The sequence below is a fragment of the Nocardia arizonensis genome (assembly GCF_001310275.1).
GTDB lineage: Bacteria > Actinomycetota > Actinomycetes > Mycobacteriales > Mycobacteriaceae > Nocardia > Nocardia arizonensis.
On the sequence record NZ_LGYZ01000009.1, the window covers coordinates 1 to 56,169 of the forward strand.

Here is a 56,169-nt window from a genome sequence, read left to right on the forward strand (position 1 = left end):
GGACCCAGATTCTGGGTCCCCTACCGGCGTTTGGGGCGTATTTCCGCCCGTGGAGGCCCCCGGCATGCTGCCGGGGGCCTCCCGCCATTTCGGGGGGTTTTCTTCCGCTCGGATCATTCCTTCTCGTGGAGATTGTCGATCGATACCGGTCGTCGGCGGTTCAGCGCCGCGGCGTCGGGTATGGCGGCAGATGTTGTGCTTCCGCGCGTCCGATGACGGCCGATGCGGGCGGACGTCCGCCCGTCCGGGCGCGCCGGTACGGGAAGGAGTCGCTTCGGAGTGATGTCGCCGTCCTACGATCGGCACCCGTCCACGGTGTCGGATTGGAGCGACGCGCGTCGCAGGGCCCGGCTGCGGGAGACCCGCCTGGGGCACGGATGGCAGACGCTGCGTCGGACCAGACTGATATCGCTGCGGATGGCCGCGGTGCTCATCGCCGTTCTGTTCGTCTTCGTCCAGTACTGGACCATCGATGTCGCCCCCGAACGGGATCGCCTGGCCCACACCGAACCGTCGGTGCTGCCGGTCGCCCAGCCCGCCGACGAGCGCAACTGGGATACGGTCGTCGTGGATATGGTCGGGCTCGGCGGGCTCAATGCCTCCGACACCGCGGCATCGCTGCCCTCGCTGCGCCGGATGGGCGTGGTGTGGGCCATCAGATACGACAATCGCGGTATCGACACCAAGGTGATCGCCGATCTCATCACCCGCGCCGCCCTGATGTCGGGGATGAAGAACGTGATACTGGTCGGGCACAGTATGGGCGGAGTCGTCGCCCTCGAGGTCGGCAAGCACATCCACACCCACAGCGACCGCCGACTGGTGGCGGTGCTGTTGGACTGCACACCGATGGATCTGAACGCCGTGCGGCCGCAGAGCCGCGGGCGCGGTGAGGACATGGTGCGGTGGATGCGATGGTTGCCGGGAGCCCGGGAGAGCCGCGCGCTGCGCACCGCGGTGGAAACCTACGCCCGCCGGGAACAATTCCTCGACCGCTCGCGCTACGGTCTGCCGGGGGTCCGCAGTGACCGATTGCAGGAGGTGGTCGATGACGTGTGGCGGGAGAAGATCCTGTCCGCCGATGTGGCCAGCAATGGACTGATCGAATCGCAATTCCTGGCTATCGTCGCGGGTGGTGCGGTCGACGATCTGCGGGCGCTGTCGGAACCGGTGGACGGAAAGCCGCGGCCCGCCGTGGTTTTCCTGCGTCCGCGCGATCCGTCTGCCGACACCGTGGTCGATGTCGCCTATTCGCATCGGTTGCTCGTCGAGCGCGTGGGCGGTGTGGACGGGAGTTTGCTCGTGGTGTTCCCGCGCGGTACCGGGCACGCCAATCCGCGGCAGCGGCCGAGCGAATACAACCGCGTCATAGCGGATCAGGTGCTGCCGTTCGTGCAGCGATATCAAGCGCAAGCCAGGGCAGCGGGCGCGTCGGCTGCGCCGCGCTGACAAAGCCGCGGGTCGAAGACTCCGCCCAGGGTTCGAATCACGCGAACTCGAACCGTATGCCCGCTCGACGCGGCTTGATTCAATCCCATACATGTATCGACCAACTATGTTTCTCACCGGCCGTCGTGGCCGCACCACAGCCGCGTTGCTCGCCGCGGCGATCGTTGCGAGCCTGGGATTGACCGGTTGCGGAAGCGATGACACCGCGGTCGGTACCACCTCCGCCGACGCGCCGCTGCCGACCGAGGTGCCCGCGGGCACCTCATTGACCGTGGCCGATCAGTCGGAACGGTTACAGCAGGCGCTGCGGTTGTCCGGCGAGTTGGACAAGCTGCCGTTCAAGGTGCAATTCGCCAATTTCGTCGGCGGTCCCGCGATTCTCGAGGCGTTCCGCGCCGAGGCCGCCGACGTGGCGCCGGTGGGCGATGTACCGCCGATCCACGCCCTCGCCGCGAAACAGGACGTGCCGATCGTGGCCGCGTACCAGACCGCCACCGACGCGATGAAACTCGCGGTGGCGCCGGGGCGTTCGGTCACCCGGCCGGCAGAGCTCCGGGGTAAGAAGATCGCCTACGCCGAGGGCACCGCCCAGCAGGCCGCGGTGCTGCGCGCGCTGGACAAGGCGAAGCTGCGGCCCGGCGATGTGGAACTGGTCCGTTTGCAGCTCGCCGAATTCCCCGACGCGGTCCGCACGGGTCAGGTCGACGTCGCGCCGCTGCTCGAACCCAATGTCACCCGGTTCCTGCGCACTCCGGGCGCCTCGTTGGTCCCGGACTCCGAGACCGCGGGCATCTACCCGGGCCTCGCCTACCTCTACGCGCGCCGGGCGGTATTGCGGGACCCGGCGAAGGCGGCCGCCACCCGCGCGCTGGTGGCGGCGTATGTACGGGCCTACCAGTGGGTCAATACCCATCCGCGGGAGTTCGCGCAGAAGTACTACGTGGACAACCAGAAGGTCGGTCCCGAGGACGCCGGGCGGATCGTGGAATCCTTCGGCGTCTACACCTTCCCGCATCTGGATCAGGCGCTGGTCGACCGCCAGCAGGCCACCATCGATCTCATCGACGCGGTCGGCGAACTGCCAAGGAAGATCAAGGCGTCGGACGGCTTCGACCTCCGGTTCGACGCCGTCATCACCCAGACGGTGACCGAAGTCGGCGCCGCCTTCGAACGGGGGAAGAGCTGATGGCCATTCGCACCGCCGACGCCGGATTCGTCGGCAGGTTGCCCCGGGCCGGGCGCGTCGAGCCCGCGGTGCTCGCGCGGCGCAAACCCGCACGCCGCCGACTCGGCCCCGGTCGGCCAATCCCGTTCGGCATCGCCGTCGGACCGGTCCTGCTGATCGCCGCCTGGGTGGTCGGATCGGCCACCGGCAGCATCGACGCCGAGACACTGCCCGCGCCGTGGACGGTCGCACGGACCGCCCGCGATCTGATCGATGACGGGCGTTTGCAGTCGAATCTGCTGACCTCGTTGCAGCGCGCCGGACTCGGGCTCGGCATCGGTGTCGCCGCCGGACTCGTGTTGGCGCTGGTCGCCGGACTGAGCCGGGTCGGTGAGGCCCTGGTGGACGGCCCGATCCAGATCAAGCGGGCCATTCCGACACTGGCGCTGATCCCGCTGTTCATCGTGTGGTTCGGCATCGGCGAGGAGATGAAGCTCATCGTCATCACCACCAGTGTCGCCATCCCGGTCTATATCAATACACACGCGCAGCTGCGCAGTGTGGACGCCCGCTACGTGGAACTCGCTCAGACCGTGGGACTTTCGCGCTTGGCCTTCGTCCGGCAGGTGGCGCTGCCCGGTTCGCTGCCGGGCTTCTTCACCGGTCTGCGGCTCGCGGTCACCATCGCCTGGCTGGCACTGGTCGTGGTGGAACAGGTCAATGCCACCAGCGGAATCGGCTATCTCATGACCCAGGCGCGCACCTACGGCCAGATCGACGTCATCGTGGTCGGGCTCGTGATCTACGGTCTGCTCGGACTGTTCGGCGACATCGCCGTGCGCACCGCCGAGAGGAGGGCGTTGTCATGGCGACAGACATTGGCGGACTGACCGATTCGCGGGTCGTGCGACTTCGCGGACTGAGTCGCGGCTTCGGCGACCGGGTGGTGTTGCGCGGCGTCGACGTCGATATCGCGCGCGGTGAATTCGTCGCACTGCTCGGGCGCAGCGGTTCGGGCAAGAGCACGCTGCTGCGGGCACTGGCCGAACTCGACTACGACGTACCGGGTTCGGGCGAGTTGGAGGTGCCCGGTGAACGCGCCGTGGTGTTCCAGGATTCGCGGCTGCTGCCGTGGCTGCGGGTGCTCGACAATGTGACCCTCGGTCTGGGCGGGGCCGACGCCGACGCGCGCGGCCGCACCGCGCTCGCCGAAGTCGGTCTGGCCGGACGCGAGCGGGCTTGGCCCAAGGAACTCTCCGGCGGCGAACAGCAGCGGGTCGCGCTGGCCCGGTCGCTGGTGCGGGAGCCGGAACTGCTGCTGGCCGACGAACCCTTCGGCGCGCTGGACGCGCTGACACGTATCAAGATGCACGCGCTGTTGCAGGAGCTGTGCGCCGAGCACAAGCCCGCCGTCCTGCTGGTCACCCACGATGTCGACGAGGCCGTGGTGCTCGCCGACCGGGTGCTCGTGCTCGACGAGGGGCGTATCACCCTCGACCAGCGCGTAGACCTGCCCCGTCCGCGTCGCCATGGCGATCGGGAATTCATCCGGTTGCGCGAGACGCTGCTGGCCGGACTCGGCGTGGACGCCACCTATACTCCGTCGACTTCTCACGAGGATGCCTCATGAACGAGCCCCGTCAGCTCAGCCTCAATGCCTTCATCTACCCGTCGGGACATCACGAGGCGGCGTGGCGGCATCCGCAGAGTCAGCCGCACCGCATCTACGATGTGCGCTACTACCAGGAGATCGGCCGCACCGCCGAGGCGGCGAAGTTGGACGCGGTCTTCTTCGCCGACGGCCCGGCGCTGCGCACCGAGGTGAGGCACAACGCCGCCTCGGGACTGGAGCCGATCACCCTGCTGACCGCGATCGCCACCGCCACAACACATCTCGGCCTGATCGCGACCGCGTCGACCACCTATTACGAGCCCTACAACCTGGCGCGGCTGTTCTCCACGCTCGACCACATCTCCGGCGGGCGCGCGGGCTGGAACATCGTCACCACCGGCACCGATCTGGCCGCGGCCAATTTCGGGCTGGACCGCCACCCGGATCACGCCGAACGTTATGCCCGCGCAAGGGAATTCGTCGACGCCGTGGTGGCGCTGTGGGACAGCTGGGAAGACGACGCCATCGTGCTGGATCGTGCCGCCGGCGTCTACGCCGACACCGACAAGATCCACCCGATCGACTTCGCCGGTGAATTCCTCAAGGTGCGCGGGCCGTTCAACGCGCCGCGCACACCGCAGGGACATCCGGTGCTGGTGCAGGCCGGCGCCTCCAACGACGGCCGCGCCTTCGCCGGACAGTACGCCGAGGCGATCTTCACCGCTCACCAGCGGCTCGAGGACGCACAGGTCTTCTACGCCGACATCAAGACCAAGGCGCGCGAATTCGGCCGCGATCCCGACCAGGTCAAGATCCTGCCCGGGATCAGTCCGTTCATCGCCGACACCGAGCAGGCGGCCAAGCGGCTCGAACGCGAGTTCAACGAGCTCACCGTGCCGGAGTACGGACTGAAGCAGCTCGAGGGCATCGCGAACACGAGCCTGCGCCATCTGCCGCTGGATGAACCCATTCCGCTCGAATTGTTCAGCGACGCGGGCGATGTCGTCGACAACGCGCGCAGCCGCCGCCAGGTTGTCGCGGGTATCGTGCGGCGGGAGCGGCCCACCGTGCGCGGGCTGCTGCACCGGCTCGCGGGTGCGCGCGGGCACCGCGTCTTCGCGGGCACGTCGGAACAGGTGGCCGACACTATCGAGGAATGGTTCCGCAACGGGGCCGCCGACGGGTTCAATGTCATGCCGCCCTACTACCCGGGCGGCCTGGAGGTCTTCGCCGAGACCGTGGTGCCGATCTTGCAGCGGCGCGGGATCTTCCGCACCGAGTACACCGGCACGACCCTGCGGGATCACTTCGGACTGACTCGTCCGGCGAGTCGGTTCGCGCCGCGGCCGGCCTCGGTGCGGTGAGCACCGCGGGCTGCTGTTCGAGCCGGTCCGCTCCGCCGCGATCGCCCGGCGCGCCGGTAGCCGTGGTGGTCGCCTCGTGACCGGGTACACCGAATCCGGTGTCGCGGTGACGGGTTCGTATTCGCCGCGCCACCTCACGTGGACGATCTTCGTTCCGATGGCGGTCTACAGCATCGGAAGTGGCGCGGCCGCACCGATGTACGCGCTGCGGGCGCTCGATCTCGGCGCCTCGGCGGGCGCCGCCGGGCTGGTCGTCGCGCTCACCGGATTCGGGATGGTGCTCGCGGATCTGCCCGCGGGCGCCGTCGTGGCGCGCATCGGGGAACGCGGCGCGATCGGGGCGGGTTCGGTGATCGGCGTCGTCGGGGTGGTCGCGGCCATCTGCGCCCACGCGATGTGGTTGTTCGCCATCGGGATGGTGTTGATCGGCGTGTCGGGAGCGGTGTGGGGGTTGGCGCGCCAGTCGTATCTGGTCGCGGTCGTCCCGCCCGCGCACCGGGGCCGTGCGCTGTCGTTGATGGCCGGATCGTCGCGATTCGGCACCTTCTGCGGTCCGTTTCTCGGCGCGGCGCCGGTGCACTTCTTCGGGCCCGACGGCGCGCTGTGGCTGCAATTGGGCGCGACCGTCATCTCGGCCGCCGCCATGATGTCGATCGGCGAACCGGAGGGCGGGCGGGCGGTCGCGGGCGGACGGTCGCTGCGTGTCGTCGTCATCGAGAATCGCCGGGCGCTCGGCACTTTGGGCTCGGGAGCGTTGTTGACCGGCGCGGCGCGATCCGCGCGACTGACACTGCTGCCGCTGTGGGCGGCCCATATCGGGGTCGGCGCGGTGGCCACCAGCCTCATATTCGGTGTGGCGGGCGCCGTCGACGTGCTGATGTCGTATCCGGCGGGCGTGTGGATCGACCGCGTCGGGCGGCGCGGCACCGGGGTGCCCGCCATGTTGCTGTTCGCGCTCGGATACGGCATCGTGCCGTTGACCTCGTCGGCGGTCGCGCTCGGGGCGGCGGCGGTGGTGCTCGGCATCGCCAATGGCCTCAGCAACGGGTTGATCATGACCGTGGGCGCCGACGCCGCACCGCTGGGTCGCCGGGCGGAATTCCTCGGTGCGTGGCGACTCACGCACGATGTGGGCTATTTCGTGGGGCCCATCGCGGTCGGGTTGGCGGGTGCGGCGGCGTTGGGCGCCGCGGCGGTCACCATGGCGCTCGCCTCGGTGGCGGGCGCGGAGACCATGCGGCGCTGGTTCCCGGGAGCGCCCGCTGGAGCGGCGCGCTGAGCGCCGCCTCGATGACGGGGGACCCGGCGGGTCACCGCTGGACCCCGGATCAGCGAACGCGGCTGCCGAGCAGGTGGCGGACGCCGCCGACGAACAGTTGCAGGCCGAAGTCGAATCGGGCGGTGGCGTCGACGGGGTCCGACAGCGGCGAGGCGTCCTCGGCGAGGGCGCCCACCGAATCCATCTGCATGCGCGACTGTTCGTCGACGGTCTGGCCGAGCACGTAGTAGAGCAGGGTGAACGCCGCCGATTCGGCTTCACCGCGCGGCATACCGGCCCGCAGCGCCGCGCTGACCATGCGTTCGCGGCCCTTGCTGGTGGTGAGCCGGGAGGCGTAGGTGGCCGAGACCAGTTCGGCGCCGTCGCGGTAGGCGAGCAGGCAGTCGCGCAGTCGGTGCGCCAATTCGGTGATCTGGTCGGACCATTCGACCGCGAACACGGGTTCGTCCATGGGCGCGAGTATCCGGTCCGCGACCGCGCCGAGCAGTGCCTGCTTGTTCGGGAAGTGCCAGTACAGCGCGCCGGGCTGGACCTGGAGCGACCCGGCCAGCCGCCGCATGGTCAGATCGGCGAGACCGTACCGGTCGAGGATGGCGATCGCGCCATCGACGACATCCGCCCGGTGCAATTGCACGTGACAATCCTCCGATGTTTTGACTCGCTGTCCACCGCTACCCTAGCCTGAACACCGTTCAAGTTGCACGGCCACCTCGGCCGGACGAAGGGATTCGCGCAATGACGCAGGCACCCGCGGTTACCGAGACGCAGGCAACCGTGACCACCGACATTCTGGCTGTCGCTCGCGAGCAGGTGCTCGTACGCGGCGAGGGGCTGAGTCAGGAACAGACCCTCGAGGTGCTGCGCCTCGGCGACGACCGCCTCGAGGAACTGCTCGCGCTCGCGCACGAGGTACGGATGAAGTGGTGCGGCCCCGAGGTCGAGGTCGAGGGCATCATCTCGCTCAAGACCGGCGGTTGCCCCGAGGACTGTCACTTCTGCTCGCAGTCGGGCCTGTTCCAGTCGCCGGTGCGCGCCGCCTGGCTCGACATCCCGAGTCTGGTCGAGGCCGCCAAGCAGACCGCCAAGACCGGCGCAACCGAATTCTGCATCGTCGCGGCCGTGCGCGGTCCTGACGAACGGCTGATGGCACAGGTCGCCGCCGGTGTCGAGGCCATTCGCAACGAGGTCGACATCCAGGTCGCCTGTTCGCTGGGCATGTTGAACCAGGATCAGGTGGACCGGCTCGCGGCCATGGGTGTGCACCGCTACAACCACAATCTCGAGACCGCGCGCTCCTACTTCCCGAACGTGGTCACCACCCACTCCTGGGAGGAGCGCTGGGACACCCTGCGCATGGTGCGCGAGGCGGGTATGGAGGTGTGCTGCGGCGGCATCCTCGGCATGGGCGAGACGCTGGAGCAGCGCGCGGAATTCGCCGCGAACCTGGCGGCGCTCGAGCCGGACGAGGTGCCGCTGAACTTCCTCAACCCCCGCCCGGGGACCCCCTTCGGCGATCTCGAGGTGCTGCCCGCCGCCGACGCGCTGCGCGCCGTCGCCGCGTTCCGACTCGCCTTGCCGCGCACCATATTGCGTTTCGCGGGCGGTCGCGAGATCACCCTCGGCGACCTCGGCGCCAAACAGGGCATCCTCGGCGGCATCAACGCCGTCATCGTCGGCAACTACCTGACCACGCTTGGCCGCCCGGCCGAAGCCGACCTCGACCTGCTCGGTGAACTGAAGATGCCGATCAAGGCACTCAACGAAACGCTGTGAGCCGCGACCATGAGTAATGTCATGGACATGGACGCGCGCTACAACCCGTTCACCGGTGAACCGGTCGTGCCGGGACGCGAGGAGGCGGTGCCCGCCGCGGCGGCACTCGGCCTGGAGCCGCCGAGATACTGCGAGCAGTGCGGACGCCGCATGGTGGTGCAGGTGAGCCCCGACGGGTGGTGGGCCCGCTGCTCGCGCCACGGAGTCATCGACTCGGCGACGCTGGAACCCCGCTAGTGCGGGGGGCCGAGCAGAACGGTCTGCGGCGCGAGGTGGGCGCCGGTCTGACGACCGTGGCCGCGGTGGCGGTCGCGGGTATCGTCGGCGGGGTGATCTGGGGTCTGCTGGCCCCCGCCGAACAGCTGCTGGTCACCCAGCCGGGGCGCGGGGCCGCCCTGACCGGGGAGAGCGTGCACCAATTCGATTCCGTGGCGATCTTCGTCTGTATCGGCGCGGCGCTTGGAGTGCTGTCCGCGGCGAGCGCGTGGCGGCTGCGCGGCGTGCGCGGTCCGATTCTCCAACTCGGCGTGCTGCTCGGGGCCGCGCTGAGCGCCTGTGTCATGCGACTGGTCGGCGAAGCGGTGGCCGAATGGCACCATCCGCGACCCGATGACCCGCCGGTGGGGCAGATCATCTCCATCGCTCCGGTCGTTGGCACCGCGCTGGCGCTGATCGTCCAACCGCTGATCGCCTCGCTGGTCATGCTGTTCCTGGCGGCGTTGAGCCCGCGCGAGGATCTCGGCACCGGATTCGGCGGCGCGTTCGGCGGGAGCCGTCCGGTGCCGAGGTACGGGCCGAACGCGCCCGAGCCCGTGAGCGGTCTCATTCCCTACGGCACGCCGATCCCGTACGAGGGTCACGCGGATCCGTTGTCGCGGAGTTGATCCGGTCACTGAGCGGTTCCGGTCGCCGGGTCGGAATCCGGCGCGCGGTCGTGTCGCGCCGTCGCCGGTGAGCCGGGGCAGCGCGGCGGTACGGCCGTTGCTCGGCAGAGTAGGTCGCCGATCGCGCCTTCGACGAGCAAGCGGGCCGTCGCCTGCGGTCCGGTCGGCGTCGGTGGCGTCGAGCCGGTAGCCGTCGAACCTCGCGGTCCCGCACCCGAGTTCGTCGGACCGGCGAGCACCGACCCGCGCCGCGATCGAATCCCGCCGAAAATCGCTGGTAGGGCAGACCTCCGCACGGATACCCTGTAGTGGTGAGTCGACGGGAGGTGTCGGTGATGAAGGGGATCGGGAAGTCCGTGCCGGGGGTCGAGCCCGCCGACGAGCGCCCGGATCTGGTGGCGTGGCGGCGGCGTAACGCGCTGCGGCAGTGCAATGCCGCCCAGCCCGTGCGCAACAAGCGCAAGTACCGGCGCGGCGCCAAGCATCGCAAGCGCGGACAGCACGACTGAGAACACTTCGAAACCGGTTGCGGCCCCGATCATCACGGTGATCGGGGCCGTGTCACGTCGGCGGCCGGAACGCCGCGAACTCGTCGGTGACGCGGATGACGGAATCGGTGAACCGGTACAGCGCCGCGGGGCGTCCACCCGCCCGGCCGGGCGGTGCCGTGTCACCGGTGGGGGTGATGACCCCGCGGCGTGAGAGCACGCGCTGGAGGTTGGTCGTGTCCACGTCGTAACCCAGTGCGGCGCAATAGATCGCGCGCAGCGTGGACATGGTGAAGGTATCGGGGGCCAGCGCGAAGGCGATATTCGTGTAGGACAGTTTCGCCGCGAGGCGGGTGCGGGCGTGGTCGACGACGACACCGTGGTCGAAGGACATGGTCGGCAGGGCCGAGACCGGATGCCAGGTGGTGTCGTCGGGCAGTTTCGGATCGGCGGTGAGCGGGACCAGGCCGAGGTAGGCCGAGGCGATGCGGCGCGGCGCGGGCACTCGGTCGGGTGCGCTGAAGACGGCGAGCTGCTCGAGGTGGGCCAGTTCGCGCACGTCGACCTTCTCGGCGAGTTGGCGCCGGGCGGAGGTGTCGAGATCCTCGTTGTCGCGCAGTCGGCCGCCCGGTAGGGACCAGGTGTCCTTCTGCGGGTCGAGTGCGCGTTCCCACAGCAACACCGCCAGTTCGGTTCGCCGGCCGGGCCGGGGGGCGGCGTAACCCGTTTCCACGGGCTCGGCGACGCTGCTACCTGCGGTGATGTCCTCGCAGAAGCGGCGAACCTGGAACACCGCGGTGAGCGTTTCGTGGATGGTGCTACTATGGGGCACGTTTTCGATTCTAAGTCGAAAACCTGGTTGGGTGCGAATCGGCGAGATCGCCGACCGCACGAAGAAGGGAGCCATCATGGCGACGACAGGTGCGAACACGGCGCCCGCGCTGATGGAACACGTGATCGACGGACCGTTCGGATTCACCGGAGTCGAGGCGACGCCGGAGTGGGCGCGGGAGATTCGGCGGCTCGCGCGCGAGCGCAACGCGACCATCCTGGCGCACAACTACCAGCTGCCCGAGATCCAGGACGTGGCGGACCACGTCGGTGACTCGCTGGCGCTCTCGCGCATCGCGGCCGAAGCCGCGCAGGACACCATCGTGTTCTGCGGCGTGCACTTCATGGCCGAGACCGCCAAGATCCTCAGCCCGGACAAGACCGTGCTGATTCCCGATCAGCGCGCGGGCTGTTCGCTGGCCGATTCGATCACCGCGGATGAGCTGCGCGCCTGGAAGGCCGAATACCCGAACGCCGTGGTCGTCTCGTACGTGAACACCACCGCCGAGGTCAAGGCATTGACCGATATCTGCTGCACCTCGTCCAACGCCGTTGACGTGGTGGCGTCCATCGATCCCGAGCGAGAGGTGCTGTTCCTGCCCGACCAGTTCCTCGGCGCGCACGTCAAGCGCGTGACCGGCCGGGAGAACATGCACATCTGGGCGGGCGAATGCCACGTGCACGCGGGCATCAACGGCGACGAACTCACCGAACAGGCCCGCACCAATCCCGACGCCGAGCTGTTCGTGCACCCCGAATGCGGCTGCGCCACCTCGGCGCTGTACCTGGCGGGCGAGGGCGCGTTCCCCGCCGAGCGGGTGCACATCCTGTCCACCGGCGGCATGATCGACGCCGCGCGCGCGGCCACCTCGAATCGGGTGCTGGTGGCCACCGAGATCGGCATGCTGCACCAGTTGCGCAAGGCCGCGCCCGGTATCGATTTCCGGGCCGTCAACGATCGCGCGTCCTGCAAGTACATGAAGATGATCACCCCGGCCGCGCTGCTGCGATGCCTGACCGACGGCGCCGACGAGGTGCACGTCGACCGGGAGATGGCCGCGCGCGGCCGCAGTTCCGTCCAGCGCATGATCGAGATCGGAAACCCCGGTGGAGGCGAGTGAGGCCGCACGCGTCGAGTGGGAGACCACGGCCGATCTGGTCGTGATCGGCGGCGGCGTCGCCGGGCTCACCGCGGCGCGCACCGCGTCCCTGCGCGGATCACGGGTGTTGGTGCTCAGCAAGGGCGGTCCCACCGACACCGCGACGCAATACGCCCAGGGTGGTATCGCCGTGGTCGCCCCCGGCGGGGATTCCATCGAATCGCACGTGCAGGACACGGTGGCCGCGGGTGCGGGACTCTGCGAGGTCGACGCGGTGCGCTCGGTCGTCGAGGGCGGTCAGGCGGCGGTGGCCGCGCTGACCGACCTCGGCGCGGTCTTCGACCTCGGTCGCGACGGCCAGATCTCGCGCACCCGCGAGGGCGGCCACAGCATCCGGCGGATCATCCACGCGGGCGGCGACGCCACGGGCGCGGAGGTGCAGCGCGCACTCAACGCGGCGGGGTTGCCGGTGATGTTCGGCGCGGCGGCCTGCGAGGTGGTCACCGGACCCGGCGGCGTGCGGGGAGTGATCGCGGTGTCGGAACAGGGTTTCGGCGTAGTGCACACCCCGGCCGTGCTGCTGGCCACCGGCGGCCTCGGCCAGCTCTACGCGCTCAGCACCAATCCGCCCGGCGCGACCGCCGACGGTATCGCGCTGGCGCTGTGGGCGGGCGCGGCGGTCGCGGATCTGGAATTCGTGCAGTTCCACCCGACCGTGCTGTACACACCCGGCGGCACCGGTCGTCGTCCGCTGATCAGCGAGGCGGTGCGCGGCGAGGGCGCGACCCTGGTCGATAACCGCGGCCGGTCGGTGACCGCGGGGGCGCACCCGCGCGGTGACCTCGCCCCGCGCGATGTGGTCTCGCGGGCCATCGCCGCGCGCATGCGCGAACTCGGCGTCGACCACGTCTACCTCGACGCGCGCGGTATCGAGGAGTTCGACCGGCGTTTCCCCACCATCACCGCGTCCTGCCGCGCGGCCGGACTCGATCCGCGCGCCGATCTGATCCCGGTGGCCCCGGCCGCGCACTATCAGTGCGGCGGCGTGGTCACCGATCCGTACGGGCGCACCGGCGTGCCCGGTCTCTACGCCGCGGGTGAGGTGGCGCGCACGGGTCTGCACGGCGGCAACCGGCTGGCCTCCAACTCGCTGCTCGAGGGTCTCGTGATCGGGGAGCGGGTCGGCGTTGCCGTCGCCGAACGGCGCGAGGTCGCCGCCGAGGTCACCGAGGTCACCGGGATACGCACCCGCACCATGCCCCGGGTGGCGCGCGCGGCGGTACAACAGGTGATGACCGCGCACGCCTCGGTGGTTCGCGACCGTGACGGACTCGAGGAGGCGAGCGCGCGGCTGGAACGCGCGGTGCTGCGCAGTATGTCGACCCGGTTCGCCCAGTCGATCCGTGATCCCGGCGCGACGACCGTGCCCGCCGCGCCGGAGATAGTCGCCGCCCAACGTATCGCCGACCTCGAGGACGGCGCGCTGACCCTCACCGCGCGGGTCGTGCTGCTGGCCGCGAGCGTGCGAACCGAGAGTCGCGGCTGCCACACCCGATCCGACCATCCCTATTCCGAACCCGCACTGCGGCACAGTATTCCGATCCGCCTCGACAGCGACGGACATCCCGACGTGCGGCCGATGGGAGGCACTCCGGAAGGTCCGCTGCTGGCCGACCGGCTGGCCGCCGATCCGTACGGGCCGCCACTGTCGGTGGCCGTGCCGTGACCGCCGTCGACATCGTGAGGAGCGCCGCATGACCCACGCCCCCGTGACCCTCGACCCCGCACTGAACCGCGAGGAGGTCCGCACGCTGATCCGCACCGCGCTGGACGAGGATCTGCGCTACGGCCCCGACGTCACCACGCTGGCGACCGTGCCCGCCGACGCCGCGGTCAAGGCGTCGGTGGTCTCCCGCCAGTCCGGCGTGCTCGCCGGACTCGATATCGGCCTGCTCGTGTTGGACGAGGTGATCGGCGCGGGGAACTACGAGGTCACCGCGCGGGTCGCGGACGGGACCCGGCTCGACCCGGGCACGGCGGCACTGGGGATCGTCGCGCCGACCCGCGCTCTGCTGACCGCCGAGCGGACCATGCTCAACCTTGTCTGCCATCTGTCCGGCATCGCCACCGCCACCGCGGCCTGGGTCGCCGAGGTGGCGGGCACCGGATGCCGCATCCGTGACAGCCGCAAGACCCTGCCCGGTCTGCGCGCCATCCAGAAGTACGCGGTGCGGGTGGGCGGCGGAGTGAACCACCGGATGGGTCTCGGCGACGCCGCGCTGATCAAGGACAACCACGTGGTCGCCGCCGGATCGGTGGTCGAGGCATTGCGCGCGGTCCGGGCGCTGGCACCGGACATCCCGTGCGAGGTCGAGGTGGACAGCCTCGAACAGCTCGACGCCGTCCTGGCCGAGGGCGTGGAACTCGTACTGCTGGACAACTTCCCGCTGTGGCAGACCCAGGCGGCGGTGCAGCGCCGCAATGCCGTCGCGCCGGGAACCGAACTGGAATCCTCCGGCGGACTGCGGCTGGAGGACGCCGCCGACTACGCGCGCACCGGTGTCGACTATCTGGCGGTCGGGGCGCTCACCCATTCGGTGCGCGTGCTCGACCTCGGACTCGACATGTAGCGTCAGGCGGTCAGTTCCCGTTCCAGCGGGGTGCGGAAGCGGGGGATCGCGCGCACGTCGCCGTACCATTCGGCGATGCGGGCGATCTCCTCGTCGATGGCGGCGCGTGCCTGCGCGCCGACGTCCTCGAGCAGCCGGTGCGCGATCCGGCCGTCCTTGCGCTGACCCCAGCCGCCGACGATGCGGCCGTCCCACCAGATACTCGGACCGATATTGCCGTTGCGGTCGAACAGCGCCGGTCCGTGCGGACCCAGAAACCACTCGCGCGACCGCCATCCCATCGGGGTCGGGTCGAGTGCGGGCAGCACCGCCGCCGCCGGCTCCGGTGCGGCGACGGGCTCGAGATCGTCGGCCAGGACGACGCCGGTCGTTCCGTCCAGATCGACCTCGACCACGTCGAGGCGGGCGAGGGTCGCGCGGACCTGCGCGAGTGTCCAGCCGGTCCACCATTTGAGGTCCGCGACCGGTGCGGGCCCGAAGGCGCGCAGCCAACGGCGCACCAGTTCGTCGCGGGCATGTTCGGGCGCCGGCGTCGGCACGCCGTCGGGCAGCCACGATTCGATGGGCGCCCAACTGTACTGGCTGCTGGTCCACCCGCCGTTGGGGCGGCCGCGCACGATGCGCCCTTGGCAGCCGAGGATCACCAGCACCCAGGTGGTGATGTTCGTCGGCCGCGAATAGCTCTTGTCCGGCGCCGTATTCACCTGGGTGCGCAGCGCGGGCACGTCCTTGCTGAGCTGCGCCCCGGTGGCCGCGCCGCGAGCCAGCAACGCCCGGTGCGTCTGCTCCTCGACATCGGCCAGCCACGGTGCGACCGGTCCGTCCACGACCGCGGCCGCGTCGATGAACTTGCCGTAGGTGCGCCGCTGCCGCACCGCCAGATCGTCGGCGCACGAGGCTTGCAGGGCGGGCACCAGATCGACCGGTGCGACGAACATCGTGCGTCGCATGGCCAGCATGCGCAGCAACGAACGATCCTCGTACAGCGCCCTTTCCACATCGGCGGGCCGGGCAACGTGTGACCGCGCGCCGATCGAGAGGAAGACCGTGGCCGGGTCGGTGGCGTGCAACACCACCAGCGAGCGCACGATGTCGGCGACATCGTCACCGCGCGTCGCGTGCGCGAGCCGATGCCGAACGGAGAGCCGAGCCCGCCGCTGCGCGGCATCGATCGAACGCATATGCGAATACTAGCCGCGCACCGCCCTCACAGTCCGAACTGCCCCGGATCCAGTCGCAGCGCCCCGCACGCCTCGCGGACCGCGGCAACCTCGGCCTGATCGAAGTCGCCGTCGGCATTGCCGATCATGATCCCGATCTGCACCACGGCCTCGGCCTCGGTCGCCTTGCCCGCGACCTTGGCGATCTGCTGGAGCACATGCGCGCGGCCGAAGGCGGGGTCGGCGGTGATCCTGGCGCAGTTGTCCTCGAACAGCGCGCGCAGTTCGTCGGCGGGGAAATTGCCGAGCGCCGGTTCGGTGCCGACCAGTCCGGCCACCCGCGTCCGCTCGCTCGGATCGATCGTGCCGTCGGCCGCCGCGACCAGCGCGCACATGCCCATCGCGGCGTCTCGGAACGCCCCGCCGCGCAGGTCGTTCTTCTTGGCCAGCAACTGCTTACGCCACTGCGGCGCCTTGTCCATCACATCCATCAGACGGCCGAAGGTGTTCGCGTTGGACACCAGCCTGTTCAAGAAGGCCATGACTGCTCCCCGGAGAGTGGGTTCGGCCCGCGGGCGGAATCCCGAAATCGACATAGGACACGCGCGCACCGCGACGTCCGGCCTGCGCGCCTCATTATCGGCCAAAAGCCGGGCGGTGTTAATCCCTCGGGCGCATCGAACGACACCGCCGCGTGCGATCATGCGGACATGAGGCGCGCGTGCGGATTGCCTGCTGTTTGCTTGATGCTGTTGGCCTTGTCGATCGCCGCGGGTGTCACCGGGGCGCAGGCCGGAGCCGACCCGGACTGTCCGGTGCGGGTCGCGGTGCGGCCGGTGTCGATCACGGTGGACGGCGAGCAGGCCACCGGCCGGGTGTACGAACCCGAACGCTGCGGCGCGGCGCGGGCGCGGGCACTGGTCGTCGCGGTGCACGGACACAACGGTTCATCGGCGGACTACGCCGACTACCTGACCGCCATCGCGGCGCGCACCGAAACCCCGTTGCTGGTCATGGATCTGCGCGGCGATACAGGGACGTGGCGTACCGGGGAGTGGAATCTGTGGGCGGGGCAGCGCGACATCGTCGCCGCCACCCGCTGGTACCGCGACGCGCGTCCCGATATCGCGCGCACCGTGCTGTGGGGCTGGAGCCAGGGCGCCATCACGGGCGGACTCGCCGCCGCGCACGGACCGCGCGGACTGTTCGACTACTGGGTCGACAACTACGGTCCCGCCGACGATTTCACCATGTGGGCGGGCGGCGCGGCGGTCGATCCGGCGTTGCCCGGTCAGATCGAACGCGACGCGGGCGGTTGTTCGCCGATCGTCTGCCCCGCGGCCTACGCCGAACGTTCGCCCGTCCTGCTGGCCGGGCGCATGGATGTGCGCCGGGCGTTCGTGGTGCACGGCACCGCCGACACCGTGGTGCCCTACGCGGCAGGCCTGGAGATGCGCGCCGGACTCGTGGCGGCGGGCGTGCCGACCTCGATGTACACCGTGGTCACCGGTCGCGGACTCGACGGCGGCGTCGCGCCGGGCGACCACGGTGTCGGACCCGCCTTCTTCGAGGGCGGCTGCGTGGTGGAACGGCTGGTGCTCGGCAGCGAACCCGTGGACGGGCCGGACCGCGACTACCTGGTCGATGTCGCTTCGGGCACGGTCACCGCGCCGCCCGCCCCGCCCGGCGCCAAATGCGCCGCTTGAGTCGGCGGCGTCGGCGCGTCCGGGCCGGTGGCAGGCCGCGAAGCCACCACCCTCGACATCGGCCTCCAGCGCGCCGCGGAGGCCGCGCTGGCGCCGATCGGACAGCCCCGCCGCCGTCGTCGCGCTCACGCCGTCGACCGGTGCGGTGGTCGCGGTGGCGCAGAACGCCGCCGCGGACGCGCAGGGTCCGATCGCGCTGACCGGCCTGTATCCGCCCGGTTCGACCTTCAAGACGGTCACCGCGTCGGCCGCCCGCCAGGCCGGTACGGTCACCCCCGACACGGTGCTGCCCTGTCCTGGGGTGGCCGACATCGAGGGCCGCCGCATCCCCAACGACGACAACTTCGATCTTGGGCAGTGCCACTGCACACGGCCTTCGCCCGCTCCTGTAACACCACGATGGCCGCGCTGGCGGTGCGACTGCCCGCGACGGCGCTGACCGACGCCGCCGCCCAACTCGGCCTCGGCCTCGACTACGTGACCCCCGGACTGACCACGGTGACCGGCAAGGTGCCCGCCGCCGACACTCCCGCACAGCGGGTCGAATCGAGTATCGGCCAAGGGCAGGTCACGGCCTCGCCCTTCGGTATGGCACTGGTCGCCGCCGCCCTCGCGCACGGATCGCCGCCCGCGCCCGTCCTGGTCGCGGGTCGTCCCGGCGTCGCCGACCGCACCCCGGGCGCGCTGGCGGAATCGGTGGACGCCCAGATCCGCGCCATGATGCGCGAGACCGTCACCGGCGGCACCGCCACCGCCCTGACCGACATTCCGGGACTGCTCGGCAAGACGGGCACCGCCGAATACGGCGACAACACCCACGCGCACGGTTGGTTCGTCGGCATCGACGGCGATCTCGCCTTCGCGGTCTTCGTCGCCGACGCGGGCAGCTCGGCGCCCGCCGTCCAGGTCGCGGGGCGAATGTTGCGCGCACCACGCTGACTCGGCCCGGTTGTGTGAAGACACAGCACGGTCACGGCGATCGATGCGACGCGCCGGTTCCGTATCGAAATATCTCCGAGCTGGCGCGTGGGTTGGCGCGTGCGCCAGCTACACTCGTCGGCGGACCGTCAGCACGGTCAATATGCGGCATGTCACGATTTCGAGAAGGTTCGGAGTAGGCGCCATCGATACCGGTCAGTTGATCGCGGAGCATTACCGCCTGGTCGAGCGGATTGGTAGCGGCGGCACAGGCGTCGTCTGGCGTGCCGTCGACGAACGCCTGCAACGCTCGGTGGCGGTCAAGCAGATCCACATCCAGCCGAGCCTGCCGGAGGCCGAACGCGATGTCGTGCGCCAGCGCGCCATCCGCGAGGCACGCAACGCGGCCCGATTCCAGCATCCGAACGCCATCGTGGTCTTCGACATCACCGAACACGACGGCGATCCGTGTCTGGTGATGGAGTACATGAAGTCCAAGAGCCTGGCCGCGGTGCTCTCCGCGCAGGGCACGCTGCCCCTGACGCAGGTCTCGCGCATCGGCGAACAGGTCGCCTCGGCGTTGATCGCGGCGCATAACGCGGGCATCGTGCACCGCGATGTCAAACCGGGCAATGTCCTGCTCGACGACGCGGGCACGGTCAAGATCACCGACTTCGGCATCTCGCGCGCCACCGGCGATGTGACCCTCACCGAAACCGGGCTGATCTGCGGCACCGCCGCTTACCTCGCTCCCGAGGTGGCCCGCGGCGCCGATCCCACGCCCGCCGCCGACGTGTTCGCGCTCGGCGCGACACTGTTCCACGCACTCGAAGGCGAACCGCCCTACGGTGCGAGCCCGAATCCGCTCGCGGTGCTCTACGCGGCGGCCAACGGTCAGGTGAGCGAACCGCGTAACGCGGGTCAGGCCACCGATTTCCTGTTGCAGCTGCTCAGTCCCGATCCCGAGGATCGCCCGACGATGCGGGCGGCGCGTGATCATCTCGCCGCCTTCGCCGATTCCGCCGCCGCGCCGGTGCCCGCCGGTTTCGTGCCCGCCAGTGAGGCATACGCGCGCAGACAGGTCGGTCCGCCCGAGGTCGCGACCCGCTCGCTGCGCGCCGCGCCCGCCGCGAGTCCGCAGCCCGCGCCGCAGCGCAACGGCCGCCCGATGCCGCCGCCCAACCGCAACGGGCACAACGACACCGCCGCGCATCCGCGCCCGAGGACCCAGCCGCGTGCGGGGGAGCCCGCGCGCTCCAAGGGCAAGCGCAACGCCATCCTGATCGGCGGAATCGTCGGCGCGTGCGTGGCCGTGGCGGCGCTGCTGATCGGCGCGCTGAACCAGTCGGGGCCCGAAAAGCCGGGGCCGCAGGCGAGTCCGAGTTCGGTCACGGCGACGACCACCGGCGGCGCGCCGACGAGCTCGACCCCCGCGGCGCAGCTCGGCAAGACGCCGAGCGTCGGCTCGGTCGAATGGGGTCCGGCCGGTGAGCTGATCGTCGACTTCTACAGCAACCCGAGCGGTTCGTGGTCGCTGCTGACCCCGGCCGCGCAGAAGGTGTACGGCAGCGAGCAGGCATTCCGCCAGTACTGGGGTTCGCGCACCATCGACACCTTCGCCGATATCAACGGCACCAATCGCGGCGCCTATACCGACGGCTCGGTCGACATGCGGCTGGCCCAGCTCACCGTGGACGGTCAGACCACCTCGATGGTGCTGCACGTCATCGGCAGCGGCGGCGGCAGATTGCAGATCGACAGCGACACCCGGCCCACCGCCTGACGCGAACGGACACCGCGCGACGGTGAGGTCGCGATGTCCGCTCGCGCGCCCTCGTCAGGCCATCGCGAACCGCAGCAGCGCCTGCTTGTCACCCTGCTTGATCTTGCCCTTGCGATTGAGCACCTCGAGTTGCCAGACCGCGCCGTTGCGGAAGGTGCGTGCCACCGCGTTGGCGTTCTCGTTGCCGAGCAGCGACGGCCAGATGTCGGCGACCTGCTGGGAGCTGCCGCCGGTGGCGTCGTAGACCTTGAACGAGATGTTGTTCGCCTTGTCGAATGAGCTGCCCTTCTTGAACGCGGCGGCGACGAAGATGATCGCGTCGATACCCCCGGGCACGTCGGCGAAGCTGACCGTGACGGTCTCGTCGTCGCCGGAGGCCGCGCCGGTCTGTTCGTCACCTGAGTGCAGCACCGAGCCGTTGCCGAGCGGATCCAGCGAATCCAGACCTGCGAAACGCACGGGTTCGGACCCCTGCATGAGGATGGCGATCAAGTCGAGATCGACTCCCTTCTTCCTGCGTGCCCACCCGAGCGCACCGCCGCTGGTCCCCGCCGAAGGATCCCAGCTGACCCCGACAACCAGCCTGGTGATGCCCGCGAGATCCGCGGCGCCGTCTTCTTTCCTGAGCGTGATCATGGCAACAGACTACCGGCGAGGCCGAATTGCCGTGTGCGACACTGTTTTCGCTGGTCAGGGCGCAATACGCGGCGCGGTGGGAACGGAATTCGCCGAGTCGGAGCGGATTTCGAGTCGGGCCGGTCGGTTCGTCGGCCGTCCGTCGGACCGGACCATGGCATTCGGCGGGACCGGCCCGCAAAACCGCTGGTGCCGACCGATAGGGTGGAAATCGTGAGCACCACATCCGTCGCCCTGCTCGACTACGGTTCCGGCAACTTGCATTCGGCCGAACGCGCGCTGGTCCGCGCGGGCGCCACCGTCGAAGTGACCGCCGATCCACAGATCGCCCTGGCCGCCGACGGACTCGTGGTGCCCGGCGTCGGCGCCTTCGCCGCCTGCATGGCGGGACTGCGCGCGGTGCGCGGCGAACGCATCATCGGTCAGCGGCTCGCGGGTGGGCGTCCGGTGCTCGGCATCTGTGTCGGCATGCAGATCCTTTTCGAACGCGGCGTCGAATTCGGGGTGGAGACCGAAGGCTGCGCCGAATGGCCCGGCACCGTGGAACGCCTGTCCGCGCCGGTGCTGCCGCACATGGGGTGGAACACCGTATCCGCGCCCGCCGACAGCACACTGTTCGCGGGTCTGGATCGAGACACCCGGTTCTACTTCGTGCACTCCTACGCCGCCCAGACCTGGGATCTGCCGCCCAGCCAGCATTTCGCCAACCCGCGGCTCACCTGGGCCGAACACGGGGTGCCGTTCCTGGCCGCGGTGGAGAACGGCGCGCTCTCGGCCACCCAGTTCCACCCCGAGAAGTCCGGCGACGCGGGCGCGCAACTGCTGCGCAACTGGGTCACCTCGCTGTGACCGGTGACGCGGCCCGCTCGGGTGAGCTGTCGCATCGGCGCAGGCCCGGGGCTCGAATGCGCGGCGTGAGCCATTAAGCTCCTGTGAGTGAGTCTTGTGCTGTTGCCTGCCGTCGATGTCGCCAATGGTGAGGCCGTGCGTCTCGTACAGGGAGAGGCCGGTAGCGAAACCAGCTACGGCTCGCCCCGCGAGGCGGCGCTGGCCTGGCAGGAGGCGGGTGCGGAGTGGGTGCATCTGGTCGATCTCGACGCCGCCTTCGGGCGCGGGTCCAATCGTGAGCTGCTGGCCGAGGTGGTCGGCGAACTCGACGTCAAGGTCGAACTGTCCGGCGGCATCCGTGACGACGACTCGCTGCGCGCCGCTCTGGCCACCGGCTGCGCCCGGGTGAATCTGGGTACCGCCGCGCTGGAGGACCCGGTGTGGTGCGCCAAGGCCATCGCCGAACACGGCGACCGCGTCGCGGTGGGACTCGACGTGCGGATAGTCGACGGCGAGCATCGGTTGCGTGGGCGCGGCTGGGTCAGCGACGGCGGCGATCTGTGGGAGGTGCTCGAACGGCTCGAGCGCGACGGCTGTTCGCGCTACGTGGTCACCGACGTCACCAAGGACGGCACCCTGACCGGCCCCAATCTGGAACTGCTCCGCGATGTGTGCGCCGCCACCGACGCGCCGGTCATCGCCTCCGGCGGTGTGTCCACGGTGCGGGATCTGGTGGCAATCGCCGGACTCGTCCCCGCCGGGGTAGAGGGCTCGATCGTGGGCAAGGCGCTCTACGCGGGCCGGTTCACCCTGCCCGAAGCACTGGCGGCGGTGCGCTGAATCGACGATGGCCGCCGACCCGATCGCCGAACTCCCGGCCTTGCTCGCCGCCGCGCACGCCGTGCTCGATGACGCCGCGCCGCGTTTCGTCCAAGGCGTCGGCGGGCCGAGCGCGGTGATCAAGGGGCGCAACGACTTCGCAGTATCGGCGCGGTCGGCACGGCCTGATCTACTACCGAATGAAGGGTGAGGCAATGACGTTGGCGGTACGGGTGATTCCGTGTCTGGACGTGGACGCGGGCCGGGTGGTCAAGGGCGTCAATTTCGAGAATCTGCGTGACGCGGGCGATCCGGTGGAACTGGCGGCCCTCTACGACGCTCAGGGCGCCGACGAACTGACCTTTCTGGACGTGACCGCGTCCACCGGCGATCGCGGCACCATGATCGATGTCGTCACGCGCACCGCCGAGCAGATTTTCATCCCGCTCACCGTTGGCGGCGGGGTGCGCACCGTCGAGGACGTGGACCGGCTGTTGCGCGCGGGCGCGGACAAGGTCTCGGTGAATACCGCCGCCATCGCCCGCCCCGAGGTGCTACGGGAGATGAGCGAACGATTCGGTTCGCAGTGCATCGTGCTGTCGGTGGACGCGCGCACCGTGCCCGACGGGCAGCCCGACACCGCCTCCGGCTGGGAGGTCACCACCCACGGCGGCAAGCGCGGCACCGGCATCGACGCCGTGGAGTGGGCGGTGCGCGGCGCGGAACTCGGTGTCGGCGAGATCCTGCTGAACTCCATGGACGCCGACGGCACCAAGACCGGATTCGACCTGCCGATGATCCGCGCGGTGCGCGCCGCGGTGTCCGTTCCGGTCGTCGCCAGCGGCGGCGCGGGCGCGGTGGACGATTTCGCGCCCGCCGTGCACGCGGGAGCCGACGCGGTGCTTGCCGCCAGCGTCTTCCATTTCGGCGAACTCACCATCGGCGAGGTCAAGGAGTCGCTGCGCCGGGAGAAGATCGTCGTGCGCTGACGGGCGCCGATTCCGCGCTTGTTATAACGGTGATATGACATTGGATCCCGCCATCGCCGCCCGGCTCAAGCGCAACGACGCGGGCCTGGTCGCCGCGGTCGCCCAGGAGCGCGGCACCGGTGACGTGCTGATGGTCGCGTGGATGGACGACGAGGCGCTCGCGCGCACGCTCGACACCCGAAAGGCGACCTACTTCTCGCGCTCGCGCGGTGCGTACTGGGTGAAGGGTGAGACCTCGGGACATACCCAGTACGTGCACGAGGTGCGTCTGGACTGCGACGGCGACACCGTGTTGCTGGTGGTGGATCAGGAGGGGGCGGCCTGCCATACGGGCGCGCACACCTGCTTCGACGCCGATCGGTTGCTGGGCGAACCGGCCTGACTCGCGGCGGTCGTCAGCCGCGGGGCGATTCGGGCTGGGCGAGGATTTCGGTGAGCCGGGTTGCGAGGGTATCGCTCAGTTCGGCCAGCCGCACGGTTTCGTCGGGGCCGAGGCCGTCGAAGACCAGTCGGCGCACCGCGTTCAGATAGCCGGGCGCGGCCTCGACGACCTTCAGATAGCCGTCGTCGGTGAGCACCGCGTGCACGCCGCGGCGGCCCTCGGTGACCGACCGCTGTGCCAACCCGAGCCGCTCCAATTTGGAGACCACGTGCGACAGCCGCGATAGCGATGCGTTTGCTTTGTGGGCTAGATCACTCATTTGTAATCGATGACCCGGTTCTTCCGAGAGCAAGGTCAACACCCAGTATTCGAAATGCGTCACCCCGGATTCGCGCTGGAGTTGGGTGTCGAGCGCACTGGGTAGCCGAGTCATCAGCGCCACGATCGAGCGCCATGCTCGCTGTTCGACGGGGTCGAGCCACTTCGTCACTACATGCCTTCTTTCGAGCCAAGTGACGTGGGTCAGCGAATTCACAGTCACCCGCGAAGACGAGTTTGCCACGACTTCGCTCGACCGTCATGGAGTTGCCATATGTCGTGAGTTCATTCACATGGCCGCCCCGGCGGCGACGTGTTCGCGGTGATCCAGGCGGCGCGTTCAGCGGTTTTGCGCCACCGGTTCGGCGTCCGACCGGACCGGCCCGCCGGATCTCCCGGGAGGGGCCGCGTGGCTTGTTCGCGCTATTTCGCGCGCTCGCGCAGGAAGGCGAGCGCCTCGTCGGCGTGCACGTTCGCGCGCAGTTCGCCGGTGATCACCGTGAGGATCGTGCGGTCGGTGTCGATGACGAAGGTGTGGCGCTTGACCGGCGCGAGCTTGCCGAGCAGACCGCGCTTGACGCCGAATTTCGCGGCGACCGCGCCGCCGACATCCGACAGCAGCGGATAGCCGAGTCCCTGTGCGGCGGCGAAACCCGCCTGGGTATCGACCGCGTCGGTGGAGATGCCGGCGCAGCTCGCGCCCACCTTCTCGAATTCGGCGGACAGATCCCGGAAGTGGCACACCTCGGCGGTGCACACCGGGGTGTTGGCGGCCGGGTAGAAAAACAACACCAGGGGACCGTCGGCCAGCAGGCCGTCGAGCGAGCGGGAGGTCCCGGACTGATCGGGGAGCTCGAATTGCGGAGCGAGCCGGCCTGTCTGCATACCTGGACCCTACCGGTCGGCACGGAAAGGTCCAGGGCCGAGGAATCGGTTCCGCGCGGCCCTGGGATGATGGAAGCCATGTCTGGCCCTTCGATCCCCGCAACCACGACCCGCGAACAATTCCACGCACTCGCCGCGGAACACCGGGTCGTTCCGGTGACGCGGAAGGTGTTGGCGGACTCGGAGACTCCGCTGTCGGCGTACCGCAAACTCGGTGCCGACCGCGCGGGCACCTTCCTGTTCGAATCCGCGGAAAACGGGCGCTCCTGGTCGCGCTGGTCGTTCATCGGCGCGGGCAGCCCCTCGGCGCTGACCGTCGTCGACGGCGAGGCGGCCTGGCTCGGCGCTACCCCGGCCGACGCCCCGTCGGGGGGTGACCCCCTGGTCGCGCTGCGCGAGACCCTCGAACTGCTGCGCACCGAACGGCTGCCCGGTCTGCCGCCGCTGACCGGCGGCATGGTCGGCTATCTCGGCTACGACGCCGTGCGCCGCATCGAACGCCTGCCCGCGCTGGCCGCCGACGATCTGCGGTTGCCGGAGATGGTGCTGATGCTGGCCACCGACCTGGCCGCCTTCGACCATCACGAGGGCGCGATAACCCTCATCGCCAATGCGGTGAACTGGAACGGCACCACCGAACGGGTCGACGAGGCATACGACGACGCCGTGGCCCGCCTCGATCGCATGACCGAGGCGCTGGCCGCGCCCGCGCCGTCCACGGTGTCGGTGTTCGACCGCCCCGAACCGGACTTCCGGCGCGCCCGCACCTCCGAGGAATTCGGCGCGGGTGTGCGCAGGCTGGTCAAGGAGATCGAGGCGGGCGAGGCGTTCCAGGTGGTGCTCTCGCAGCGTTTCGAGATGGACTACGACGGTTCGCCGGTCGATCTGTACCGCATGTTGCGCGCCTCGAATCCGAGCCCGTACATGTACCTGATCCACATTCCCGACGGAGAGGGCGCGACCGCCTTCTCCATCGTCGGGTCCAGTCCGGAAGCGCTGGTGACCGTCAAGGACGGCGTCGCCACGACCCATCCCATCGCGGGCACCCGGTGGCGCGGGGCGAGCGAGGAGGACGACCTGCTGTTGGAGAAGGGGCTGCTGGCCGACGAGAAGGAGAACGCCGAACACCTCATGCTGGTCGACCTCGGCCGCAACGATCTCGGGCGGGTCTGCGAACCGGGCACCGTGCGGGTCACCGAGTACCGCCACATCGAGCGCTACAGCCACGTCATGCACCTGGTCTCGACCGTCTCCGGGCGGCTGGCCCCCGGCCGCGTCGCCTTGGACGCGGTGAACGCCTGCTTCCCGGCGGGCACTCTGTCCGGTGCGCCGAAGGTGCGCGCGATGGAACTGATCGAGGAGTTGGAGCCGACGCGGCGCGGCGTCTACGGCGGCGTGGTCGGCTATCTGGATTTCGCGGGCGACGCCGATACCGCCATCGCCATCCGCACCGCCCTGCTCAAGAACGGCACCGCCTACGTGCAGGCGGGCGCGGGCGTGGTCGCCGACTCCGATCCCGACTACGAGGACGTCGAATCCCGCAACAAGGCGATGGCGGTGCTCAAGGCCGTCGCTGCCGCGAAGACGATGCGCGCCTACGGCGCCGATCCGGCCCGAGCGGACGAGTCGCGATGACCGGAGCCGAGTCCGAATCCGTCGCGGTCGACCCTGCGTCGCCGCCGCGCAAGTACCCGGTAGGCGCGATCGTGCTGCTGGCCATGGCCGCCGCGGCCATGTGGGGCGCGTCGCGGCTGACCTGGGTCACCGTCAGCTCCACCGACGGTCTCACCGAACCGCGCACCGACGAACTGAACGGCGGCACCTGGTTCGGCGCCCTCACCCCGCTGGCCCTGGTCCTGCTCGCGGGCATCGCGGCGGTGCTCGCCACCCGCGGATGGCTGCGCCGCGTGGTCGGTGTGCTGATCGGATTGGTCGCCGCCGTGACCGCGGTGCCCGCCTTCGCCCTGGTGACCGGATCGGGCGCGACCGAGCGCCGCGCCGCGACCCTGGCCGAGCTGCCCGGCCGCGCCACCGTCACCGAGGTGCTCACCGCACCGTTCCCGGCCTGGCTCACCCTCGCCGCCGCGATCGCCACGTTCGTCGCGGCGGTCATGTTGACCCGAATGCCGGAGCAGACGGCGCGGTTGTCGGGGAAATACGACAACCCGGTCTTCCGCCGGGCCGCGGCCACCGAAGAGGTCGGCAGACGGCAGCGCGGCGACGAGACGGGCGGTGACCTGAGCGAACGTGTGCTCTGGGACGCACTCGACGCGGGCGCCGACCCCACCGAGGACGCCGCCGACCGGGATGCGGGCGCCGAGGATTCGGGGAGGTCGAGGCGGGGTGGGAATGCTTCGTGACGGGATCGGGCGGACACGGTACAACCCCGGCGGGATCGGGAAAGCGCACGCCATTTATTCTTTGTCAGCATCGGTGAGACAGCGCCTGGGGGGATTCTCAGGCAGCAAGTCCGTCTCCCCAGAAAGGATTCGAGCCAGATGACGGTACTCGACTCGATTCTCGACGGGGTCCGCGCGGATGTGGCCGCACGTGAAGCCGTCCTGGATTTCCAGGCGGTCAAGGCCGCCGCGACCCGGGCTCCCGCGCCGCTGGACGCGCGGGCGGCCCTTCTCGAGGACGGCATCGGCGTCATCGCCGAGGTCAAGCGGGCGAGTCCGTCCAAGGGCGCGCTGGCCGACATTCCCGACCCGGCCAGTCTGGCCAAAGCCTACGAGGACGGCGGCGCGCGCATCATCAGCGTGCTGACCGAGGGACGCCGTTTCGGCGGCTCGCTCGAGGATCTGGACGCCGTGCGCGCCACGGTGAACATTCCGATCCTGCGCAAGGACTTCGTCATCGGCCCCTACCAGATCCACGAGGCCCGCGCCCACGGCGCCGACGTGATCCTGCTGATCGTGGCCGCGCTGGCACAGGACGTGCTCTCCGCGCTCATCGACCGCACCGAATCGCTCGGCATGACCGCACTGGTCGAGGTCCACACCGAGGAGGAGGCCGACCGGGCGCTGGAGGCGGGCGCCTCGGTGATCGGCGTCAACGCGCGCAACCTCAAGACGCTCGAGGTCGATCGCGACGTATTCGCCCGCATCGCCCCCGGCCTGCCCACCGAGGTCATCCGCATCGCCGAATCCGGTGTGCGCGGCACCGCCGACCTGCTCGCCTACGCGGGCGCGGGCGCGGACGCGGTCCTGGTCGGCGAGGGTCTGGTGACCAGCGGCGACCCGCGCGCGGCCGTGCTGCAACTGGTCACCGCGGGCACCCACCCGTCCTGCCCGAAGCCCGCGCGGCGGGGACGGTGATGACCCTGAGTTCACTGCCGGAGGCCAGCAGCGGAGTCCACGAGCGCAGCGCCCACGAACCCGACGCGGGCGGTCACTGGGGCGTCTACGGCGGTCGTCACGTGCCGGAGGCGCTGATGGCGGTGATCGAGGAGGTCACCGCGGAATACGAGAAGTGCCGCCTCGACCCCGACTTCCTCGGCGAGTTGGACCGGCTGCAACGCGACTACACCGGGCGTCCGTCGCCGGTGTTCGAATGCACGCGCCTGGCCGAACACGCGGGCGGTGCGCGCATCGTGCTCAAGCGCGAGGATCTGAACCACACCGGTTCGCACAAGATCAACAACGTGCTCGGCCAGGCCCTGCTGGCCAAGCGTATGGGCAAGACCCGCGTCATCGCCGAGACCGGTGCCGGTCAGCACGGCGTCGCCACCGCGACCGCCTGCGCCCTGCTCGGCCTGAACTGCGTGATCTACATGGGTGCGGTCGACACCGCCCGCCAGGCGCTCAATGTCGCGCGGATGCGGTTGCTCGGCGCCGAGGTGGTCTCGGTGACCACCGGATCGCAGACGCTCAAGGACGCCATCAACGAGGCGCTGCGCGACTGGGTCACCAATGCCGAGGGCACCTATTACTGCTTCGGCACCGCCGCCGGTCCGCATCCGTTCCCGATGATGGTGCGCGACTTCCAGCGCGTGGTCGGCCTCGAGGCGCGCGCCCAGGTGCGGGCGCTGACGGGCGGTCTGCCGAACGCCGTTGTGGCCTGCGTGGGCGGAGGATCCAACGCCATCGGCATCTTCCACGCCTTCATCGACGATCCGGGCGTGCGCCTTATCGGCTACGAGGCGGCCGGTGACGGCGTCGAGACCGGGCGCCACGCCGCCACGTTCACCGGCGGCACTCCCGGCGCGTTCCAGGGCGCCTACTCGTATCTGCTCCAGGACGAGGACGGCCAGACCATCGAATCGCATTCGATCTCCGCGGGGCTGGACTACCCCGGCGTCGGGCCCGAACACGCCTACCTCAAGGACATCGGCCGCGCCGAATACCGGCCGATCACCGATACCGAGGCGATGGACGCGCTGCTGCTGCTCAGCCGCGCCGAAGGCATCATTCCCGCCATCGAGTCCGCGCACGCGGTGGCGGGCGCGCTGAAACTCGGCCCCGAACTCGGCCCGGGCGCGGTCATCCTGGTCAACCTGTCCGGCCGCGGTGACAAGGACATGGACACCGCCGCCCGCTGGTTCGGGCTGTTCGACGACGACGCCGAGGAGTCCGCCCGATGAGTCCGCAGTCCCGCTTGGCCGCCACTTTCGCCGCCGCGCGCGCCGAGGGCCGGGCCGCGCTCATCGGCTACCTGCCCGCGGGCTATCCCGATCTGCCCGGCTCCATCGAAGTGTGCCGGGCGATGGTCGAATACGGCTGCGACATCGTGGAAGTCGGCGTCGCCTATTCCGATCCGGTGATGGACGGGCCGACCATCCAGGCCGCCGCCGAACAGGCGCTGCGCGGCGGCGTCCGCGTGCGCGACGTGTTCTCGGTGGTCGAGGCCGTCACCGGGGCGGGCGGGCAGGCCGTGATCATGAGCTACTGGAATCCGTTGCTCAAGTACGGCATCGACCGCTTCTCGCGCGATCTGGCCGCCGCGGGCGGCGCGGGCATCATCACCCCGAACCTCATTCCCGAGGAGGCCGACGACTGGTTCGTCGCCTCGGCCGCGCACGATCTGGATCGCATCTTCCTGGTCGCGCCCTCCTCCACCGAGGAGCGTCTGGTCAAGACCTTGCAGGCATCTCGCGGATTCGTCTACGCGGCATCGACCATGGGCGTCACCGGCGCCCGCGACGCGGTGTCCTCGGCCGCGCCCGCGCTGTGTGCGCGCATCCGCGCCCATTCCGATATCCCGATCGGCGTCGGACTCGGCGTGCGCTCGGGGGCCCAGGCCGCCGAAATCGCCTCCTACGCAGACGGAGTCATCGTCGGCTCGGCGCTGGTGAGCGCCGCCGCCGAAGGGCTGGACGCGGTCCGCGCGCTCACCGGCGAACTCGCCGACGGGGTGCGCTCGGCCGCCGTCACATCCTGACGGATACGGATCCGCCGGGACCGCACCGAATGCCGTGCGCGGGTCTGGGCTACGGTGGCCTGCGTGACCTTACGAGTCCTGGCAGACAGTGTGGTGGCCCAGAGCGGTGTCGTCGCGCGCGGCGACCTACTCGCCTACATCCCCAGCCCCGCGCAGGGCGTATGGCAGCTCGGGCCGTTCCCGCTACGGGCCTACGCGTTGTGCATCATCGTCGGCATCGTCATCGCCATCTGGTGGGGCGAGCGGCGCTGGCAGGCGCGTGGCGGCCGGTCAGGGACGGTTCTCGACGTCGCGATGTTCGCGGTGCCCTTCGGCCTGATCGGCGGCAGGCTCTACCACGTCGCCACGGACTGGCAGAAGTACTTCGGCGCCGACGGGCATCCGCTCGACGCCCTCAAGATCTACCAGGGCGGACTCGGTATCTGGGGTGCGGTGTTCCTCGGCGGGATCGGCGCGTGGATCGGCTGCCGCATCTACCGAATCCCGTTGCCCGCCTTCGGTGACGCCATCGCACCGCCGATCCTGTTGGCCCAGGCCATCGGTCGGCTCGGCAACTACTTCAACCAGGAACTCTACGGCCGCGAAACCACCATGCCGTGGGGCCTCGAGATCTACCTGCGCTTCGACGACGACGGCAAGCTGGACATGATGAACGGCGTCTCCACCGGCGTCGTGGAGAAGGTCGTCCAGCCGACCTTCCTCTACGAGTTGCTGTGGAACGTGCTGATAGTGGTGCTGCTGGTGCAGATCGACCGGCGTTTCCGCATCGGCCACGGCCGCCTGTTCGCGCTCTATGTCGCCGGGTACTGCGTCGGCCGCTTCGTGGTGGAACTGCTGCGCGACGACGAGGCCACCAAGATCGCGGGTATCAGGATCAATTCGTTCACCTCCGCCCTGGTGTTCCTGGCGGCGATCGCCTATGTCATCTTCGCGACCAAGGGCCGCGAGACACCGGAGATGTTGCAGCCGGGCATCGCGAAACGACCGTGGCCGTGGCAGTTCGGTCGATTGCGCGCGGTGGGCGCGGAAGCCGAGGTCGCCTCGATCGCGGCGGCGCGGGCCGAAGCCGCCGAATCCCCGTCGGAGGAGTCGGCCGACCCGGGCGAATCCGGGGACGCCGACTTCGCGGAATCGAGCGAGAAATCGGTCTCCATCGAGAAGGCTGAGTCGGTCGAGAAGGCTGAGTCGGCCGAGAAGGCTGAATCGGCCGAGAAGGCTGAGTCGGCTGGGAAGGCTGAGTCGGCCGAGAAACCCGAGTCGGCCGAGAAACCCGAGTCGGCCGATGCGGACGCGTCCGTCGAGAAGGCGGAATCGAGCGGGGACGGCGAGGAGAAGTCCGGCACGGTCGCGGCTTCCGGCGAAGCCTCCGAGTCCGCGGCAACCAGCGCCGACGACGCCGATTCGAGTGCCGCGGACGAACCGGAGTCGAAGACCGAAGACCCCGAAGAGAGTCCCGCGGCGGCCGAACAGACCGCGAAGAACGGCGGCAAGGTCGTGGAATCCACGGCCGGAGCCGAGGCGGGTGACGGGTCCGCGGCCTCGGCCGCCGATACCGCGGAAAGCGCGACAGCCACCGGGAAGTCCAGGTCGAGGGCCGATTCGGAGGTCGCGGCCGATAAGTCCTGACCGGAGATTTTCGGGTCGGCGAGGTCCTTCGGCAAAAAATCGGCAGTCGATTCGGCAACGTCCGGGGCGCCGCGCGCGATAACCGAAGCGACGAACGGCGCGCAGCGCGCCGGATACGGTGTCGGCCGAGGTCGGCGGCGCACAGCGCGAGACAGTAGAGTCTGGCGATGTCGCCGACGGCGGACCTCGCCAGGAGTGCGCGGTGTCCGGTGGCGACGCGCCATAAGGCGGGGGAGCCCGCACAAATGAGGAGGACATTTCGTGACCGACCCCTACCAGCAGAACCCCGGCGGCGGACCCCAGTACGGCCCGCCCGGTACGGGTCCGGATCTGAACAAGCCGGGTGCCGTTCCGGCGCAGCCGCCGTACGGCCAGACCTCGGACCCCTACGCGCAGCAGCCGCAGTACGGCCAGCAGTCGCAGTACGGCCAGCAGCCCGGCGGCTACCCGGCCGCGCCGTACGGCGGCCAGCAGCCCGGCGGCTACAACCCGGCCGACCCGGACGCGCCCTACGGTCGCGATATGTACGGCGCGCCGTACTCCGACAAGCAGAAGCTGACCGCGGGTCTGCTCCAGATCCTCCTCGGCGCCTTCGGTGTCGGCCGCTTCTACCTCGGCTACACCGGTCTCGGCATCGCCCAGATCGCCGTTGTCTGGCTGACCTGCGGCATCGGCGGCATCTGGCCGCTGATCGACGGCATCATGATGCTCACGGGCAAGGTACCCGACAGCACGGGACGTCCGCTGCGGGACTGATTTCCGCGGCCTCGAACCGGACAGGGCGTTCCGCATCGCGGGGCGCCCTGTCGCCGTTCCGGTTCACGAACCGCCTTGCGACGGATGTGTATTTTCTTCACCCAGGTTTCACCGAGGCCGGCGGGGGTCCCGCTACCTCAACAGGATTAGGCTTCTACCCGTGATGCGACGGACGAAGATTGTGTGCACGCTCGGCCCGGCCACTGCCACCGAGGACCGTATCCGCGAACTCGTCGAGAGCGGCATGGACGTGGCCCGGCTGAACTTCAGCCACGGTGAGCACGCCGACCATGCCGAGAATTACAAGAAGGTGCGCGCGGCCTCCGACCACCTCGGTCGGGCGGTCGGCATCTTAGCCGATCTACAGGGGCCGAAGATCCGGCTCGGCCGGTTCATCGAGGGCCGCACGGTCTGGGCGACCGGCGAAGAGGTCCGCATCACCGTCGACGAGATCGACGGAACCCACGACCGTGTCTCCACCACCTACCGGGAACTCGCCAAGGACGCCAAGCCGGGTGACCGCCTGCTCGTCGACGACGGGAAGGTCGGCCTGACGGTCACCGCCGTCGAGGACAACGACGTGATCTGCCGCGTCACCGAGGGCGGCCCGGTCTCCAACAACAAGGGCGTCTCGCTGCCGGGCATGGACGTCTCGGTGCCCGCGCTGTCGGAGAAGGACATCGAGGATCTGGAGTTCGCCCTGAAACTGGGCGTCGACTTCATCGCGCTGTCGTTCGTGCGCTCGCCCTCCGACGTCGAGCTCGTGCACGACGTGATGGACCGGGTCGGCCGCCGCGTGCCGGTCATCGGCAAACTGGAGAAGCCCGAGGCCATCGACAACCTCGAGGCCGTGGTGCTCGCCTTCGACGCCGTCATGGTCGCCCGCGGCGACCTCGGTGTGGAACTGCCGCTCGAGCAGGTCCCGATCGTGCAGAAGCGGGCCATCCAGATGGCCAGGGAGAACGCCAAGCCGGTCATCGTGGCGACCCAGATGCTGGAGTCGATGATCGAGAACTCCCGTCCCACCCGCGCCGAGGCATCCGACGTCGCCAACGCGGTGCTCGACGGCGCGGACGCGGTCATGCTGTCCGGTGAGACCTCGGTCGGCGCGTATCCGATCGAGACGGTGCGCACCATGGCCCGCATCGTGCACGCGGTGGAGACCGAATCGACCCGGGTGCCGCCGCTGACCCACGTGCCACGCACCAAGCGCGGCGTGATCTCCTACGCCGCCCGCGACATCGGCGAGCGGCTCAACGCCAAGGCGTTGGTGGCGTTCACCCAGTCCGGTGACACGGTGCGGCGACTGGCGCGCCTGCACACCCCGCTGCCGCTGCTGGCCTTCACCCCGCTGCCGGAGGTGCGCAGTCAGCTGGCATTGACCTGGGGCACCGAGACCTTCATCGTGCCGATGGTGGAGACCACCGACGCGATGATCCATCAGGTCGATGTAGCGTTGCTCTCGATGGGGCGATACGCCAAGGGAGATCTCGTGGTCATCGTGGCGGGTTCGCCGCCGGGTACTGTCGGGTCCACGAATCTCATCCATGTGCACCGGATCGGCGAGGAGGACCATTAAATGTCAGCTGCCCTAGGTGGCTCCGTCGATATCGAACCGACTCCTGATTCCGATCTCGACGTTCTGCTCGGCCTGCTCGATCTCGAACAGACGGCCGAGGACGTCTTCGTCGGACACCATCCGGAGAAGGTGTGGAGCCGTACCTTCGGCGGCCAACTCGTCGCACAGGGCATCATCGCGGCCGGTCGTACCGCGGGCGGCCGGCCGCTGCACGTCGTCAACGCGCATTTCGTGCGCGGCGGTGATGTCAAGCAGCCGATCGAATACCGCGTCGAACGGCACCGCGACGGCCGTTCCCTGGCCAACCGGACCGTCACCGCCGTGCAGGACGGTCAGGAACTGTTCGTGATGCTCGCGGCCTTCCAGGACTGGGGTAAGGGCCTCGAACACGCGCACGGCAAGCCCGAGGTGCCGGATCCCGAGGTTTTGCCCCGGGTGGAGGAGCATTTCGCGGGCTTCGAGGACAAACTGGAGATGTTCGTCAACGCGCCGCACCCGATCGATATGCGGTACACGAACGATCCGGCCTGGATCATGAAGGGCACCGGGGAACAGCTCAACCACAACCGGGTCTGGATGAAGGCCGACGGCATCTTGCCCGACGATCCGCTGATCCACAATGCGACACTGGGCTATTCCTCGGATACCACGATTCTGGATTCGATCATCACCACTCACGGATTGTCGTGGGGCCACGATCGCATCGTCGCCGCGACGGTGAACCACTCCATCTGGTTCCACCGCCCGCTCCGTTTCGACGATTGGGCCCTCTACGCCACCGAGTCCCCGGTCGCGGCGAATTCGCGCGGCCTGGCCACCGGCCGGTTCTACTCGCGCAGCGGCGAGTTGCTGGCGACCACGGTGCAGGAGGGGATGATCAGGCACTTCCCGCCGCGTCGCTGAGCGGCCGGCCTGCAACGACACGAACCCCGCCGTCACCGCGACGGCGGGGTTCGGTCGTCTTCGTCGACGTGGGTTCGGTCGTCTTCGTCGACGTGGGTTCGGTCGTCTTCGCCTGCTCTACAGGCTCTCTCGTTCGGTCTCGAAGTCGAAGCTGTCGCGCCGCTGCACCCGGATGCTGCGCGGGATGTGCGGATCCGCTGTGCCGCCTGCGGTTTCCATCATGAGCCTGCGTTCCAGCGCGGCCAGTCCCGGCGCGGTGAGATCGCGTGGGGCACCGACCAGGCTCAGGGCGATCTCATAGGTGCGCCGGCCATCGGGCTGCTCGTCGGGATGTTCGACGCGCCACTGGGTTTCGAGCAAGGTGTGCATGGGATCGTCGGTGTCGACGGGCAGGGTGAAACGCCACGCGAAGACCTCGCGGTCCTCCAAGTGGTCGTCGACGACGCCGCGGACTGTCTCCACGACCTGATCAAGTGTTTCCGGGGTCACATAAACATGGAGAGAAACATCCGAAATGCGTTTCGGCATGTCTGATTCCTGTCGTGTGTCGGACCATCAACGGCGGAAGTATGTCCGCGGGGAGTGTAAACCCTGGATGGGTTCGTGCGACACAGTCGGGGTGGAATTGTCGCGTGAGTCCCATTCACCGGATCCGCTGGGCGGCGAGAAAGGAGGCGAGCGGTGCGGGCCGCGCGCCCGGCTGCATCACCAGCCCGGGGCGTTCGTCCTCGCGCGGACGGATCCGTTCCAGCGGCGCCAGTGCCAGCAGCAGCGGAACCAGCGCCTCGGCGATGCGGTCGCCCACCTCGCAGAACGCCGCCTCCGACAGTCCGACCGGGTCGGCGATGTTCTCCCGCCCGACCAGGGCGAGGTCGTCGCGGGCCCGGTGCAGTTCGGCGACGGTGCGCGCCCCCGTCACCTTGGCGATGCGGCGGGCCTCCAGCAGCGTGAAGGTGCGCGGCCAGCCGCCGAAGGCCAGCGCCGCGGCCTGATCGCGGATCTGCTCGGTCATGCACAGCACGAGATCGGCGCGGTCGATCATCTCCGGCTTCAATTTGCGCGCCCGGAATCCCTCCGGGTCCGCCCCGAGTCCCACAATCGTCTGGGCGGCCAGCGGTTCGGGAGGAAATCCGACCAGAGCGCGGGTGCCCGCGCTTTCGGCGGTGAGCGCGGAAAGGCCGTGCTCGGCGGCGACGGCGCGCGCGAGACGCTCGGCGATTACCGAGCGGCAGACGTTGCCGTTGCAGACGAACAGGACGTGCATACGCCTACCGTAATCGGGCCGTTATCCCGGCAGAAGGCGACGCGGAGCCGTGCGTGCATCAATTCATCTGACCGTCGGCAACCGTACACGAACCGCACCCGACTATTGGCGTCGCCGATCGACGGCCGTCACTCTCGCGCATCATGTGCGCCGATATCCACCGGCTACCCGATCGCATTCGAGTTCAATCCAGTCGGCAATGGATTGTGTCATCGATCACTCGGATTTGCTATTGGTAATAGCTCGATTCGCTCACGACCGGTTCGATTCCCGCCGCGCGATCGAATACCCGTCCGCGCGTGGAGAACATTCGTCCGCGCGAAGGGACGACGGGTGCGAATAGCGCGAGCCCCGTACCCGGTTCCATATCGTCGTACATCGCGTCGATCCCGCCGCGCGCGAAGTACGCCTCGTGCCAGAATCCGGTGCCGCCCGAGTCCGCGAGGAACTTCTGCCACCAGTCCCGGTGCGGCGCGGAGCGAGTCCAGCGTTCCAAGCTGTCGAGATCGCGCCAGTACTGGCGGGCGCCCCAGTGGGGCGGGTAGAGCCCCCAGACGACGTCCTCGTGCAGCAGGAGCCCGTCGGGCCGATCCCGATGCGAGCGGTACAGTTTCGGTCCGAGCCCGAGCAGCCGCAGCATCCCCTTGGGTCGCCGTACCCGCATCCCGAGATAGATGACAACCATATCGGGATATCCGGACAGATCCACGGTCGTCCTGTTGACCCGCATCCCACCCCACCTTCCCTTCGGCGCGAATTCGCGCCCAGCAGTGATCCGGCGCCCGCCACGGGCGCCTCACAAGGACTACGGCCGACCGCGCCGAACGGTTCAGAGCCGATGCGCGCCATCCGCCCTCGAACAGGACAACCCACACCGCACCCGAAACACCGGAAGGGGATGTCGGGGGGCGAAGCGTCGCCGGGTAGAGCCCGGGGCATCGCCTACGGACCGCCTATGGGCACGGAATCGCCACAACCCGGCGTGATTTGCCAGAAAGGCGGAGAACAGGTTCTCCTTCGCGAATATTCAGCTCGAAGTTCACGAGCCTGGGCGTCACATTCTTCAGCTGGTGGTCGAAAGGAAATGAGGGGACGGCGCATACTGTGACTTCGCGGCCTTTGGTCGCGATACTCGCGGACTGGAATTGGTAATCCGAAGCCAAGACTGAGTTCCTGGAGGTGACCACGGCTGGTCACCTGTACGGTGCCGGACAATTCACGGGCAGCCGCGGCGGTAGGTCGGGTGCGAAGTCCGCGGAACGGTTGAGTAGGGCAAAGGCCGGCGGGCTCGCGATGTCGACTCGAACGCTCTCGGTCGCTCGGTCATGGGTGCGGAAGAGGGCCGTTACCGTGAACGGCGCTCCACCTTGGTGCCGAGTGTGGGACTCGAACCCACACGTCCTTTCGGACAACGGTTTTTGAGACCGTCGCGTCTGCCAGTTCCGCCAACTCGGCGCACCGGTGGTGAACTATAGCGCCTCGCGTGGCCCGGTGGCGAATGCGTCCCGCGGTTACCCCGCGGGCACGTCTTTACGCAGGGTATATGCGTTCGTCGTTGACCTGAAAGGTACTCTCTACATCACTCGAATCGTGGCGGGCGGGGCGATGGCGCGGGTGCGGTTCCGCTTGGGGCCGGGTCCGTGGCCGTGGCTCCTTTCCGCGTTTCGGGACAGGCATCGGAATAGAGGGGTCTACGTATGAGTGAGCGCAGCGAGCGAATCGTGTGCCAGCCCGTGTGGCGCATGCCGGAGCCGGGTGTCGGCGGGGTGTCGGCATGAGTGCGGCGGCCACCTCCTCGGGGTCCGCCAAGCGTGACGCGGGGGCGAAGCGGGTCGTCGTCGCCGAGGACGAGGCTCTCATTCGGATGGATCTGGTCGAGATGTTGACCGAGGAGGGGTATCAGGTCGTCGGCGAGGCAGGCGACGGCCAGCAGGCGGTGGATCTCGCGGTGGAGCATCGGCCGGATCTGGTCATCATGGATGTGAAGATGCCGCGCCGCGACGGAATCGACGCGGCGGCCGAGATTGCGTCGAAACGTGTTGCGCCGGTGGTGATCCTGACCGCGTTCAGTCAGCGCGACCTAGTCGAGCGGGCGCGCGACGCGGGAGCGATGGCGTATCTGGTCAAGCCGTTCACCAAGTCGGATCTGGTGCCCGCGATCGAGTTGGCGGCGAGTCGGTTCCATGAGATCACCGCGTTGGAGAGCGAGGTGGCCAATCTGGCGGATCGGTTGGAGACCCGCAAGCTCGTTGAGCGTGCCAAGGGTGTGCTGATGCAGACTCAGGGGCTGTCGGAGCCACAGGCTTTCAAGTGGATTCAGCGGACGGCGATGGATCGCCGCACGACGATGAAGGCTGTTGCCGAGGTGGTGCTGGAGAATCTGACGCCGAAGTGATCGGCGGTGCGTCCGGCGCGGCGTGTCAGGAAGACTTAACTTGTCCGAAACGAAATCGTGAAAGAGAATTCGACGCCGCGCCGTTCGCATGATGCGAATGTGATGCGGATCTAACGTACCGACGCTATGTTTCTGTCCGGGCTGACGTGGTCGGCCTCCTCGGCCAGCCGGGGGAGCACAGGGACGTAGAGGTGAGACGTTGATTGGTTCGACATGGCGCAGTCGTTCGACGCGCGGCGTAGTGGTCATCGGCGCTGCCGCCGCGCTGGTGCTGGCGGGTTGCAGTGATAAGTCGACCGACAGCGGCGGGGGTGGCGGCGGCGCCGATCTCTCCATCCAGCCGGTCGTGCAGCTCGACACCGAGGGCAAGGAGGTCGCGGCGGGTGATTCCGGCGCCGCGGCGGATCCGGCCGGTGACGGCAAGGCGACCTGCGCCCCGTTGACCATCGGTATGGCGGGCCCGCTGACCGGTGGCAACGCCGCGCTCGGCATCAATGTCGTGATGGGCGTGAAGCTCGCGCTGGACAAGCACAACAAGGCCAATCCGGGTTGCCAGGTCAAGGTCAAGGAATTCGATACCGAGGGCAAGGCGCAGAATGCCTCGACCGTTATTCCGACGATCATCAACGATCCGAATATCGTGGCGCTGATCGGCCCGACCTTCTCCGGTGAGACGAAGGCGACCGGCGGGCAGTTGAGCCAGGCGGGCATGCCGTTCCTGACCGCGTCGGCCACCAATCCGACGCTGACCCAGAACGGCTGGAAGACCTTCTTCCGCGGTCTGGGCAACGACAATTCGCAGGGTCCCGCGGTCGCGAAGTACCTGACCGGCAAGCTCGGCTACAAGAAGATCTGCGTGGTCGTGGACAACACCGACTACGGCAAGGGTCTGGCCGACGCGTTCACCGCGTCGGCGGGTTCGGCGGTGGATCCGAGTTGCGGAGTAGGTGTCAAGGAAGGCGACAAGGACTTCTCCGCGGCCGTGTCGGCGCTGTCGGCGGCCAAGCCGGACGCGATCTTCTACTCGGGCTACTACGCCGAGTCCGCGCCGTTCGTCCAGCAGCTTCGCACCGGCGGCGTGACCGCGACCTTCGCCTCCGCCGACGGCAGCAACGATCCCGAATTCGTGCGCCAGGCGGGCAATTCGGCCAAGGACGCCTACCTGTCGTGCCCGTGCAGCCCGGCGCCGGCGAAGTTCACCGAGGAGTACAAGGCGTTCAATGGCCAGGCTCCCGGCGTGTATTCGGTGGAGGGGTACGACCTCACCACCATCGTGCTGAAGGCCATCGCGGCGGGTAAGGTTACCCGCGCCGATATCGCCGAGTTCGTGCGCACGTACGACGGCACCGGTGTGGCGCGTCAGTACAAGTGGAACGAGTCCGGGGAGCTGTCGAACATCCAGATCTGGATGTACCAGGTCAAGTAGTTCACCGGCGAATGTGTTGATGGCGTGTGCGGGTCCCGCGGGACCCGCACACGCCGTTTCCCCGACACGAGAGATACGAATGACTTCAACCACATCCGTCGGTGTGGCCCTGCTCGCGAACGGGTCGATCGACTTCAATGTCTCCGGGGTGGTGGATCAATTCTGGCGCCTCACCGTCGACGGTCTCACCTACGGTTCCATCTATGCTCTTGTGGCCGTGGGTTATACCTTGGTCTACGGTGTGCTGCGCCTGATCAATTTCGCCCATTCCGAAATATTCATGTTGGGCATGTTCGGCACCTACGTGGGGTTGGAGATTCTCGGTTTCTCGCCCAGCGGCAACGTCTATGCCCAGGGCGTGGTGATGACGGTGGTGTTCCTCGGACTGGCCATGCTGTTCGGCATGGCCGTGTCCGGTGCCGCCGCGGTGGGGCTGGAGCGGGTGGCCTACCGGCCGCTGCGTAAACGCGGCGCGAAGCCGCTGGCCTTCCTGATCACCGCGATCGGCATGTCGTTCGTTCTCCAGGAGTTCGTGCACTACATCCTGCCGAAGTTCATCCCGAATCTCGGGGGCACCAATGCGCAGACCGGTATCCGGCTCGTCGATCCGAAGGTGCAGTTCAGTTTTCTCGGCGCCGACGTCACCAATGTCGCGATCGTCATCGTGGTGGCCGCGGTCGCGCTCGCCGTCGCGACCGAACTGCTCATCGAGAAGACCAAATTCGGCCGCGGTATCCGCGCGGTCGCCCAGGATCCGGATACCGCGACGCTCATGGGTGTTTCACGCGAGCGGGTCATCATGCTGACCTTCCTCATCGGCGGTGTCCTCGCGGGCGCCGCCGCGCTGCTCTACACGCTGCGGGTGCCGACCGGCATCATCTACTCCGGCGGATTCATCCTCGGCATCAAGGCGTTCAGCGCCGCGGTCCTCGGCGGCATCGGCAATCTGCGCGGCGCGCTGCTCGGCGGTCTGATCCTCGGGGTGGCCGAGCAATACGGCCAGATCCTGTTCGGCACCCAGTGGCGTGACGTGGTCGCCTTCGCCTTGCTGGTGGCGGTCCTGATGTTCCGGCCGACGGGCATCCTCGGCGAGAGCCTCGGAAAGGCGCGGGTATGACGACGACCGAGGTGCGGACGAGTCCGCCGAAAGCGAGTTCCGGCGATACGATTCGCGACTGGTGGGGCGGACTGTCGCGGCCGGGTCAGTGGCTGGCAGGCGTTCCGGTGATCATCGTGCTCGCGATACTCCCGCTGTTCCCGCCGCCGCTGCTGGACACGCCCGCGGTGAGCTTCGGCGGCGTGATGGCGCTGTTCGCCATGTACGCGCTGGTCGCGATCGGACTCAATGTCGTGGTCGGCCAGGCCGGCCTGCTCGACCTCGGCTACGTGGGTTTCTTCGCCGTCGGCGCGTACACCGTCGGCCTGCTCACCAGCAAGGACAGCCCGTGGAACCGGACCGACGGCTGGTTGCATCCGAGTTGGGCGTGGCTGGCCTGTGTGCCGCTGGCCATCGTTCTCACGGCTGTGTCCGGTCTGATCCTCGGCACGCCGACACTGCGGTTGCGCGGCGACTACCTCGCGATCGTGACCCTCGGATTCGGCGAGATCGTCCGTCTGCTGGCCGACAATCTCGGTGAGCTCACCAACGGCAGTCTCGGACTGTCCCAGATCGCCTACCCGGATGTCGGCGAATCCGAGCGGTTGCCCGGTGGCGTGTTCTCGCCGGGCAACCTGGGCGACACCGGCAGCTGGAATCCGTTCGTGCGGGCCAACAGCGGCACCTGGTGGTACTGGCTCGGCATGCTGCTTGTCATCGCCGTGCTGCTGTTCGTGGGCAATCTCGAGCGCAGCAGGGTGGGCCGCGCGTGGATCGCGATCCGGGAGGACGAGGACGCCGCCGAGATCATGGGCGTGCCGACCTTCCGCTACAAGCTGTGGGCCTTCACGATCGGCGCGGCCGTGGGCGGCATGTCCGGCGCCATGTTCGCCGGGACGTTCACCTACGTCAATCCCAAGCAGTTCGACATCATCACCTCGATGCTGTTCCTGTGCGCGGTGGTGCTCGGCGGAAAGGGCAACAAGCTCGGCGTGATCGTCGGCGCGTTCCTCATCGCCTATCTGCCGCTGCGCCTGCAGTCGGCGCAGTTGGTCTCCGACGAGGTGACCGGTTACGTGCTCCTCGCGGTGGATGTGGCGATCTTCGCCGGGCTTTACTTCGCGTGGCGCGCCAGGACGCAGTCGATGGGTGTGTGGTCGCGGCGCTGGGTCATCACCGGCATGGTGCTGACCGGTGTGCTCGGCCTGCTGCTGCTCGGCAGTGTGCTGCTGTTCCGCAAGGGCGGCGCGCAGTCCCTCGGTGACCTCAAATATCTGTATTTCGGTATCGCACTGGTGGTGATGATGATTCTGCGGCCGCAGGGTCTGTTCCCGGCCCGGCAGAAGCTGCTTGCCTACGGTCGGCAGGTTTACCGGGCGGTGCGCCGTCCGGCGCCCGAGCCGGTGGGAGCGCGGCGATGACCGGCCCCGGCGCGGGTGACGCGCTGTTCGACAACGAGGACATGTCGGCCGGTTACGCGCGGCCCGAGCAGGTCGAGAGCGCGGGCACGGTCGACCTCACCGAGGTGCTGCCGACGCTGGCCGATGCCGAGACCGTCGCGGAAGTGGTCGCGACACAGCGCGATATCGATACCGAGGTCGGCGCGCCGCTGCTGCGCACCGAGGGGCTGACCGTGCGCTTCGGCGGTCTGACCGCCCTGGACTCGGTGGATTTCGAGATCCGCCGCGGTGAGATCCTCGGTCTCATCGGACCCAACGGCGCGGGCAAGACCACCTGCTTCAACGCCATCACCGGTGTCTACCAGCCTGCCGCGGGCACGGTCTACTTCGACGGCAAGCCGCTGGCGAAATCCTCGCGCAACCAGATCACGCGCCTCGGCATCGCGCGGACCTTCCAGAACATCCGGCTCTTCGACGAGATGACGGCGCTGGAGAACGTGGTCGTCGGCACCGACGCCCGGCACAAGACCTCCGTGCTCGGCGCGGTACTGCGCACCCCACGCCACCGCCGCGAGGAACGCGACGCCATCGAGCGCGGCATGGCGCTGCTCGAATTCGTCGGCATCGCGCCGCACGCGGTGGAGAAGGCGCGCAATCTGTCCTACGGCGATCAGCGCCGACTCGAGATCGCCCGCGCCCTGGCGACCGAACCGAAACTGCTGTGCCTGGACGAGCCCGCCGCCGGTTTCAATCCCAGCGAGAAGGCCGCGCTGATGGATCTGATCCGCAAGATCCGCGACGACGGTTTCACGGTGCTGTTGATCGAGCACGACATGCGGCTGGTCATGGGGGTGACCGATCGCATCGTGGTACTCGAGTTCGGCCGCAAGATCGCCGACGGGCTGCCCGAGGACATCCGCGAGGATCCCAGCGTCATCGCCGCCTACCTCGGTGTGCCCGACGAACAGGTCGAGGAGGCCGCCGCGCGGGCGGGCATCGAGATCGCGCCGCCGCCGCGGCCACGGCCGTCGGAGCAACCGCCGGTCAAGCCCGGTATGCCGATGTTCGTCGCCCCGGAACAGCCCACCGAGAAGCTGCCACTGCCCGACCGGGCCGGTGGGCCGATCGAGGTGAGCGAATCCGCGCGCCCGGCCGTTCCCGGCGCGCGCCCGGCCCGTGACTTCAGCCGTGCCCCGGTGCTGCTCGAGGTGCAGGACATGGTCGTCAACTACGGCAGGATCCAGGCGCTGCACGGCATCTCGTTGCGGGTCGCCCAAGGTGAGCTCGTCACGCTGCTCGGCGCGAACGGCGCGGGCAAGACCACGACCATGCGCGCGCTGTCGGGGCTGTTGCCGCTGACGGCGGGCCGCATCATGTTCGAGGGCCGCGACATCAGCCGGATGAAGGCGCACGACCGCGTGGTGCGCGGCCTGATCCAGGCACCCGAGGGCCGCGGCGTGTTCCCCGGAATGACCGTGCAGGAGAACCTCGACATGGGTTGCTACGGGCGGGTTTTCAAGCAGAAGGCGGAATACTCGCAGACCCTGGAGTGGGTGTTCGAGCTGTTCCCGAGGTTGGCCGAGCGGCGCAGACAGGTCGGCGGCACCATGTCCGGCGGTGAGCAGCAGATGCTGGCCATCGGGCGGGCGCTCATGTCGCGGCCGCGGCTGCTGCTGCTCGATGAACCGTCGATGGGTCTGGCGCCCATGGTCATCCAGCAGATCTTCCGCATCGTCGGCGAGATCAACGAGCAGGGCACCACGGTGCTGCTGGTCGAGCAGAACGCCCAGCAGGCTCTCGCGCGCAGCGATCGCGCCTACATCCTGGAGACCGGTGAGGTCACCAAGTCGGGTGCGGGCGCCGCGCTACTGGACGACCCGGCGGTGAAGTCGGCTTATCTCGGTGTGGGTTAGCGCTCGTCTCGGTGCGGGCCGGATCGGTTTGCCAGAGCCCCGGAAATGCGCGCCGGACTGTGGTTGTACGGGGTTGCCCGTACAATCGCCCGAGTTGCGAGTCGGTGGTGGTTCGGGTTCCATTGATGATGCTTTCGATGGTGCTCGATTGAGGATTCACGCATGGACAGGCCGCAAGCGATCCTGACGGATCGAATGCGGCGCGGGCCGCGCGGACAGGTGGTGATCGCCTTCGGCGTGGTCGCCGTGCTGCTGGCGGCGGTGATCGTGGCCGCGTGCCGATCCTGTGCGGGCGAGGACACCCGTACCACCCAGGCGGTCTTCGCCGCCGACGGTGTGCCCGGATTCCACGGCGGCGTCCCCGATTCCAGCGATCCGGTGCGCGACGGCGCGCCGCCGGTCGCCCCGGCCCCGCTCGCGGGCGCGGCCACCGCGCGAACCGCCGTGAGCAGGGCGGTGTACGCGCTCGCCGATCATCCGCTCTTCGCCCGCCACGTCGGCCTGGAGCGGGTGAGCTGCGCGCTGCCGCAGTGGCGGGACGACCCGGCCGCGGCGCGTGAGTTCTACCGCGCGGCGATCGACTGCCTGGACGCGTCATGGGAGCCGACGCTGCGCGGTGCCGGGCTGCCCTTCCGCTCGCCGCGGCTCCTGGTCTCCGATCGGGTGTCCGAGGTCGGCGCCACCTGCGCGCCCGGTTCGGTGCGGACGCGCGATGCCTACTACTGCGCGAACACCGAGACCATTCTCATGTCCGCCGCTTCGCCGCGCTCGGCGTCCTCCTCGCGGCGCGGCGCCCAACTCGCCGCACTCGCTCACGAATACGGCCACCACGTACAGACAGTCATCGGCGTCACCCGCGCCTACCAGGACAAACGCGCCGGTCTCGGCTGGGATTCGGCGGCGGGCCAGGAACAGGGCAGGCGAATGGAATTGCAGGCGGGCTGCTTCTCCGGCGTGTTCCTCGGCACCAACGTGGGCCGCGGCGACATCGATGAGCGGACCTGGGCGGAGGCGGCCGTGAGCAATCGCGAGGCGGGCGACCGGCCGGGACAGGCGCGCGTGCACGGCAGCGACGCCGATGTGTGGGGCTGGTGGAAGTGGGGCTCGGATACCGGCGACACCTGGGAGTGCAACACCTGGTACGCAGCGCCCGTACACGTCGACTGAGGTCGCCGGGTGTCGGCGTGTCACCCTGTCGGTGCCGGTCCCTAGACTCTGGGGGGTGAGTTCACCCACGACAGCGCAGCGCCAGACCCCCGGCCCGAGTCACGCGGCCGGTGCCGACCGTCCGACTCTGCTCCTGTTGGACGGGCATTCGCTCGCCTACCGCGCGTTCTTCGCGCTACCGGCGGAGAACTTCAAGACGGTCACCGGGCAGACCACCAACGCGGTGTACGGCTTCACCGCCATGCTGATCAACTTGCTGCGCGACGAGAAGCCCACCCATGTGGCGGCGGCTTTCGACGTCTCCCGCAAGACCTTCCGCACCGAGGCGTATCCGGAATACAAGGCCAATCGCAGCCAGACTCCCGACGAATTCCGCGGCCAGGTCGAACTCACCAAGGATGTCCTCGGCGCACTTGGCATTCCGGTCATGGCGATCGATGGCTACGAGGCCGACGATGTCATCGCCACCATCACCACCCAGGCCGTGCCGCAGGGTTTCCGTGTGCTCATCGTCACCGGCGACCGGGATTCGATCCAGTTGGTCAGCGGCGATGTCACGGTGCTCTACCCGCGCAAGGGCGTCTCCGATCTCACCCGCTTCACCCCGGAGGAGGTGATGTCCAAGTACGGCCTCACCCCGGCCCAGTATCCTGATTACGCGGCGCTGCGCGGCGATCCGAGCGACAACCTGCCTGGCATACCCGGCGTCGGCGAGAAGACCGCGGCCAAATGGGTACGCGAATTCGGCGATCTGGCGACCTTGGTCGACAAGGTGGACGAGGTCAAGGGCAAGGTCGGCGACGCGCTGCGCGCCAATTTGAGCAGTGTCGTGCTCAACCGACAGCTCACCGAGATGGTCAAGGACGTCCCGCTGCCCTACACCCCCGACCAGCTCGCCCAGCAGCCCTGGGATCGCAACAAGATCCACCAGCTGTTCGACGATCTGGAATTCCGGGTGCTGCGCGATCGGCTGTTCGAGACGCTCGCGCCCGCGGAGCCCGAGGCGGAGGCCGGATTCGAGATCAGCGGCGGCGCGCTGGATGTCGGGGCGGTCGCGGACTGGCTCGCCGAACACGCGAAAGCCGGTGTGCGGCACGGACTCTCGGTGGTCGGCACCGGCATTCCCGCCAATGGCGACGTGCGCGCCCTCGCCATCGCGGCGGACGACGGTGAGGGCGGCTACATCGATGTCACCGTCCTCACCCCCGAGGACGAGGCCGCCCTCGGCGCGTGGCTGGCCGATCCCGAGGTGCCGAAGGCGCTGCACGAGGCCAAGGCCGCCATGCACGCGCTGCGCGGCCGCGGCTGGACCCTTGGCGGTCTGACCAGCGACACCGCCCTCGCCGCCTATCTGGTGCGTCCGGGGCAGCGCACCTTCAACCTCGATGACCTGTCGCTGCGCTACCTGCGCCGGGAATTGCGCGCGGAGACAGAGGAGGCTCCGCAACTGTCGCTGCTCGACGACGAGGACGCCGTCGACGCGGAGCTGGCGCAGGCCGAGATGCTGCGTGCCCGCGCGGTTCTCGATCTGGCCGAGGCGCTGGACGGCGAACTGCGCGATATCGAGTCCACGCCGCTGCTCGCGGAGATGGAACTGCCGCTGCTCGGTGTGCTCGCCACCCTCGAGGAAACGGGTATCGCGGTCGACGTCACCCGACTGGAATCGTTGCAGCGCCGCTTCGCCGACAAGGTCGCCGATGCCGCCGAGGCCGCGTACGGGGTGATCGGCAAGCAGATCAACCTGGGCTCGCCCAAGCAGTTGCAGGTGGTGCTGTTCGACGAACTCGACATGCCGAAGACCAAGCGCACCAAGACCGGCTACACCACCGACGCCGACGCGCTCGAGTCGCTGTACGAGAAGACCGAGCATCCGTTCCTGCGGCATCTGCTCGAACACCGCGACGCCACCCGGCTCAAGGTCACCGTCGACGGGCTGCTGAAGTCGGTGGCCGAGGACGGGCGCATCCACACGACCTTCAACCAGACCATCGCCGCCACCGGCCGTCTGTCCTCCACCGAGCCGAATCTCCAGAACATCCCGATCCGCACCGACACCGGCCGCGAGATCCGCGACACCTTCGTGGTCGGCCCGGGCTACGCGGAGTTGATGACCGCCGACTACAGCCAGATCGAGATGCGCATCATGGCGCACCTGTCGGGGGACGAGGGCCTGATCGAGGCGTTCAACTCCGGGGAAGATCTGCACAGTTTCGTGGCCTCCAAGGCGTTCGACATCCCCATCTCCGAGGTCACCCCGGAGACGCGCAGGCGGATCAAGGCCATGTCCTACGGTCTGGCCTACGGATTGAGCTCCTTCGGACTCGCGGCCCAGTTGCGGATCAGCACCTCCGAGGCCAAGGAGCAGATGGACATCTACTTCGCGCGCTTCGGCGGTATCCGCGACTACCTCCACGAGGTGGTCGAGCAGGCGCGCAAGGTCGGCTACACCGAGACGCTGTTCGGCCGCCGCCGCTACCTGCCGGATCTGGACGCGGGCAACCGCCAGCGCCGCGAGGCCGCCGAGCGCATGGCGCTCAACGCCCCCATCCAGGGCACCGCCGCCGACATCATCAAGGTGGCGATGATCGAGGTGCAGAAGTCGATCGAGCAGGCCGGTCTGCGCTCGCGCATGCTGTTGCAGATCCACGACGAACTCGTCTTCGAGGTCGCCGAGGGGGAGCGGGAGGAGTTGGAGCGGTTGGCGAAGGATCGAATGGCCTCGGCGATCGCGCTGTCGGTGCCGCTGGACGTCTCGGTCGGCACCGGGCCCAGCTGGGATTCGGCCGCGCACTAGCGCGCCGATTACACCGACGAGTCCTACGGCCGGCGATCCCGAGAAAGAACACGCGGCCGAGGAAACTCCACACCGGTTGCACACCAGGAGTCTATGGATCCGGCGCCCGACCGAACTGACCTGCGCCCGGCGACGTGCGGATTCTATTGAGCGTGAGGGGAACTCGTAGTCCGGTGCACGGCGGGATCTGATCGGGACCAGCCTGTGACGGCGTCGGCCCGCAGATGGCCGCCGCCGGTCTCGAGGCTGATGCCGAGCTCGCGCCGAGATGCTGGTCTAGATCGGCTCCGGTCGCGGGCGGAGGCCGAGCATCACGTGGGTGATGGTCTCGTCCAGCCATTCGTCCGCGGCGGCCGGTGCCACCAGCCCCGAGCCGAGAAACGCGGCCAGCCCCTGGAGGGCGGCCACCCAGGTCAGGGCTATGCGGCGCGGATCGCCCGCGATGATCTCGCCGCGCGCCTGCGCCTGTGCGATCAGCGCGACCGGTGTCGCGAAGGCGCGATCGACCGCGCGTGACATCTCGTCGCCCGCGACCGGACTGTGCCTGCGGGCGAACATCAGGGCCAGCAGTGCCGAATTCTCCGTGGCGAAGCGCAGGTAGGAGTTCGCCAGCGCGCGCATGGGCTCCTCGAACGCGATGCCCGGCACGGGCTTCTCGAACGAGTCCGCCAGTCGCTCGAATCCGGCCACCGCCAGTGCGTCCATCAACGCCTGTTTGTCCCGGAAGTGCCGGGTCGGCGCGGCGTGGCTGACGCCGATATCGCGGGCGAGTCGGCGCAGTGACAGGCCGTCGACACCCGATTCCCGCAGCGTGGCCTCGGCGCGCTGGAGCAGTTCGGCGCGCAGATCGCCGTGGTGGTAGGAGCGGACCCGGGTGAAAGACATGGTGGGACCAGGCTAACAAAATGTAGGCGTTGACTACTTTGTTGGCGCTGCCTACATTCGGTCCATGACGGTTCGGACCTTCGCCGCCCCGATCGCGCTGTTGGCGGTCTTCGGGTCGCTGCTCGCCACGATGTATCTCGGTTACGCCGCCAATACCGAGAAGAACCTGCACGACTTCCCGATCGCCCTGGTGAATCAGGATCTCGGGGAGATCGTCGACGGCGAACCCGCCAACTTCGGCGGCGAGATCGCCGACGCGCTCATCCGCGGCATACCCGCCGACAAGGTGGATCTACGGGTCGTCGGAATCGCCGAAGCCCGAGCCCAATTGAAGTCCGGGCAGGTCTACGGCGCCATCGTCATACCGTCGGATTTCACCCAGCGACTGGTGATCCTCGGCATGGGCGCGGTAGTGCCGGGCGATATCGAACAGCCGGTGATCACCGTGTACACCAATCCGCGGATCGGGCCGTACACCACCGGGATCACCCAGCGCATCGCCGATCGGGCGCTCACACAGGTCTCCGCGACGGTCGGCCGCGATCTCACCGAGCGCGTCGACGCGACGCTCGCCGCGGGCGCGGCGAATTCGGGCGCGGCCGCCGGTCAGGTCAGCGGTGCGGCCCGGTTGACGATCGCCGATCCGGTGCGGGTGATACAGAACCCGTACCGCCCCGTGCCGGACAACGCGGGACAGGGTCTGGTCGCGTTCTTCTACACGCTGATCCTGCTGCTCGCCGGGTTCACCGGCGCCATGATCATCAACACGCTGGTCGATTCGGCACTCGGCTTCACCCCGACCGAATACGGTCCCTGGTTCGTGCACCCGCCCGCGACCGGCCTGAGCCGATTCCGCACTCTGTTGCTCAAATGGGCGATCATCGCCTTGGCCGCGCCGATGCTGTCGGCGATATTCCTCGCGGTCGCGCACCTGATCGGCATTCCGCTGCCGGGGGCACTGCTGCTGTGGCTGTACGGCACGTTCGCCATCGTCTCGGTTGCGGTCACCGCGCTGTCGGTGCTGGCCGCCTTCGGCACGGCCGGTCTGCTGGTGAACCTGGTGCTGTTCGTGGTGCTCGGCCTGCCGTCCTCCGCGGCGACGGTGCCGCTCGAGGCGGTGCCCGGTTATATCGCCGTGCTCGGCGGCTTCGAACCCATGCACCAGATATATCTCGCCGTACGTGCCATCCTGTTCTTCGACGGGAGCGCCGAGGCCGGTCTGGCGCACGGACTGGGGATGACCGCGGCGGGGCTGGCCGTCGGCGCATGTCTCGGGGCAGCGGTGACGATCGCCTACGATCGCAGCGGGTTGCGGCGCGAGGCATCCGGGTCGGTGCCCGCGGCGGTGCCCGCGCCCGCGGGCTGAGGCGTGTCGCGGGCGAGGAGGGTCGCCGAACCGGCGCGCAGGTCCACCTCGGCGCGAGGGGGCGCGCCGTCGCCGGGGTCCTCCCGGTGCATGAGCGCGGTCGTGCGTTGTTCGAACTCGTGGTGCTTGCCGCCCTGGAACAATGCGGCGACCTCTTCGAAGCCGCTCGCGGCCACCGGACGGCCGGTGCGTTGCGGCCACGGCAGGAATCGATTTCCGGTCAGCCGATTCCACAGCACCTCGGCGAAGGCCAGTGTGATGAGCGACACCGCGAGACCGGGAATGGTCATGGCCATCAGCAACCCCATGTGAGCCACCGTACCCGGCCGTCGACGCCGAGCCGCCACGCCTGCGGGCACGGGGTCTGAACTGCGGCGATGAATTTCGCGATTAGCGGAAAACGGGCATCGGATGAGGTTGCTATCGGGCCGCGGAATGCCTATTGTCGATCGCGTGCCGAATCCCGCCCAGTGCCACAGCGCCGCGCTGACAGTCGCAGACCGCGACAGCGCGATGCTACTTCCGCTTACCGCGATGGCGGCGCGGGCGCGACTTCTCGTAGTAACCCGCCGTAGCGGGGTCTGATTCGGACCGGCCCCCTCGCTGCGGGCTGCCGATTGTTGATGCTGGTCCCCCCTCCACCGACATCTTCGGGAAGACCTCTACTGCAATGACGATCCTGACTCTCGACACACAGACCTTCATCGCCGCCGCCCCCAAGAGCCTGCGGGCGGAAACGTCCGGGCTCACCCCGGCGGAGTTCTACGACCGGTACTGCGCGCAGTCCGGCTCCATTCGGCTCTCCGAGTGGTCGCTCGGACAGGGCGCCGAGCGCACCGCCACGTTGGAATTCGCCGATCATCTGCGGTCGGTCGCCACCACCGGAAGTCCGGTGGCGGCGCTGACCTCGGCGTTGTATGACGAGGGCTATCCGGTCGAAATCCTGCAATTCCATCAGCGCCGTACCGCGGACGGCACCGCCACCTTCGTGCGGTGCGAATTCGACGGCAGGCGCGGCTGGGGCGCGGCGCTGGCCGACGACGGCGCGGAATCGACTGTCCGAGCGATGATTTCGAGTATCAACCGACTCGGTTCCTGAATCGGACGACGCCCGACACGACGATCGGGCCCGTGAACCGAGAAGGTTCGCGGGCCCGATCGGGGTGTCGGTGCGGACTCGCGTTACTCGGACGCGGCCTGTTGTTCGGCCAGCTGCTTGCGCACCTCGTCCATATCCAGCGCCTTCACCTGGGTCACCAGATCCTCGAGCGCCGCGGGCGGCAGGGCGCCGGGCTGGGCGAAGACCAGCACGCCCTCGCGGAAGGCCATGATGGTCGGAATCGACCGGATATTGGCGGCGGCGGCCAGACCCTGCTCGGCCTCGGTGTCCACCTTGCCGTGGACCACGTCGGGATGCGTCTCCGAGGATGCCTCGAAGGTCGGGGCGAAGCTGCGGCACGGTCCGCACCAGGAAGCCCAGAAATCGACGAGTACCACGTCGTTTCCGGTGACTACCTCATCGAAGTTCTTTTGGGTCAGCGTCTGGGTGGCCATGACGTCCGTCCTCTCGTCTCGTCTGTCGCAGGCTGTAACGCCGTGTGCTCTGTATATCTTCCATGTCGACATCGGTGGCAGCCGCGGCGTACACGACGTTCTCCCCTCGAGTACCCGTTCGACCCGCCGGGAATCGTGCGACGGATGGACACGCGGCGGCGGTCTCGACCTTCGCGAGCGCGCCGCCGGATGTTTGAAGTCCGCGCACCGGGTATGCCTGCCCTCGGCAAGGAGATTCCGAGACATGGGAGGTAACGAGTGTCTGAACATGCGAGCGGACCCCGTGAGGCCGTCGAAGGCGTCATCGAGGACATCAAGGGTCGGGCCAAGAAGGTGGCAGGAACCGTGACCGGTGACAGCAACCTCGAGGAGGAGGGCCAGGCCCAGGTGGACAAGGCGGAGGCGCAGCGCTCGGCCGCGCGCAAGGAGGCCGAGGCCGAGGCGGCCCGTAGCGCCGCCGATGTCAACGAGGCCCGCCAGAGCGCCAAACAGAACGGCGGCTGATCCCTCACGCCTCGTGGCCCGGTTCGAGGTCGGCGACCCGGTCGTAACGCATGGCGTCGACCTCGCTCCCGGGTGCCGAACCGGCCTCCGGGGCGAGAACGAAACCGACGTGGTCGCCGAGATCGTGGCGGGTGAGGACTCGCCCACAGAACCATCCGGCGGCCGCGTCGAGTATCGGCAGGTTCGCGGGGCCGGGATGCCAGTCGCAGTGCGCGAATTTGTCGATCTCGTCGCCGGTTTCCGCGCCGAACAAGGTGGCCAGCGAGAGCTGGTCGCGGTCGAGTAGATGGACCGCCAGATGGTGGGCGTTCTCGGCCAGCCGATAGGTGTGGTTGGCTTTCGAGATACAGACGAGGAATCGCGGCGGGTCGATGCTGACCTGAGTGGTGAACCCGACCAGACATCCGGCGCGATCGGGGCCTTTGCGGACGGTCACAACGAAAACCGGGTAGTCCGCGCGGGCGACGAGCGCGTCGAAGATGGCGGAGGTATTGGCGGAGGTGTCGGCATTGCCTTCGTACATGAGCGCTCCTTCCTCTCGGAACCACTCGATGGTACGGCCCGTGCCCGGGCGGGGCGGCGCTACTGTGGTCATGTGGGTCGGCCAGATCACGAATCACAATCGGAGCAGATCGTCACGGTCGTGCTGGAGTTGCTCGAGTCGCAGGGATACGACGCGGTCCAGCTCAGAGAGGTAGCCCGGCGTGCGCACGTCTCGCTGGCCACGGTCTACAAGTGGTTCCCGACGCGTAACGAACTCATCGTGGCGGCGGTGCGGCGCTGGATGGCGGTCCACTGCTATTCGTCGGTGACGAAGCCCGACCCGCAGGAGTCGCTGCGCGACGGGCTGAGGCGGTTGCTGCGGAGCGTCTTCGAACCGTGGGAGCGCAATCCCGAGATGCTCGAGGCGTACTACCGGGCGCGCGTCGGCGCGGGCGGGCATCGGCTCGACGTGCAGGGGATGGAGGCGGTGTTGCCCGCGGCCGATCCGCTCGTCGAGGGCGCCGATCCCGACTATGTGCGGGACATCGGCCTGATTCTGGCCAATATGACCTTCGCGCTGATCGGTCGATTCGTCGACAAGAGTCTCGACATCACCGAGATCCTGCCCGCCCTCGATCGCGCCGTCTACCGGCTGACCAGTGACAACGAGAGCGAAGCCGCGGCCGCGCGCGGTACGGCGCGCGCGAACCGGGGCGCACGGATCGATCCCTCCATGGCCGCGCCGTTCGACCGGCGCTGACCAGGTCTCCTCCGATCCGCTTCACGTGGTGTGATCAGGCTGTCGCCGAATCGAATTCGGCGACGATCGCGCTGCCGCGGTGAACGGCGACCGATGTCGCGGACGGGTTCGGCGGGTGCAGCGCGCGCCGCGACTCGAGCCATTCCGCGGCGGTGTCGCGCAGTTCGCGGACTATGTCGCCGAGTACCGCGCTCGGATGGGCGCGTGAGCGCCACAGTGCGCGGGTGGACAGCAGCACCGACTCGCGCGGGGTGAACAGTTCACCGGGTTTGCGTGTGCGGGAAAAGATCTCGATGATCGCGGCGGCGAGTACGGGATCGCGCACGGCGTCGTGGTACATCTCGACCTCCCACGGGCGCATGGCCTCCCCGCGCGCGAGTCGATTGGTCCACCGGTACACCTCGAGGCATTCGCGCAGGCGCAACTCGGCCCAGCCGCGGACCACCGCGTCGAGGGCGACCGGATTGTCCAGTACCGGCAGTATCCGCCGGGCGAGTTCGCGGCCGTAGTGCATGGCGTCGCGGATGCCCTGCGCGGTGACCGGATCCTTGAAATGTCCCGCGTCACCGGCCAGCGCCCACCCCGGACCCGCGGAGTGCCGGAAGTAGGAGGACAGTCCGGTCGCCGAGCGCACTCGGCCCACCTGGGTCGAACCACGCAGGCGCGCACCGAGTTCCGGCAGTCGCGCGATGGCCTCGTGGTAGCGGCGGTCGGCCTCGCCGGGGCGCAGCGGACCCGTGGCCGCCGGCGGCTGTACCAGACTCAGGACCAGTCCGTCGTCACACGGGAAGGCGGTGCCGAGGTCACCGCCCGCGCGCCACTGCGCCGCGATATGGCGGTGGTCAGGGTCGGCGTCGCGCCAGTAGGCGAAGTAGCAGTCGCGCCCGCTGGGCTGCGCGAGGAAGGGTTCCTGCGCGCCGACCAGTCGGGCCACGGTGCTGTGCCGCCCGTCCGCGCCGACCACCAGGGACGCGCGAATCTCGCGGGAGACGCCGTCGGGATCGCGGTACCGGACGCCGCGGCAGCGGCCGTGTTCCCGAATCAGTTCCAGCACACGGCATTTCTGGCGGACATCGGCGCCCGCCGCGACCGCGGCGTCGACCAGTGCGGCGTCGAGGTGGACGCGGCGCACGCACAGCGCGTAGTCGGTGCCGTCGAGGGCAGTGAAGGGAGCCGTCATGCGGTGGCCCGCCCCGACGGCCATGGCGGTGGTGAGTCGAGGCGCGCCGATGGCCTCGACGCGCTCGAGCACGCCGAGTTCGCGCAGTTCGAGCACGCCCGCGGGCCACAGTAGGTGAGTGGAGAGCGCATCGGAGGGGAAGGCGGCACCGTCCAGGACGATGACGCGACGACCGGCCGAGGCCAGCGGTATCGCGGTCGCCGAGCCCGCGCAGCGCGCGCCGACGACGACGACATCGCTGTCCTCGGTGAGGGTGGTGTCCTCGGTGGGGGTGGCGGATGACTCGCGCATGGAAATCGCCTCGGTCAGTGCGTATCGGCCGATGTGGATCGGACAGTATGTATCGGACAGTGTGTCCGATACATCATGTTGCGGCCGGCGTCGAATGTCAACGGATGTGGGTATCGCGGCAGAATGTCCGCATGGACCAGCCACGCGACCCACGATTACCCCGGTTGTCGGACCTGCGGCGGACGGGGTGCGGATGTCCTCGCTGACCCGTGTTCCGCGCTCGGCCCGCAAACAGGCCGACGACCGCCGCGCGGATTTCGAGCAAAGGGTCCTGCGCGCGGTCGAGGAGCTGCTGGCCGACGGCACGCCCTACACGGAGATCGCGGTGCAGAAGATCGCCGCGGCCTCCGGTGCGGCCCGGTCGACGTTCTATCGGTACTTCCCCGACAAGAGCAGGCTGTTGATCAGGATGGCGGAGCTGGCGACCGCCGATCTGTTCGCCGCCGCCG

Annotated in this window: 57 protein-coding genes, 1 tRNA gene and 2 pseudogenes (1 of these 60 only partly in view); 44 read left to right on the top strand and 16 right to left on the bottom strand. The window is 68.8% G+C overall.

The genetic code is table 11. From position 1 onward, the window contains the following. Positions 1-282: 282 nt before the first annotated feature. The 6 genes from APZ21_RS01400 (at position 283) to APZ21_RS01425 (ending at position 6,869) form a co-directional block, all read left to right on the top strand. Positions 283-1,449, top strand: coding sequence for an alpha/beta fold hydrolase (locus tag APZ21_RS01400; protein ID WP_054811364.1), 1,167 nt, complete (start codon positions 283-285; stop codon positions 1,447-1,449). 91 nt (positions 1,450-1,540) lie between these two features. Beyond that, entirely contained in the window at positions 1,541-2,635 is a 1,095-nt protein-coding gene (locus APZ21_RS01405) for an ABC transporter substrate-binding protein (protein WP_082392732.1), read from the top strand. Continuing rightward, a complete protein-coding gene (locus APZ21_RS01410) occupies positions 2,635-3,504 on the top strand; it encodes an ABC transporter permease (protein ID WP_054811365.1) in 870 nt (289 codons plus the stop codon). Before APZ21_RS01405 ends, APZ21_RS01410 begins: the two co-directional genes overlap by 1 nt. Further along, entirely contained in the window at positions 3,480-4,244 is a 765-nt protein-coding gene (locus tag APZ21_RS01415; protein ID WP_054811366.1) for an ABC transporter ATP-binding protein, read from the top strand. The genes APZ21_RS01410 and APZ21_RS01415 overlap by 25 nt, the downstream gene beginning before the upstream one ends. Next, complete coding sequence (locus APZ21_RS01420; RefSeq protein ID WP_054811367.1) at positions 4,241-5,590, top strand: LLM class flavin-dependent oxidoreductase; 1,350 nt, start codon at positions 4,241-4,243, stop codon at positions 5,588-5,590. The genes APZ21_RS01415 and APZ21_RS01420 overlap by 4 nt, the downstream gene beginning before the upstream one ends. 76 nt (positions 5,591-5,666) lie before the next feature. After that, entirely contained in the window at positions 5,667-6,869 is a 1,203-nt protein-coding gene (locus APZ21_RS01425) for an MFS transporter (RefSeq protein WP_239476440.1), read from the top strand. Positions 6,870-6,918: 49 nt separating this feature from the next. Here the strand turns inward: APZ21_RS01425 and APZ21_RS01430 are convergent, their stop codons facing one another. Next, positions 6,919-7,503 (bottom strand): TetR/AcrR family transcriptional regulator C-terminal domain-containing protein, encoded by a 585-nt coding sequence (locus APZ21_RS01430; protein WP_054811368.1) that lies wholly within the window; start codon positions 7,501-7,503, stop codon positions 6,919-6,921. A gap of 101 nt (positions 7,504-7,604) precedes the next feature. On the opposite strand from APZ21_RS01430, the gene bioB reads away from it, so the two are divergent. From bioB to APZ21_RS01450, 4 genes are all read left to right on the top strand, one after another. Next, the gene (gene bioB / locus APZ21_RS01435) at positions 7,605-8,642 is read left to right on the top strand and encodes a biotin synthase BioB (RefSeq protein ID WP_054811369.1); all 1,038 of its coding nucleotides are present in this window, start codon (positions 7,605-7,607) and stop codon (positions 8,640-8,642) included. Positions 8,643-8,651: 9 nt separating this feature from the next. Beyond that, on the top strand, positions 8,652-8,879 hold the full coding sequence (gene bsaP / locus APZ21_RS01440; RefSeq protein ID WP_054811370.1) for a biotin synthase auxiliary protein BsaP: 228 nt from the start codon (positions 8,652-8,654) through the stop codon (positions 8,877-8,879). Then, positions 8,879-9,526: a DUF2567 domain-containing protein gene (locus tag APZ21_RS01445; protein ID WP_082392733.1), complete on the top strand. Its 648-nt coding sequence runs from the start codon at positions 8,879-8,881 to the stop codon at positions 9,524-9,526. The genes bsaP and APZ21_RS01445 overlap by 1 nt, the downstream gene beginning before the upstream one ends. 311 nt (positions 9,527-9,837) lie before the next feature. Further along, complete coding sequence (locus tag APZ21_RS01450) at positions 9,838-10,035, top strand: hypothetical protein (RefSeq protein WP_156370553.1); 198 nt, start codon at positions 9,838-9,840, stop codon at positions 10,033-10,035. A 52-nt stretch (positions 10,036-10,087) separates the two neighbouring features. On the opposite strand, the gene APZ21_RS01455 is transcribed toward APZ21_RS01450, so the two are convergent. Then, positions 10,088-10,846, bottom strand: a complete 759-nt coding sequence (locus tag APZ21_RS01455; protein ID WP_054811372.1) for an NUDIX hydrolase — start codon at positions 10,844-10,846, stop codon at positions 10,088-10,090. 76 nt (positions 10,847-10,922) lie between these two features. Here APZ21_RS01455 and nadA point away from each other — a divergent pair, with 76 nt between their 5' ends. Genes nadA through nadC form a run of 3 tightly spaced genes read left to right on the top strand, consistent with a single transcriptional unit; the run spans position 10,923 to position 14,575 of the window. Then, positions 10,923-11,966 (top strand): quinolinate synthase NadA, encoded by a 1,044-nt coding sequence (gene nadA, locus APZ21_RS01460; protein WP_054811418.1) that lies wholly within the window; start codon positions 10,923-10,925, stop codon positions 11,964-11,966. Next, positions 11,953-13,671, top strand: a complete 1,719-nt coding sequence (locus tag APZ21_RS01465) for an L-aspartate oxidase (RefSeq protein WP_054811373.1) — start codon at positions 11,953-11,955, stop codon at positions 13,669-13,671. The genes nadA and APZ21_RS01465 overlap by 14 nt, the downstream gene beginning before the upstream one ends. A 28-nt stretch (positions 13,672-13,699) precedes the next feature. Further along, entirely contained in the window at positions 13,700-14,575 is an 876-nt protein-coding gene (nadC, locus tag APZ21_RS01470) for a carboxylating nicotinate-nucleotide diphosphorylase (protein WP_054811374.1), read from the top strand. A gap of 2 nt (positions 14,576-14,577) precedes the next feature. Here nadC and APZ21_RS01475 read toward each other — a convergent pair whose 3' ends face one another. Beyond that, positions 14,578-15,756, bottom strand: coding sequence for a winged helix DNA-binding domain-containing protein (locus tag APZ21_RS01475; RefSeq protein WP_054811375.1), 1,179 nt, complete (start codon positions 15,754-15,756; stop codon positions 14,578-14,580). 26 nt (positions 15,757-15,782) lie between these two features. Further along, positions 15,783-16,277 (bottom strand): tellurite resistance TerB family protein, encoded by a 495-nt coding sequence (locus tag APZ21_RS01480; protein WP_082392734.1) that lies wholly within the window; start codon positions 16,275-16,277, stop codon positions 15,783-15,785. A gap of 204 nt (positions 16,278-16,481) precedes the next feature. Between APZ21_RS01480 and APZ21_RS01485 the strand changes: the two genes are divergently transcribed. The 4 genes and pseudogenes from APZ21_RS01485 to APZ21_RS01495 all read left to right on the top strand — a co-directional run bounded on the left by APZ21_RS01485 (position 16,482) and on the right by APZ21_RS01495 (position 20,142). After that, a complete protein-coding gene (locus APZ21_RS01485; RefSeq protein ID WP_054811376.1) occupies positions 16,482-17,441 on the top strand; it encodes an alpha/beta hydrolase family protein in 960 nt (319 codons plus the stop codon). Continuing rightward, a pseudogene (locus APZ21_RS36220) lies at positions 17,380-17,688 on the top strand (penicillin-binding transpeptidase domain-containing protein); the annotation flags it as partial. The gene APZ21_RS01485 and the pseudogene APZ21_RS36220, both read left to right, overlap by 62 nt. 44 nt (positions 17,689-17,732) lie before the next feature. Next, the gene (locus tag APZ21_RS01490) at positions 17,733-18,380 is read left to right on the top strand and encodes a penicillin-binding transpeptidase domain-containing protein (protein ID WP_420845267.1); all 648 of its coding nucleotides are present in this window, start codon (positions 17,733-17,735) and stop codon (positions 18,378-18,380) included. Between the two features lie 199 nt (positions 18,381-18,579). Further along, positions 18,580-20,142 carry a serine/threonine-protein kinase gene (locus APZ21_RS01495; RefSeq protein WP_371852366.1) on the top strand — a complete coding sequence of 521 codons (1,563 nt, stop codon included), beginning with the start codon at positions 18,580-18,582 and terminating at the stop codon, positions 20,140-20,142. Positions 20,143-20,196: 54 nt separating this feature from the next. Here the strand turns inward: APZ21_RS01495 and APZ21_RS01500 are convergent, their stop codons facing one another. Next, on the bottom strand, positions 20,197-20,778 hold the full coding sequence (locus APZ21_RS01500) for a TerD family protein (protein WP_054811378.1): 582 nt from the start codon (positions 20,776-20,778) through the stop codon (positions 20,197-20,199). Positions 20,779-20,991: 213 nt separating this feature from the next. On the opposite strand from APZ21_RS01500, the gene hisH reads away from it, so the two are divergent. The 5 genes from hisH to hisI all read left to right on the top strand — a co-directional run bounded on the left by hisH (position 20,992) and on the right by hisI (position 23,796). Next, the gene (gene hisH, locus APZ21_RS01505) at positions 20,992-21,627 is read left to right on the top strand and encodes an imidazole glycerol phosphate synthase subunit HisH (RefSeq protein ID WP_054811420.1); all 636 of its coding nucleotides are present in this window, start codon (positions 20,992-20,994) and stop codon (positions 21,625-21,627) included. 87 nt (positions 21,628-21,714) lie between these two features. After that, a complete protein-coding gene (gene priA, locus APZ21_RS01510) occupies positions 21,715-22,446 on the top strand; it encodes a bifunctional 1-(5-phosphoribosyl)-5-((5-phosphoribosylamino)methylideneamino)imidazole-4-carboxamide isomerase/phosphoribosylanthranilate isomerase PriA (protein WP_054811379.1) in 732 nt (243 codons plus the stop codon). A gap of 7 nt (positions 22,447-22,453) precedes the next feature. After that, entirely contained in the window at positions 22,454-22,636 is a 183-nt protein-coding gene (locus APZ21_RS01515; RefSeq protein ID WP_054811380.1) for a hypothetical protein, read from the top strand. Positions 22,637-22,640: 4 nt separating this feature from the next. Then, a complete protein-coding gene (hisF, locus tag APZ21_RS01520; protein WP_054811381.1) occupies positions 22,641-23,414 on the top strand; it encodes an imidazole glycerol phosphate synthase subunit HisF in 774 nt (257 codons plus the stop codon). 34 nt (positions 23,415-23,448) lie between these two features. Then, complete coding sequence (gene hisI, locus APZ21_RS01525) at positions 23,449-23,796, top strand: phosphoribosyl-AMP cyclohydrolase (protein WP_054811382.1); 348 nt, start codon at positions 23,449-23,451, stop codon at positions 23,794-23,796. Positions 23,797-23,809: 13 nt separating this feature from the next. Here hisI and APZ21_RS01530 read toward each other — a convergent pair whose 3' ends face one another. Then, complete coding sequence (locus APZ21_RS01530) at positions 23,810-24,229, bottom strand: MarR family winged helix-turn-helix transcriptional regulator (protein ID WP_156370559.1); 420 nt, start codon at positions 24,227-24,229, stop codon at positions 23,810-23,812. A 308-nt stretch (positions 24,230-24,537) separates the two neighbouring features. Beyond that, complete coding sequence (locus APZ21_RS01535) at positions 24,538-24,999, bottom strand: peroxiredoxin (protein WP_054811383.1); 462 nt, start codon at positions 24,997-24,999, stop codon at positions 24,538-24,540. Between the two features lie 78 nt (positions 25,000-25,077). Here APZ21_RS01535 and APZ21_RS01540 point away from each other — a divergent pair, with 78 nt between their 5' ends. From APZ21_RS01540 to APZ21_RS01580, 9 genes are all read left to right on the top strand, one after another. Further along, positions 25,078-26,634, top strand: coding sequence for an anthranilate synthase component I (locus APZ21_RS01540; RefSeq protein ID WP_054811422.1), 1,557 nt, complete (start codon positions 25,078-25,080; stop codon positions 26,632-26,634). Further along, positions 26,631-27,359 (top strand): TIGR02234 family membrane protein, encoded by a 729-nt coding sequence (locus APZ21_RS01545; protein ID WP_054811384.1) that lies wholly within the window; start codon positions 26,631-26,633, stop codon positions 27,357-27,359. Before APZ21_RS01540 ends, APZ21_RS01545 begins: the two co-directional genes overlap by 4 nt. A gap of 138 nt (positions 27,360-27,497) precedes the next feature. Further along, positions 27,498-28,316: an indole-3-glycerol phosphate synthase TrpC gene (trpC, locus tag APZ21_RS01550; protein WP_054811385.1), complete on the top strand. Its 819-nt coding sequence runs from the start codon at positions 27,498-27,500 to the stop codon at positions 28,314-28,316. Then, positions 28,316-29,581, top strand: a complete 1,266-nt coding sequence (trpB, locus tag APZ21_RS01555) for a tryptophan synthase subunit beta (RefSeq protein WP_054811386.1) — start codon at positions 28,316-28,318, stop codon at positions 29,579-29,581. The genes trpC and trpB overlap by 1 nt, the downstream gene beginning before the upstream one ends. Continuing rightward, positions 29,578-30,378: a tryptophan synthase subunit alpha gene (trpA, locus tag APZ21_RS01560; protein ID WP_054811387.1), complete on the top strand. Its 801-nt coding sequence runs from the start codon at positions 29,578-29,580 to the stop codon at positions 30,376-30,378. Before trpB ends, trpA begins: the two co-directional genes overlap by 4 nt. Before the next feature lie 93 nt (positions 30,379-30,471). Further along, the gene (gene lgt / locus APZ21_RS01565; protein WP_420845268.1) at positions 30,472-32,004 is read left to right on the top strand and encodes a prolipoprotein diacylglyceryl transferase; all 1,533 of its coding nucleotides are present in this window, start codon (positions 30,472-30,474) and stop codon (positions 32,002-32,004) included. 261 nt (positions 32,005-32,265) lie between these two features. Beyond that, positions 32,266-32,760: a TM2 domain-containing protein gene (locus tag APZ21_RS01570; RefSeq protein WP_054811388.1), complete on the top strand. Its 495-nt coding sequence runs from the start codon at positions 32,266-32,268 to the stop codon at positions 32,758-32,760. A 160-nt stretch (positions 32,761-32,920) separates the two neighbouring features. Beyond that, the gene (gene pyk, locus APZ21_RS01575) at positions 32,921-34,339 is read left to right on the top strand and encodes a pyruvate kinase (protein ID WP_174553639.1); all 1,419 of its coding nucleotides are present in this window, start codon (positions 32,921-32,923) and stop codon (positions 34,337-34,339) included. Then, complete coding sequence (locus APZ21_RS01580) at positions 34,340-35,242, top strand: acyl-CoA thioesterase (protein ID WP_054811389.1); 903 nt, start codon at positions 34,340-34,342, stop codon at positions 35,240-35,242. Between the two features lie 117 nt (positions 35,243-35,359). Here the strand turns inward: APZ21_RS01580 and APZ21_RS01585 are convergent, their stop codons facing one another. The 4 genes from APZ21_RS01585 to APZ21_RS01600 all read right to left on the bottom strand — a co-directional run bounded on the left by APZ21_RS01585 (position 35,360) and on the right by APZ21_RS01600 (position 37,961). Next, positions 35,360-35,704, bottom strand: a complete 345-nt coding sequence (locus tag APZ21_RS01585) for a hypothetical protein (RefSeq protein WP_239476441.1) — start codon at positions 35,702-35,704, stop codon at positions 35,360-35,362. A gap of 181 nt (positions 35,705-35,885) precedes the next feature. Further along, a complete protein-coding gene (locus APZ21_RS01590) occupies positions 35,886-36,506 on the bottom strand; it encodes an arsenate reductase/protein-tyrosine-phosphatase family protein (protein ID WP_054811391.1) in 621 nt (206 codons plus the stop codon). A gap of 229 nt (positions 36,507-36,735) precedes the next feature. Next, positions 36,736-37,236, bottom strand: a complete 501-nt coding sequence (locus tag APZ21_RS01595) for a monooxygenase family protein (protein ID WP_054811392.1) — start codon at positions 37,234-37,236, stop codon at positions 36,736-36,738. A gap of 638 nt (positions 37,237-37,874) precedes the next feature. Beyond that, positions 37,875-37,961 (bottom strand) — tRNA-Leu (locus APZ21_RS01600). Between the two features lie 319 nt (positions 37,962-38,280). Between APZ21_RS01600 and APZ21_RS01605 the strand changes: the two genes are divergently transcribed. The 8 genes and pseudogenes from APZ21_RS01605 (at position 38,281) to polA (ending at position 48,697) form a co-directional block, all read left to right on the top strand. Further along, positions 38,281-38,901: an ANTAR domain-containing response regulator gene (locus tag APZ21_RS01605; protein ID WP_054811393.1), complete on the top strand. Its 621-nt coding sequence runs from the start codon at positions 38,281-38,283 to the stop codon at positions 38,899-38,901. Positions 38,902-39,100: 199 nt separating this feature from the next. Further along, positions 39,101-40,327 carry a branched-chain amino acid ABC transporter substrate-binding protein gene (locus APZ21_RS01610; RefSeq protein ID WP_239476442.1) on the top strand — a complete coding sequence of 409 codons (1,227 nt, stop codon included), beginning with the start codon at positions 39,101-39,103 and terminating at the stop codon, positions 40,325-40,327. A gap of 79 nt (positions 40,328-40,406) precedes the next feature. Then, positions 40,407-41,444 carry a branched-chain amino acid ABC transporter permease gene (locus tag APZ21_RS01615; RefSeq protein WP_054811395.1) on the top strand — a complete coding sequence of 346 codons (1,038 nt, stop codon included), beginning with the start codon at positions 40,407-40,409 and terminating at the stop codon, positions 41,442-41,444. Further along, positions 41,441-42,844, top strand: coding sequence for a branched-chain amino acid ABC transporter permease (locus tag APZ21_RS01620; RefSeq protein ID WP_054811396.1), 1,404 nt, complete (start codon positions 41,441-41,443; stop codon positions 42,842-42,844). The genes APZ21_RS01615 and APZ21_RS01620 overlap by 4 nt, the downstream gene beginning before the upstream one ends. After that, positions 42,841-43,794 (top strand): annotated as a pseudogene (locus APZ21_RS36125) (ABC transporter ATP-binding protein); the annotation flags it as partial. The gene APZ21_RS01620 and the pseudogene APZ21_RS36125, both read left to right, overlap by 4 nt. Positions 43,795-44,040: 246 nt before the next feature. Next, positions 44,041-44,736, top strand: coding sequence for an ABC transporter ATP-binding protein (locus tag APZ21_RS36130; protein WP_307588998.1), 696 nt, complete (start codon positions 44,041-44,043; stop codon positions 44,734-44,736). A gap of 162 nt (positions 44,737-44,898) precedes the next feature. Continuing rightward, positions 44,899-45,903 carry a neutral zinc metallopeptidase gene (locus APZ21_RS01630; RefSeq protein WP_054811397.1) on the top strand — a complete coding sequence of 335 codons (1,005 nt, stop codon included), beginning with the start codon at positions 44,899-44,901 and terminating at the stop codon, positions 45,901-45,903. A 55-nt stretch (positions 45,904-45,958) separates the two neighbouring features. Further along, a complete protein-coding gene (polA, locus tag APZ21_RS01635) occupies positions 45,959-48,697 on the top strand; it encodes a DNA polymerase I (protein WP_054811398.1) in 2,739 nt (912 codons plus the stop codon). Between the two features lie 276 nt (positions 48,698-48,973). On the opposite strand, the gene APZ21_RS01640 is transcribed toward polA, so the two are convergent. Further along, a complete protein-coding gene (locus APZ21_RS01640) occupies positions 48,974-49,582 on the bottom strand; it encodes a TetR/AcrR family transcriptional regulator (RefSeq protein ID WP_054811399.1) in 609 nt (202 codons plus the stop codon). Between the two features lie 64 nt (positions 49,583-49,646). Between APZ21_RS01640 and APZ21_RS01645 the strand changes: the two genes are divergently transcribed. Next, positions 49,647-50,948: a YhgE/Pip domain-containing protein gene (locus tag APZ21_RS01645; protein ID WP_054811400.1), complete on the top strand. Its 1,302-nt coding sequence runs from the start codon at positions 49,647-49,649 to the stop codon at positions 50,946-50,948. Here APZ21_RS01645 and APZ21_RS01650 read toward each other — a convergent pair. Then, positions 50,876-51,256, bottom strand: coding sequence for a DUF6191 domain-containing protein (locus APZ21_RS01650; RefSeq protein WP_371852368.1), 381 nt, complete (start codon positions 51,254-51,256; stop codon positions 50,876-50,878). The two genes, APZ21_RS01645 and APZ21_RS01650, sit on opposite strands and share 73 nt — an antisense overlap. Before the next feature lie 362 nt (positions 51,257-51,618). On the opposite strand from APZ21_RS01650, the gene APZ21_RS01655 reads away from it, so the two are divergent. Continuing rightward, the gene (locus APZ21_RS01655) at positions 51,619-52,047 is read left to right on the top strand and encodes a 2-isopropylmalate synthase (RefSeq protein WP_054811401.1); all 429 of its coding nucleotides are present in this window, start codon (positions 51,619-51,621) and stop codon (positions 52,045-52,047) included. Between the two features lie 83 nt (positions 52,048-52,130). Here the strand turns inward: APZ21_RS01655 and trxA are convergent, their stop codons facing one another. Then, on the bottom strand, positions 52,131-52,502 hold the full coding sequence (gene trxA / locus APZ21_RS01660; protein WP_054811402.1) for a thioredoxin: 372 nt from the start codon (positions 52,500-52,502) through the stop codon (positions 52,131-52,133). 258 nt (positions 52,503-52,760) lie between these two features. Here trxA and mbp1 point away from each other — a divergent pair, with 258 nt between their 5' ends. Beyond that, positions 52,761-53,006 (top strand): microaggregate-binding protein 1, encoded by a 246-nt coding sequence (gene mbp1 / locus APZ21_RS01665; protein WP_054811403.1) that lies wholly within the window; start codon positions 52,761-52,763, stop codon positions 53,004-53,006. A 4-nt stretch (positions 53,007-53,010) separates the two neighbouring features. Here mbp1 and APZ21_RS01670 read toward each other — a convergent pair whose 3' ends face one another. Continuing rightward, positions 53,011-53,529, bottom strand: coding sequence for a flavin reductase family protein (locus APZ21_RS01670; protein ID WP_054811404.1), 519 nt, complete (start codon positions 53,527-53,529; stop codon positions 53,011-53,013). A gap of 72 nt (positions 53,530-53,601) precedes the next feature. Between APZ21_RS01670 and APZ21_RS01675 the strand changes: the two genes are divergently transcribed. Then, positions 53,602-54,249 carry a TetR/AcrR family transcriptional regulator gene (locus APZ21_RS01675; protein WP_239476443.1) on the top strand — a complete coding sequence of 216 codons (648 nt, stop codon included), beginning with the start codon at positions 53,602-53,604 and terminating at the stop codon, positions 54,247-54,249. A 34-nt stretch (positions 54,250-54,283) separates the two neighbouring features. Here the strand turns inward: APZ21_RS01675 and APZ21_RS01680 are convergent, their stop codons facing one another. After that, the gene (locus tag APZ21_RS01680) at positions 54,284-55,720 is read right to left on the bottom strand and encodes an NAD(P)/FAD-dependent oxidoreductase (protein WP_054811406.1); all 1,437 of its coding nucleotides are present in this window, start codon (positions 55,718-55,720) and stop codon (positions 54,284-54,286) included. A gap of 193 nt (positions 55,721-55,913) precedes the next feature. On the opposite strand from APZ21_RS01680, the gene APZ21_RS01685 reads away from it, so the two are divergent. Further along, on the top strand, positions 55,914-56,169 hold the start of the coding sequence (locus APZ21_RS01685; RefSeq protein ID WP_054811407.1) for a TetR/AcrR family transcriptional regulator. 428 nt of this gene lie beyond the right edge of the window; 256 of the gene's 684 nt are visible here — the first part of the coding sequence; the start codon lies at positions 55,914-55,916; its stop codon lies off the right edge, out of view.

Bases quoted from the DNA above. Each gene is read 5' to 3' on its own strand.
- APZ21_RS01400 (WP_054811364.1), top strand. From the start codon at position 283: ATGTCGCCGTCCTACGATCGGCACCCGTCCACGGTGTCGGATTGGAGC.
- APZ21_RS01405 (WP_082392732.1), top strand. From the start codon at position 1,541: ATGTATCGACCAACTATGTTTCTCACCGGCCGTCGTGGCCGCACCACA.
- APZ21_RS01410 (WP_054811365.1), top strand. From the start codon at position 2,635: ATGGCCATTCGCACCGCCGACGCCGGATTCGTCGGCAGGTTGCCCCGG.
- APZ21_RS01415 (WP_054811366.1), top strand. From the start codon at position 3,480: ATGGCGACAGACATTGGCGGACTGACCGATTCGCGGGTCGTGCGACTT.
- APZ21_RS01420 (WP_054811367.1), top strand. From the start codon at position 4,241: ATGAACGAGCCCCGTCAGCTCAGCCTCAATGCCTTCATCTACCCGTCG.
- bioB (WP_054811369.1), top strand. From the start codon at position 7,605: ATGACGCAGGCACCCGCGGTTACCGAGACGCAGGCAACCGTGACCACC.
- bsaP (WP_054811370.1), top strand. From the start codon at position 8,652: ATGAGTAATGTCATGGACATGGACGCGCGCTACAACCCGTTCACCGGT.
- nadA (WP_054811418.1), top strand. From the start codon at position 10,923: ATGGCGACGACAGGTGCGAACACGGCGCCCGCGCTGATGGAACACGTG.
- nadC (WP_054811374.1), top strand. From the start codon at position 13,700: ATGACCCACGCCCCCGTGACCCTCGACCCCGCACTGAACCGCGAGGAG.
- APZ21_RS01475 (WP_054811375.1), bottom strand. From the start codon at position 15,756: ATGCGTTCGATCGATGCCGCGCAGCGGCGGGCTCGGCTCTCCGTTCGG.
- APZ21_RS01480 (WP_082392734.1), bottom strand. From the start codon at position 16,277: ATGGCCTTCTTGAACAGGCTGGTGTCCAACGCGAACACCTTCGGCCGT.
- APZ21_RS01485 (WP_054811376.1), top strand. From the start codon at position 16,482: ATGCTGTTGGCCTTGTCGATCGCCGCGGGTGTCACCGGGGCGCAGGCC.
- APZ21_RS01500 (WP_054811378.1), bottom strand. From the start codon at position 20,778: ATGATCACGCTCAGGAAAGAAGACGGCGCCGCGGATCTCGCGGGCATC.
- APZ21_RS01515 (WP_054811380.1), top strand. From the start codon at position 22,454: ATGGCCGCCGACCCGATCGCCGAACTCCCGGCCTTGCTCGCCGCCGCG.
- hisF (WP_054811381.1), top strand. From the start codon at position 22,641: ATGACGTTGGCGGTACGGGTGATTCCGTGTCTGGACGTGGACGCGGGC.
- hisI (WP_054811382.1), top strand. From the start codon at position 23,449: ATGACATTGGATCCCGCCATCGCCGCCCGGCTCAAGCGCAACGACGCG.
- APZ21_RS01530 (WP_156370559.1), bottom strand. From the start codon at position 24,229: ATGACTCGGCTACCCAGTGCGCTCGACACCCAACTCCAGCGCGAATCC.
- APZ21_RS01535 (WP_054811383.1), bottom strand. From the start codon at position 24,999: ATGCAGACAGGCCGGCTCGCTCCGCAATTCGAGCTCCCCGATCAGTCC.
- APZ21_RS01540 (WP_054811422.1), top strand. From the start codon at position 25,078: ATGTCTGGCCCTTCGATCCCCGCAACCACGACCCGCGAACAATTCCAC.
- APZ21_RS01545 (WP_054811384.1), top strand. From the start codon at position 26,631: ATGACCGGAGCCGAGTCCGAATCCGTCGCGGTCGACCCTGCGTCGCCG.
- trpC (WP_054811385.1), top strand. From the start codon at position 27,498: ATGACGGTACTCGACTCGATTCTCGACGGGGTCCGCGCGGATGTGGCC.
- trpB (WP_054811386.1), top strand. From the start codon at position 28,316: ATGACCCTGAGTTCACTGCCGGAGGCCAGCAGCGGAGTCCACGAGCGC.
- trpA (WP_054811387.1), top strand. From the start codon at position 29,578: ATGAGTCCGCAGTCCCGCTTGGCCGCCACTTTCGCCGCCGCGCGCGCC.
- APZ21_RS01580 (WP_054811389.1), top strand. From the start codon at position 34,340: ATGTCAGCTGCCCTAGGTGGCTCCGTCGATATCGAACCGACTCCTGAT.
- APZ21_RS01590 (WP_054811391.1), bottom strand. From the start codon at position 36,506: ATGCACGTCCTGTTCGTCTGCAACGGCAACGTCTGCCGCTCGGTAATC.
- APZ21_RS01595 (WP_054811392.1), bottom strand. From the start codon at position 37,236: ATGCGGGTCAACAGGACGACCGTGGATCTGTCCGGATATCCCGATATG.
- APZ21_RS01605 (WP_054811393.1), top strand. From the start codon at position 38,281: ATGAGTGCGGCGGCCACCTCCTCGGGGTCCGCCAAGCGTGACGCGGGG.
- APZ21_RS01615 (WP_054811395.1), top strand. From the start codon at position 40,407: ATGACTTCAACCACATCCGTCGGTGTGGCCCTGCTCGCGAACGGGTCG.
- APZ21_RS01620 (WP_054811396.1), top strand. From the start codon at position 41,441: ATGACGACGACCGAGGTGCGGACGAGTCCGCCGAAAGCGAGTTCCGGC.
- APZ21_RS36130 (WP_307588998.1), top strand. From the start codon at position 44,041: ATGGTCGTCAACTACGGCAGGATCCAGGCGCTGCACGGCATCTCGTTG.
- APZ21_RS01630 (WP_054811397.1), top strand. From the start codon at position 44,899: ATGGACAGGCCGCAAGCGATCCTGACGGATCGAATGCGGCGCGGGCCG.
- APZ21_RS01640 (WP_054811399.1), bottom strand. From the start codon at position 49,582: ATGTCTTTCACCCGGGTCCGCTCCTACCACCACGGCGATCTGCGCGCC.
- APZ21_RS01645 (WP_054811400.1), top strand. From the start codon at position 49,647: ATGACGGTTCGGACCTTCGCCGCCCCGATCGCGCTGTTGGCGGTCTTC.
- APZ21_RS01650 (WP_371852368.1), bottom strand. From the start codon at position 51,256: ATGGGGTTGCTGATGGCCATGACCATTCCCGGTCTCGCGGTGTCGCTC.
- APZ21_RS01655 (WP_054811401.1), top strand. From the start codon at position 51,619: ATGACGATCCTGACTCTCGACACACAGACCTTCATCGCCGCCGCCCCC.
- trxA (WP_054811402.1), bottom strand. From the start codon at position 52,502: ATGGCCACCCAGACGCTGACCCAAAAGAACTTCGATGAGGTAGTCACC.
- APZ21_RS01670 (WP_054811404.1), bottom strand. From the start codon at position 53,529: ATGTACGAAGGCAATGCCGACACCTCCGCCAATACCTCCGCCATCTTC.
- APZ21_RS01680 (WP_054811406.1), bottom strand. From the start codon at position 55,720: ATGCGCGAGTCATCCGCCACCCCCACCGAGGACACCACCCTCACCGAG.